General features: G+C 62.7%; 48 protein-coding genes and 1 tRNA gene (2 of these 49 running past the window's edge). 26 read left to right on the plus strand and 23 right to left on the minus strand.

Going from position 1 to position 57,671, the window contains the following annotated elements:
• From nuoH to G4D79_RS21545, 14 genes are all read left to right on the plus strand, one after another.
• Positions 1-242 carry the 3' end of an NADH-quinone oxidoreductase subunit NuoH gene (gene nuoH, locus G4D79_RS21480; RefSeq protein WP_214514355.1) on the plus strand. Its footprint begins 1,099 nt before the window's first position, so the window shows 242 of its 1,341 coding nt (coding positions 1,100-1,341); the start codon falls outside the window, past its left edge; it ends in the stop codon at positions 240-242.
• Positions 235-792, plus strand: coding sequence for an NADH-quinone oxidoreductase subunit NuoI (nuoI, locus tag G4D79_RS21485; protein WP_003942192.1), 558 nt, complete (start codon positions 235-237; stop codon positions 790-792). The genes nuoH and nuoI overlap by 8 nt, the downstream gene beginning before the upstream one ends.
• Positions 789-1,586, plus strand: a complete 798-nt coding sequence (locus G4D79_RS21490) for an NADH-quinone oxidoreductase subunit J (RefSeq protein ID WP_214514356.1) — start codon at positions 789-791, stop codon at positions 1,584-1,586. Before nuoI ends, G4D79_RS21490 begins: the two co-directional genes overlap by 4 nt.
• Entirely contained in the window at positions 1,583-1,882 is a 300-nt protein-coding gene (nuoK, locus tag G4D79_RS21495) for an NADH-quinone oxidoreductase subunit NuoK (protein WP_003942238.1), read from the plus strand. The genes G4D79_RS21490 and nuoK overlap by 4 nt, the downstream gene beginning before the upstream one ends.
• 1 nt (position 1,883) lies before the next feature.
• Entirely contained in the window at positions 1,884-3,776 is a 1,893-nt protein-coding gene (gene nuoL / locus G4D79_RS21500; RefSeq protein WP_214514357.1) for an NADH-quinone oxidoreductase subunit L, read from the plus strand.
• A complete protein-coding gene (locus tag G4D79_RS21505; protein WP_125050972.1) occupies positions 3,770-5,374 on the plus strand; it encodes an NADH-quinone oxidoreductase subunit M in 1,605 nt (534 codons plus the stop codon). The genes nuoL and G4D79_RS21505 overlap by 7 nt, the downstream gene beginning before the upstream one ends.
• A complete protein-coding gene (gene nuoN / locus G4D79_RS21510) occupies positions 5,371-6,966 on the plus strand; it encodes an NADH-quinone oxidoreductase subunit NuoN (RefSeq protein WP_214514358.1) in 1,596 nt (531 codons plus the stop codon). The genes G4D79_RS21505 and nuoN overlap by 4 nt, the downstream gene beginning before the upstream one ends.
• A gap of 4 nt (positions 6,967-6,970) precedes the next feature.
• Positions 6,971-7,654 (plus strand): lysoplasmalogenase, encoded by a 684-nt coding sequence (locus tag G4D79_RS21515; protein WP_047271434.1) that lies wholly within the window; start codon positions 6,971-6,973, stop codon positions 7,652-7,654.
• A gap of 30 nt (positions 7,655-7,684) precedes the next feature.
• Positions 7,685-8,269 carry an RNA polymerase sigma factor gene (locus G4D79_RS21520; RefSeq protein WP_073512254.1) on the plus strand — a complete coding sequence of 195 codons (585 nt, stop codon included), beginning with the start codon at positions 7,685-7,687 and terminating at the stop codon, positions 8,267-8,269.
• Complete coding sequence (locus G4D79_RS21525; protein WP_214514359.1) at positions 8,266-8,982, plus strand: hypothetical protein; 717 nt, start codon at positions 8,266-8,268, stop codon at positions 8,980-8,982. Before G4D79_RS21520 ends, G4D79_RS21525 begins: the two co-directional genes overlap by 4 nt.
• A gap of 20 nt (positions 8,983-9,002) precedes the next feature.
• Positions 9,003-9,629: a trans-aconitate 2-methyltransferase gene (locus tag G4D79_RS21530; RefSeq protein WP_007735133.1), complete on the plus strand. Its 627-nt coding sequence runs from the start codon at positions 9,003-9,005 to the stop codon at positions 9,627-9,629.
• 104 nt (positions 9,630-9,733) lie between these two features.
• Positions 9,734-9,804: transfer RNA gene (locus G4D79_RS21535), tRNA-Cys, on the plus strand.
• A 120-nt stretch (positions 9,805-9,924) separates the two neighbouring features.
• Positions 9,925-10,716 carry an ABC transporter ATP-binding protein gene (locus G4D79_RS21540; protein WP_019748159.1) on the plus strand — a complete coding sequence of 264 codons (792 nt, stop codon included), beginning with the start codon at positions 9,925-9,927 and terminating at the stop codon, positions 10,714-10,716.
• On the plus strand, positions 10,713-12,338 hold the full coding sequence (locus tag G4D79_RS21545) for an ABC transporter permease (protein ID WP_214514360.1): 1,626 nt from the start codon (positions 10,713-10,715) through the stop codon (positions 12,336-12,338). The genes G4D79_RS21540 and G4D79_RS21545 overlap by 4 nt, the downstream gene beginning before the upstream one ends.
• An 87-nt stretch (positions 12,339-12,425) precedes the next feature.
• On the opposite strand, the gene G4D79_RS21550 is transcribed toward G4D79_RS21545, so the two are convergent.
• Positions 12,426-12,836 carry a hypothetical protein gene (locus tag G4D79_RS21550; protein ID WP_064112776.1) on the minus strand — a complete coding sequence of 137 codons (411 nt, stop codon included), beginning with the start codon at positions 12,834-12,836 and terminating at the stop codon, positions 12,426-12,428.
• 521 nt (positions 12,837-13,357) lie between these two features.
• Between G4D79_RS21550 and G4D79_RS21555 the strand changes: the two genes are divergently transcribed.
• Positions 13,358-14,806 carry an MFS transporter gene (locus G4D79_RS21555; RefSeq protein WP_214514361.1) on the plus strand — a complete coding sequence of 483 codons (1,449 nt, stop codon included), beginning with the start codon at positions 13,358-13,360 and terminating at the stop codon, positions 14,804-14,806.
• Here the strand turns inward: G4D79_RS21555 and G4D79_RS21560 are convergent.
• The 4 genes from G4D79_RS21560 to G4D79_RS21575 are packed head-to-tail and all read right to left on the minus strand — an operon-like array spanning position 14,755 to position 30,410.
• Entirely contained in the window at positions 14,755-15,600 is an 846-nt protein-coding gene (locus G4D79_RS21560) for a siderophore-interacting protein (RefSeq protein ID WP_030535573.1), read from the minus strand. The genes G4D79_RS21555 and G4D79_RS21560 overlap by 52 nt on opposite strands.
• Complete coding sequence (gene entS / locus G4D79_RS21565; protein WP_050655776.1) at positions 15,597-16,898, minus strand: enterobactin transporter EntS; 1,302 nt, start codon at positions 16,896-16,898, stop codon at positions 15,597-15,599. Before entS ends, G4D79_RS21560 begins: the two co-directional genes overlap by 4 nt.
• Positions 16,895-17,908, minus strand: a complete 1,014-nt coding sequence (locus G4D79_RS21570) for a Fe2+-enterobactin ABC transporter substrate-binding protein (protein ID WP_003942170.1) — start codon at positions 17,906-17,908, stop codon at positions 16,895-16,897. The genes entS and G4D79_RS21570 overlap by 4 nt, the downstream gene beginning before the upstream one ends.
• A 40-nt stretch (positions 17,909-17,948) precedes the next feature.
• On the minus strand, positions 17,949-30,410 hold the full coding sequence (locus G4D79_RS21575) for a non-ribosomal peptide synthetase (protein ID WP_308252601.1): 12,462 nt from the start codon (positions 30,408-30,410) through the stop codon (positions 17,949-17,951).
• A gap of 163 nt (positions 30,411-30,573) precedes the next feature.
• Here G4D79_RS21575 and G4D79_RS21580 point away from each other — a divergent pair, with 163 nt between their 5' ends.
• On the plus strand, positions 30,574-31,185 hold the full coding sequence (locus G4D79_RS21580; protein ID WP_214514363.1) for a DUF6642 family protein: 612 nt from the start codon (positions 30,574-30,576) through the stop codon (positions 31,183-31,185).
• Between the two features lie 220 nt (positions 31,186-31,405).
• On the opposite strand, the gene G4D79_RS21585 is transcribed toward G4D79_RS21580, so the two are convergent.
• The 5 genes from G4D79_RS21585 to G4D79_RS21605 are packed head-to-tail and all read right to left on the minus strand — an operon-like array spanning position 31,406 to position 35,314.
• The gene (locus G4D79_RS21585) at positions 31,406-31,858 is read right to left on the minus strand and encodes a flavodoxin family protein (RefSeq protein ID WP_065455657.1); all 453 of its coding nucleotides are present in this window, start codon (positions 31,856-31,858) and stop codon (positions 31,406-31,408) included.
• A 47-nt stretch (positions 31,859-31,905) separates the two neighbouring features.
• Complete coding sequence (locus tag G4D79_RS21590; protein WP_003942132.1) at positions 31,906-32,553, minus strand: isochorismatase family protein; 648 nt, start codon at positions 32,551-32,553, stop codon at positions 31,906-31,908.
• A gap of 36 nt (positions 32,554-32,589) precedes the next feature.
• Entirely contained in the window at positions 32,590-34,254 is a 1,665-nt protein-coding gene (locus G4D79_RS21595; RefSeq protein WP_214514364.1) for a (2,3-dihydroxybenzoyl)adenylate synthase, read from the minus strand.
• Between the two features lie 41 nt (positions 34,255-34,295).
• Positions 34,296-35,096: a 2,3-dihydro-2,3-dihydroxybenzoate dehydrogenase gene (locus G4D79_RS21600; protein ID WP_007735119.1), complete on the minus strand. Its 801-nt coding sequence runs from the start codon at positions 35,094-35,096 to the stop codon at positions 34,296-34,298.
• A complete protein-coding gene (locus tag G4D79_RS21605) occupies positions 35,084-35,314 on the minus strand; it encodes a phosphopantetheine-binding protein (RefSeq protein ID WP_003942230.1) in 231 nt (76 codons plus the stop codon). Before G4D79_RS21605 ends, G4D79_RS21600 begins: the two co-directional genes overlap by 13 nt.
• A 199-nt stretch (positions 35,315-35,513) precedes the next feature.
• Here G4D79_RS21605 and G4D79_RS21610 point away from each other — a divergent pair, with 199 nt between their 5' ends.
• The gene (locus G4D79_RS21610) at positions 35,514-36,671 is read left to right on the plus strand and encodes an isochorismate synthase MenF (protein WP_020969440.1); all 1,158 of its coding nucleotides are present in this window, start codon (positions 35,514-35,516) and stop codon (positions 36,669-36,671) included.
• A 7-nt stretch (positions 36,672-36,678) separates the two neighbouring features.
• Here the strand turns inward: G4D79_RS21610 and G4D79_RS21615 are convergent, their stop codons facing one another.
• On the minus strand, positions 36,679-37,077 hold the full coding sequence (locus G4D79_RS21615; RefSeq protein ID WP_020969439.1) for a DUF1801 domain-containing protein: 399 nt from the start codon (positions 37,075-37,077) through the stop codon (positions 36,679-36,681).
• 200 nt (positions 37,078-37,277) lie between these two features.
• On the opposite strand from G4D79_RS21615, the gene G4D79_RS21620 reads away from it, so the two are divergent.
• Both G4D79_RS21620 and G4D79_RS21625 read left to right on the plus strand, forming a co-directional pair.
• Positions 37,278-38,225: a hypothetical protein gene (locus tag G4D79_RS21620; RefSeq protein ID WP_214514365.1), complete on the plus strand. Its 948-nt coding sequence runs from the start codon at positions 37,278-37,280 to the stop codon at positions 38,223-38,225.
• A 48-nt stretch (positions 38,226-38,273) separates the two neighbouring features.
• Positions 38,274-38,930: a DUF3105 domain-containing protein gene (locus tag G4D79_RS21625; protein WP_003942235.1), complete on the plus strand. Its 657-nt coding sequence runs from the start codon at positions 38,274-38,276 to the stop codon at positions 38,928-38,930.
• 34 nt (positions 38,931-38,964) lie between these two features.
• Here the strand turns inward: G4D79_RS21625 and G4D79_RS21630 are convergent, their stop codons facing one another.
• Positions 38,965-39,429 (minus strand): hypothetical protein, encoded by a 465-nt coding sequence (locus tag G4D79_RS21630; protein WP_003942246.1) that lies wholly within the window; start codon positions 39,427-39,429, stop codon positions 38,965-38,967.
• The gene (gene dapB / locus G4D79_RS21635) at positions 39,426-40,181 is read right to left on the minus strand and encodes a 4-hydroxy-tetrahydrodipicolinate reductase (protein WP_007735114.1); all 756 of its coding nucleotides are present in this window, start codon (positions 40,179-40,181) and stop codon (positions 39,426-39,428) included. Before dapB ends, G4D79_RS21630 begins: the two co-directional genes overlap by 4 nt.
• A 111-nt stretch (positions 40,182-40,292) precedes the next feature.
• Between dapB and G4D79_RS21640 the strand changes: the two genes are divergently transcribed.
• Both G4D79_RS21640 and G4D79_RS21645 read left to right on the plus strand, forming a co-directional pair.
• Positions 40,293-42,332: an ATP-binding cassette domain-containing protein gene (locus tag G4D79_RS21640; RefSeq protein WP_214514366.1), complete on the plus strand. Its 2,040-nt coding sequence runs from the start codon at positions 40,293-40,295 to the stop codon at positions 42,330-42,332.
• A complete protein-coding gene (locus tag G4D79_RS21645) occupies positions 42,329-43,063 on the plus strand; it encodes an energy-coupling factor transporter transmembrane protein EcfT (protein WP_214514367.1) in 735 nt (244 codons plus the stop codon). Before G4D79_RS21640 ends, G4D79_RS21645 begins: the two co-directional genes overlap by 4 nt.
• Here the strand turns inward: G4D79_RS21645 and G4D79_RS21650 are convergent.
• On the minus strand, positions 43,029-43,685 hold the full coding sequence (locus G4D79_RS21650; RefSeq protein WP_007735111.1) for a TetR/AcrR family transcriptional regulator: 657 nt from the start codon (positions 43,683-43,685) through the stop codon (positions 43,029-43,031). The two genes, G4D79_RS21645 and G4D79_RS21650, sit on opposite strands and share 35 nt — an antisense overlap.
• A gap of 225 nt (positions 43,686-43,910) precedes the next feature.
• On the opposite strand from G4D79_RS21650, the gene G4D79_RS21655 reads away from it, so the two are divergent.
• Both G4D79_RS21655 and G4D79_RS21660 read left to right on the plus strand, forming a co-directional pair.
• Positions 43,911-44,858 carry a metal-dependent hydrolase gene (locus G4D79_RS21655; RefSeq protein ID WP_054188550.1) on the plus strand — a complete coding sequence of 316 codons (948 nt, stop codon included), beginning with the start codon at positions 43,911-43,913 and terminating at the stop codon, positions 44,856-44,858.
• A complete protein-coding gene (locus tag G4D79_RS21660; protein WP_054188551.1) occupies positions 44,858-46,018 on the plus strand; it encodes a hypothetical protein in 1,161 nt (386 codons plus the stop codon). The genes G4D79_RS21655 and G4D79_RS21660 overlap by 1 nt, the downstream gene beginning before the upstream one ends.
• Positions 46,019-46,062: 44 nt before the next feature.
• Here the strand turns inward: G4D79_RS21660 and G4D79_RS21665 are convergent, their stop codons facing one another.
• A complete protein-coding gene (locus G4D79_RS21665; RefSeq protein WP_050655770.1) occupies positions 46,063-47,112 on the minus strand; it encodes a biotin/lipoate A/B protein ligase family protein in 1,050 nt (349 codons plus the stop codon).
• Positions 47,113-47,388: 276 nt separating this feature from the next.
• Between G4D79_RS21665 and G4D79_RS21670 the strand changes: the two genes are divergently transcribed.
• A complete protein-coding gene (locus tag G4D79_RS21670) occupies positions 47,389-47,544 on the plus strand; it encodes a hypothetical protein (RefSeq protein ID WP_003942131.1) in 156 nt (51 codons plus the stop codon).
• Positions 47,545-47,563: 19 nt separating this feature from the next.
• Here the strand turns inward: G4D79_RS21670 and G4D79_RS21675 are convergent, their stop codons facing one another.
• From G4D79_RS21675 to G4D79_RS21685, 3 genes are all read right to left on the minus strand, one after another.
• Positions 47,564-48,379 carry a MerR family transcriptional regulator gene (locus G4D79_RS21675; protein ID WP_308252602.1) on the minus strand — a complete coding sequence of 272 codons (816 nt, stop codon included), beginning with the start codon at positions 48,377-48,379 and terminating at the stop codon, positions 47,564-47,566.
• A 52-nt stretch (positions 48,380-48,431) separates the two neighbouring features.
• On the minus strand, positions 48,432-48,938 hold the full coding sequence (locus G4D79_RS21680; RefSeq protein ID WP_039973461.1) for a glyoxalase/bleomycin resistance/dioxygenase family protein: 507 nt from the start codon (positions 48,936-48,938) through the stop codon (positions 48,432-48,434).
• A 71-nt stretch (positions 48,939-49,009) separates the two neighbouring features.
• The gene (locus G4D79_RS21685; RefSeq protein WP_054188552.1) at positions 49,010-50,191 is read right to left on the minus strand and encodes a GDSL-type esterase/lipase family protein; all 1,182 of its coding nucleotides are present in this window, start codon (positions 50,189-50,191) and stop codon (positions 49,010-49,012) included.
• Between the two features lie 108 nt (positions 50,192-50,299).
• Between G4D79_RS21685 and G4D79_RS21690 the strand changes: the two genes are divergently transcribed.
• On the plus strand, positions 50,300-50,875 hold the full coding sequence (locus G4D79_RS21690; protein WP_030535586.1) for a TetR/AcrR family transcriptional regulator: 576 nt from the start codon (positions 50,300-50,302) through the stop codon (positions 50,873-50,875).
• 174 nt (positions 50,876-51,049) lie between these two features.
• On the opposite strand, the gene G4D79_RS21695 is transcribed toward G4D79_RS21690, so the two are convergent.
• On the minus strand, positions 51,050-51,964 hold the full coding sequence (locus G4D79_RS21695; RefSeq protein ID WP_007735104.1) for a tyrosine-protein phosphatase: 915 nt from the start codon (positions 51,962-51,964) through the stop codon (positions 51,050-51,052).
• 220 nt (positions 51,965-52,184) lie between these two features.
• Positions 52,185-53,105 carry an alpha/beta hydrolase gene (locus tag G4D79_RS21700; RefSeq protein ID WP_214514369.1) on the minus strand — a complete coding sequence of 307 codons (921 nt, stop codon included), beginning with the start codon at positions 53,103-53,105 and terminating at the stop codon, positions 52,185-52,187.
• A gap of 176 nt (positions 53,106-53,281) precedes the next feature.
• Between G4D79_RS21700 and G4D79_RS21705 the strand changes: the two genes are divergently transcribed.
• Positions 53,282-54,745, plus strand: coding sequence for a glycoside hydrolase family 5 protein (locus G4D79_RS21705; protein ID WP_054188556.1), 1,464 nt, complete (start codon positions 53,282-53,284; stop codon positions 54,743-54,745).
• A gap of 51 nt (positions 54,746-54,796) precedes the next feature.
• On the opposite strand, the gene G4D79_RS21710 is transcribed toward G4D79_RS21705, so the two are convergent.
• The 3 genes from G4D79_RS21710 to G4D79_RS21720 all read right to left on the minus strand — a co-directional run.
• Complete coding sequence (locus tag G4D79_RS21710) at positions 54,797-55,459, minus strand: GAP family protein (protein ID WP_007735094.1); 663 nt, start codon at positions 55,457-55,459, stop codon at positions 54,797-54,799.
• A 313-nt stretch (positions 55,460-55,772) separates the two neighbouring features.
• Positions 55,773-57,200: a hypothetical protein gene (locus tag G4D79_RS21715; protein ID WP_054827139.1), complete on the minus strand. Its 1,428-nt coding sequence runs from the start codon at positions 57,198-57,200 to the stop codon at positions 55,773-55,775.
• A gap of 103 nt (positions 57,201-57,303) precedes the next feature.
• Positions 57,304-57,671, minus strand: the 3' portion of a protein-coding gene (locus G4D79_RS21720; protein WP_214514370.1) for an alpha/beta-hydrolase family protein. It continues 1,297 nt past the right edge of the window; the window shows 368 of its 1,665 coding nt (coding positions 1,298-1,665); the start codon falls outside the window, past its right edge; its stop codon occupies positions 57,304-57,306.

Below are 57,671 nucleotides of genomic sequence, written 5' to 3' on the forward strand. Positions count from 1 at the left end.
GCGTCGCACTGGTTCTCGGAGCTGCGCTCCTGATCGTGTTGGCCGGGACTTACCGCAGCCGACGCCGAACCGCCGCGTCGGTGCCCGATTCGGGGACCCGGTCTTTCGATGCGATGTCGGGCGGCTTCCCGGTTCCACCCCTACCTGGTCAAACGCTGCCGACCCGAAAACTACCGGGTCAGAACGTGCCACCGCCGCGGCGGACAGATGTTTCCGACACATCGGAGGACTCCCATGCCTGATTTCCTCGGACCTATCGCGGGTTTCGGAGTGACGCTCTCGACAATGTTCAAGAAACCCGAGACCGAGTTCTATCCGGAGGAGAAGCGGCCCACCGCGCCCGGATACCACGGTCGCCATCAACTCAACCGGTATGCGGACGGACTCGAGAAGTGCATCGGTTGCGAACTGTGCGCCTGGGCCTGCCCCGCCGACGCGATCTATGTCGAGGGTGCTGACAACACCGAAGAAGAACGGTTCTCCCCCGGCGAGCGTTACGGGCGGGTGTACCAGATCAACTACCTGCGGTGCATCGGCTGTGGCCTCTGCGTCGAGGCTTGCCCCACTCGGGCTCTCACCATGACCAACGAGTACGAGATGACCGACGACAACCGAGCCGGATTGATCTACGAGAAGGACCGCCTTCTCGCGCCCCTGAAACCCGACATGGCAGCGCCACCACACGCGCTGCGTCCCGGCACAACTCAGGACGACTACTACCGCGGCGACATCACAGCAGCTCCCGAACAGGCAGTACCCGAGCAAGAGCCGAACCCGGAGACCGAGAAATGATCGCGGCGGTCACGACCACGATCCTGGCGGAGGGAACGATGACATCGACCTCCACCGGCGAGGCGGTGCAGTTCTGGATCCTCGGAACCCTTGCGGTGATCAGCGCTTTGGGTGTGGTCGCCGCCCCCAAGGCCGTCTACTCTGCGCTCTTCCTTGCAATGACGATGATCATCCTGGCCGTCTTCTACATCGTGCAGGGCGCACTGTTCCTCGGTGTCGTCCAGATCGTCGTCTATACCGGCGCAGTGATGATGTTGTTCCTGTTCGTCCTGATGCTGGTCGGCGTGGATTCTTCGGACTCCTTGGTCGAAACGCTACGGGGACAACGCGTCAGCGCGATCGTGATCGGTGTCGGATTCGGACTGCTCCTCATCGGCGGACTCGGAAATGCGTCGATCTCGGGCTTCACCGGATTCACCGGACTCGACCAGGGCAACATCGACGCTCTCGCCGATCTCATCTTCATCCGCTACGTCTGGGCCTTCGAACTGACCGGCGCACTGCTGATCACGGCGACACTTGGCGCAATGATGCTCGCGCATCGGGAGAAGATCGGAGCCACACTCAGCCAACGCGAACTCTCGCAGCAACGATTCGCGTACCTGGGCAGCGATGAGAGTAATCCCGACAAGGGCTCGGCCACTCCCCTCCCCAGTCCCGGCGTGTACGCACGTCACAACGCAGTGGACATGCCGGCACTGTTGCCCGACGGAACGTTCTCGACGCTCTCCGTCAGCAGCGCACTCACTCCGCGTTCCCCGGATCCGAGTACCGGTGAGGAGGCTGCGCGATGAATCCCGAGAATTACCTGTATCTGTCGGTCCTGTTGTTCACCATCGGGGCTGCGGGAGTCCTCCTGCGACGCAACGCCATCGTGGTGTTCATGTGTATCGAATTGATGCTTAACGCCGCGAACCTGGCATTCGTGACCTTCGCGCGCATGCACGGCAATCTGGACGGCCAGATCTTCGCCTTCTTCACGATGGTGGTAGCTGCGGCCGAAGTAGTCGTCGGCTTGGCAATCATCATGATCATCTTCCGATCTCGGCGTTCTGTATCCGTCGACGACGCAGACCTGCTGAAGTACTGACATGTCAGGAGGAATCACGTCCGCCATCTGGTTGCTCCCCGCCCTGCCCCTGTGCGGCGCCGCTGTCCTGTTGCTGGCGGGTCGTCGCACGAACACGTGGGGCCACCTGTTCGCCTGCGTCATGGCACTCGCGTCGTTTGTCGTCGCAGTGGTGTCTTTCATCGCCATGCTCGGCCGCGACACCGCCGACCGCACCGTCACCGAGCACCTGTTCAGTTGGGTCCCGGTCGACAGTCTTCAGGTCGAGTTCGGACTGCAGCTTGATCAACTGTCGATGTGTTTCGTCCTGCTCATCACCGGTGTAGGTTCGCTGATCCACATCTACTCGGTCGGCTACATGGCGCACGACCCCGAGCGTCGGAAGTTCTTCGCCTACCTCAATCTCTTCCTCGCTGCGATGCTGCTCCTCGTGCTCGCCGACAACTTCCTCGGGCTCTACGTCGGCTGGGAAGGCGTCGGTTTGGCGTCGTACCTCCTGATCGGCTTCTGGCAGCACAAGCCGTCGGCGGCGACCGCTGCCAAGAAGGCTTTTGTCGTCAATCGGGTGGGCGACATCGGATTGATGATCGCGATGATGTTGATGTTCACCACGTTCGGCTCGCTCTCGTTCAGCAGCGTCTTCGCCGACGCGTCTGGTGCAAGCGAAGGTGTCCTGACGGCGATCGGCCTGATGCTCCTCCTCGCTGCATGCGCGAAGTCCGCGCAGGTGCCACTGCAGTCGTGGCTCGGCGACGCGATGGAGGGCCCCACCCCCGTCTCGGCGCTGATTCACGCGGCCACGATGGTCACGGCCGGCGTCTACCTGATCGTGCGCTCCAATCCGATCTTCGATCTCGCACCCGACGCTCAACTCGTGGTTGTCATCGTCGGTGCCGTGACGCTGCTGTTCGGTGCGATCATCGGCTGCGCGAAGGACGACATCAAGAAAGCGCTCGCCGCATCGACCATGAGTCAGATCGGATACATGGTCCTGGCGGCGGGCCTCGGACCAGCTGGATACGCCTTCGCAATCCTTCATCTGATCACCCACGGATTCTTCAAGGCAGGCCTGTTCCTCGGCGCGGGTTCGGTGATGCACGCGATGAACGACGAAACCGACATGCGGCGCTACGGCGGGCTCCGAGCGTTCATGCCACTGACTTTTGTCACGTTCGGGCTCGGATACCTTGCCATCATCGGTGTTCCGCCGTTTGCCGGGTTCTTCTCCAAGGACAAGATCATCGAGGTTGCGATCGGCGAGGGTGGCGTCAAGGGTGTTGTGCTGGGCATCGTCACCCTGTTGGGTGCGGCCCTCACTGCCTTCTACATGAGCCGCGTGATGCTGATGACCTTCTTCGGGAAGGCCCGCTGGGAGAACCAGAAACCTCACGAATCTCCGGCGGTGATGACGTCTCCGATGATCATCCTGGCGGTGGGGTCCGTCGGCGCCGGGATGCTCCTGACCATCGGGTCCAGCTTGCAGAACTGGCTCGAACCGGTTGTCGGCTCACATCACGTCGAACCGCCGATACCCGCATGGTCGATCACCGCGCTGGCGCTGCTCGCGGTCGCCGCCGGCGTCGCGATTGCGTATCGCGAGTACGCCACCCGGGAGATTCCACTTGTGGCACCTACTCCGGTTTCACCGTTGACCGTTGCGGCTCGCCGCGATCTGTACGGTGACGCCTTCAACGAGACGGTGTTCATGAAGCCCGGACAACAACTCACCAAGTCGTTGGAAGTGTTCGACACCAAGGGAATAGGCGGCGTCGTGGGCAGCTTTGCGGTGGTCGTCACCGGGCTGTCCGCGCTCACGCGGAAGCTACAGACCGGGTTTGTTCGCTCGTACGCGCTGGTGATGTTTGTCGGAGCAACACTCGTGGTCGCGACAATGATGGCGGTGACACTGTGGTGATCGAAGCGGCGGTGAGCGACTCTGTGACCAATACCGGCTTCCCCGCGCTGACGGTGCTCTGGTTGCTTCCGCTCATCGGAGCGGGTGTAGTCCTCGCTCTGCCGGCACGGTCGTACCAATTTGCGAAGTATCTCGCATTGGCTGTGTCCGTGGCAGTCCTGGTGGTCGCCGCCGTTCTCGGAGTTGCGTTCGACCGCGGCGGCGAACAATTTCAATTTGTCGAAAGCCACAGCTGGATACCGGCTTTCGGCACCAGCTACACACTCGGACTCGACGGGATCGCACTCGTTCTGGTTCTTCTCACCGCAGTGCTGGTGCCATTACTACTGATCGCGGGCTGGAACGACGTCCCGGCAGACCCGGCATCACCCAAGAGAATGCCGCACACCTATTTCGCGCTGATCCTTGTTATCGAGTCCATGGTGATGATTTCGTTCAGCGCCTTGGACATTCTCTTGTTCTACATTTTCTTCGAGGCAATGCTGATACCGATGTATTTCCTCATCGGCGGGTTCGGCGGAGTGGGCAGATCTCGCGCAGCCGTGAAGTTTCTGCTCTACAACCTCCTCGGCGGCCTGGTCATGCTCGCTGCAGTCATCGGCCTGTATGTGGTCACCACGCGCGACGAGAGTCCCTTCGCCAGCGGCACTTTCGACTTCCGGGCGATCGCCTCAGCGGCAAACAGCGGTGAACTCGGTGTTGGACCCGGGGTGCTCAACGCCTTGTTCCTCGGATTCATGTTCGCGTTCGCGGTGAAAGCACCGCTCTGGCCGCTGCACAGTTGGTTGCCGGACTCCGCGGTGGAATCGACTCCGTCGACAGCAGTGTTGATGATGGCGGTCGTGGACAAGGTGGGCACGTTCGCGATGATTCGCTACTGCCTGCAACTGTTCCCGGAGTCGTCGTCGACCTTTGCACCGTGGATCATCACGCTCGCCGTTATCGGGATCGTCTACGGCGCAATACTGGCGATCGCGCAAACAGACGTCATGAGACTGATCGCCTACACGTCGATTTCGCACTTCGGCTTCATCATTCTCGGAATCTTCGCGATGACCAGCCAGAGCCAGGCGGGTTCCGCGCTGTACATGGTCAATCACGGAGTCTCCACTGCGGCTCTGTTCTTGATTGCGGGATTCCTCGTCTCGCAGCGAGGTACTCGATCGATCGCGGCGTACGGCGGCGTCCAGAAAGTTGCACCCGTACTTGCCGGCACATTCCTCGTTGCGGGGTTGGCAACGCTGTCGCTGCCGGGTCTCGCGCCGTTCGTCAGTGAGTTCCTGGTGCTGATCGGGACGTACTCGCGATACCACGTGGCCGCTATCGCGGCGACTGCCGCGCTTGTCCTGTCCGCGATCTACATACTCTGGCTCTACCAGCGCATGATGGGCGGACCTGTGAAGGAAGAGCAGGGAACGATCCGCGACCTCGCTCGACGCGAACTCGTGGTGGTCGCCCCTCTGATCGCACTCCTGTTGCTTCTCGGCATCTACCCCAAGCCTGCCTTGGACGTCATCACTCCTGCAGTGAGCCATACGGTCGTCGACGAGGCTCCGACCCCGCTCGTCGCCGACCACGAAGGAGGTGCCCACAAATGAGTTCCTTCAACGACGTGACCATCCTCGGCTCAGCCGGCACGGCGTCACCCAGTGTCGAATACAGCTTGCTCTCGCCAATGTTGATCGTGTTCGGTGTTGCGGTTGTGGGCGTACTCATCGAGGCATTTGCACCCCGGCGTTTTCGATACCCCGTGCAACTCGTCCTCGGTGTCGCAGGCTTGGCGGCCGCATTCGTGGCAGTGCTTCTGCTCGCCGGCACGCGGTCGACGGCGATGATGGGTTCTGTAGCGGTCGACGGTCCGACCCTTTTCCTGCAGGCCACGATCCTTCTCGTGTCGATCCCCGCAGTACTGCTGATCGCCGAGCGAGGCTCGGGCAACACCGCCGAGGTGATCGCGCAACACGACGCGCTCGGCGGTTTCACCCCTCAAGCGTCGAGCGTCCCCGGAAGTGTTGCGGAACAAGAAGCGGTCAAGGTCGGTATCGCCCAGACCGAGGTCTTTCCGCTCACCCTCTTCGCTGTCGGCGGCATGCTCCTCTTTCCCGCGTCCAACGATCTGCTGACGATGTTCGTTGCGCTCGAAGTGTTCTCACTGCCTCTGTATCTCCTGTGTGGTCTGGCACGCCGACGTCGCATGCTCTCCCAGGAAGCTGCGCTCAAGTACTTTCTGCTCGGGGCATTTTCGTCGGCGTTCTTCGTTTTCGGAATCGCATTGCTGTACGGCTATGCCGGGACGGTCACGCTCTCCGGTATCGCCGACGCAGCACGCAGCGGGTCGGGTACCGATGCCTTCCTGTGGCTCGGGACAGCACTCGTGGCCGTGGGATTACTGTTCAAAGTCGGTGCCGTGCCGTTCCATTCGTGGATTCCCGATGTCTATCAAGGGGCGCCGACGCCGATCACCAGTTTCATGGCTACTGCGACCAAGATCGCCGCATTCGGTGCCATCCTTCGTGTCTTCTATGTGGCTCTGCCCAACGAGTACGTGAACTGGCGTCCACTGATGTGGGCGGTCGCGATTCTCACGATGGTTGTCGGATCGATCGTCGCTGTGACGCAAACCGATATGAAGCGGATGCTCGCGTATTCGGCCATCGCGCACACCGGATTCATTCTGACCGCTGTGGTTGCGGATTCGGACGCCGGCCTGGCCTCGGCGATGTTCTACCTTCTGGCCTACGGATTCAGCACCGTGGGCGCGTTCGCCGTCGTGAGTCTGGTTCGGGACGCAGACGGTGAGGTCGCGACGCTCTCGCGCTGGGCCGGATTGGGCCGGCACTCACCGCTGGTCGGAGTTGTGTTTGCACTGTTCCTGTTGGCTTTCGCCGGGATCCCGTTGACCAGTGGGTTCATCGGAAAGTTCGCGGTGTTCAGCGCGGCAGCCGAGGGCGGGGCCGCACCTCTCGTGATCGTCGGCGTCCTGTGCAGCGCGATCGCCGCATACTTCTACGTGCGAGTGATCGTGTTGATGTTCTTCACCGAATCGGCCGCAGACGCTCCGACTGTCGTGGTGCCGAGTGCACTGACCAGCAGTGTGATCGGCCTCGGCGCCGGTGTCACGCTCATCCTCGGCATACTCCCCCAGCCGGCGCTCGACCTAGCCGAGCGTGCAGCGGACTTCCTACACTGAGCCGATGGGTGAATCTGATTGCGACGCCGGACTGCCGAGCACCATCCGGTCGCCATGGTTTGTCGGGTTTTCAGCGGTAGCGATTGTCCATCTGATCCTCAATGCCGCTGATGCTGCGCCCTGGGACGGGATCACCAAGGTCATGCTCGCGCCGATTCTGGCTGCCTGGGTTGTCGCCCGACGCGGACCTCGAGTTGTGGCTGCGGCACTGATTGCCTGTGCTTTCGGAGACCTGTTCCTGATCTGGGACTCCACGTTTGTCATCGGCATGGCAGCTTTCGCGATCGGTCACCTCTGCTTCATCCGATTCTTTCTCTCACACGGCGCTCTTCGGGAGATACGAAGGCGGCCATGGTTTCTGTGCGCTTACACCATCGCTGGAATCGCTCTTGTGTCGTACACCTGGCCCGGTCTCGAACCTGAACTTCGAATTGCCGTCCCCGTGTACGCCGCAATCCTGGTGGGAACTGCATCAACCGCACTGGCGTACAACACGATCACCGGTATCGGCGGCGCTCTCTTCCTCGTCTCCGACGCCTTGATCCTGCTCGGTCAGGCGAACAAGTGGCAGCCCGCCGCTGCGGGCATCTGGATCATGACGCTGTACATCCTCGCTCTGTTGCTTCTGACAGTGGGAGTTCTCGGCCGGAGTAACACGCCAAACCGTCCATTAGCTCAGAGGCTGTAAGGATCAGCAGCCAGCCGGACATCTCTTCATATGACCCCGAAATCCGAGGAACAGCCGCCGCCGAGCGGCGAAGAGCGGTTCACCGCCCTGTGGGACGCCTACGCCGGTCGGGTGTTCGCGTATACCTGTCGCCACGTTGATCATCACAGCGCGCAGGAGGTTGTCTCCGAGACGTTCCTCGTTGCCTGGCGACGCTTGGACGAAGTGCCCGAGCATGCACTGCCGTGGCTGTTGGTGGTGGCTCGAAACACCGTGAACAACAACCGTCGCAGCGTTCGGCGCCTTGACGCGCTCACCGAGAAGATGGGACGCATCGAGCAGATTGCGGCATCGACGCCGGGCGCCGACGTCACTGTCACCGAACGCACGGAACTGCTCGAAGCACTGACAACACTCACCGTCACCGAACGTGAAGCCCTGCTCCTGACTGCCTGGGACGGGTTGACCGCCACCGAAGCCGCGCGGGTCGCTGGGTGTTCGGTTCCGGCCATGCATGTTCGTCTCTTTCGCGCTCGGCGTCGATTGCGCGCCGGGTTGACTTCAGAATCCGTCACCGTAATCCCGATGAACACCGCCCGACCTTGCGCTGCCGCCGAACACGGGAGTACCCCATGACCAAAGATCTGCTGACCACGCTCGAGAAGCTGCGGCCGAGCGATACAGTTTCCGCCGAACTCTGGCCCGAGAACGTCCAAGATGCCGCACGCACCCGAATCATGGCTACCGAAAACAACATTGGGGCAACCAAAGCTCCACGCCGTCGCGTCGGTGCCATCGTTCTCGTCGCGGCGATCTGCGCAGCAGTGGTGGTGGGCTGCGCCGCTGCCACGGGGATGATGCCGAAAGCGTTCACCGACATGTACTCGGGTTGGCAGACGATGCCGGGAACCAACGGCGGAATAGATCCGTCCACCGCCGAGCGGGTCGGGTCCATTCCCGGACCTGACGGAACCTTGTTCAGCGTCTTTGTCGCCCACGGCGCCAATGGCTGGAGGTGCGTCGCCCCGGTTTTCGAGGCGTCAGCCGACATCGACAAGGTTGGTCCGTCGAAATTCATCGGCCTCGGACACGGCTGCAGATCAATTGACTTGTACGGCGCGGATTCATTCGGGGGCGGCGCCGGGTACGAGGCCGGTCCGCACGAGGCGACCTACGACGCAGGGGCGGGAGGTGCTGTCCGAGCCGAACTTCACACCGCAGACGGCCATATCTATCCGACAATTCTTGCCGAAGACCGCTTCTACGGATGGTTTCCCCTGTCGCTCACGTCCCCTCGTCCAACCCTCGTCGGATATGCCGCAGACGGGACGGTCGTCGGCACCCGGTGAGCTGTCGGTACCCTCGAAAGATGACTGCACACGCCCCGAACGAGCGCATCCCCAGCCAGTGGGAAGAGATCACTGCAGCCGACTCGACGCATTCCACACGATATGTCGAGCGTTTCCGTTCCATGAGAGCGGACGGCAAGGACATTGTCGGGGAAGCACGTTTGATCGACGCGATGCTCGGACGCGGTGGCCGGGTTCTCGATGCAGGGTGCGGGCCTGGCCGACTCGGCGGTTATCTGCACGACGTCGGGCATGTGGTTGTCGGAGTCGATGTCGACCCGGTTCTCATCGCTGCCGCAGAAGAAGACCACCCCGGACCGGCGTGGCTTGTCGGCGATCTCGCCGAACTCGATCTGCCGGCCCGCGGTGTCGAGGCAGATTTCGACGTCATCGTGTCGGCAGGCAACGTGGTGGCGTTTCTCGCGCCGTCCACCAGGCAAGCAGTATTGTCAGGATTTGCTCGTCATCTCGCTCCGAGCGGCCGAGTGGTCATCGGATTCGGTGCCGGCCGTGGCTACGAGTTCCCCGAGTTTCTCGCCGACGCGACCGCGAGTGGCCTCGAGGCTGATCTGCTGCTCTCCACGTGGGATCTTCGCCCGTTCAAGGAGGATTCCGAATTCCTGGTCGCGGTGTTCTCCCGCGCCTGACCCGGCACTTCCCCCGCACCCCCTGCGATCCGTCACACGGCGATCAACTCACCCTGATCACAATGGTGGCGACTGTTGTTCACTACGAACATAATTGGATCAATGCGGGTGTGGCCGAGCGGCAAGGCAGCGGTCTGCAAAACCGTCCACGCAGGTTCGACTCCTGCCATCCGCTCCCCTTGCGAACCAGCGACTCATGTCGCAACCCTCACCTAGGAATGACATTCGGTGCACGCAGCCTGCATCGCTCCGCTCCGTCTCCACGCACATGGCTCCGGACAGTTACCCTCGATCGATGCACCCTCTCCCCGAGACAGGACAGCTACCTCCCGGACCGATGGCTTTGCAAGTGGAACACCTCTGCATGGCGTTCGGCGCGAAAGTTGCTGTGAACGACCTTTCCCTTGCGGTGCCCTCAGGTTCGTTGTTCGGTCTGGTTGGGCCGAATGGTGCGGGAAAAACGACCACACTGTCGATGGCTGTCGGATTGCTTCGCCCGCACTACGGTCGCAGCCTGGTGTACGGCTACGACGTGTGGAACGACCCTGTCGCAGCGAAGAGTCTGCTCGGCGTCCTACCCGACGGTCTGGCGCTACCCGCCCAGTTCACCGGCCATGAACTACTCACCTATTTCGGACGCCTGCGCGGTATGCCAGAGGACGTCATCGCGTCACGACGCGACGAACTGTTGGCCGCGCTCGATCTCGCCGATGCAGGTGGAACGGTCATCGCCGATTATTCAGCGGGCATGACGAAGAAAATCGGGTTGGCCTCGGCCTTGTTGCACGGCCCTCGCTTACTGGTACTGGATGAGCCGTTCGAAGCTGTCGACCCCATTTCTTCGGCCGGAATTCGGAGCATTCTGCTCTCGTTCGTCCACTCAGGTGGCTCGGTCATTCTTTCCAGTCACGTGATGGCCCTTGTCGAACAACTGTGTACTCACATCGGAGTCATCGCAGACGGTCGCGTCGTGGCTTCAGGAACGGTCGACGAGGTGCGCGCAGGCAACACTCTCGACGAGGCATTCGTTCGCCTGGTCGGTAGCCGCAGTCCCAATCCCGACGGACTGTCATGGATGCGCGCATGACCACCACCAGCTTTTCACCGACACGCTGGAACCCGTCGGTCTCTGTGTGGCGCACTGTTCTCCGCATGCGCATGACCCTCTACAAACGTCAGTTCACCGGTGGAAGAGCTGTAATCAAGGTCATTGCAGCGTTGTTCGGGGTTCTGGGGGCAGCGCTACTGTGCCTACGAGCTTCGGGAAAGAACGGTGTTTCTCCCGATCTCGTCAGCGGCACAACCAGTCTCGCACTTTCGGCTATCGCCGTGATGTGGATCTTGATGCCGATCATGTCTGGTCTGTCAGATGACAATCTTCACCCCAGACATTTCCAACTACTCCCCCTGGAACCCGTCCGACTCGCCAGAGCACTGTTCTCGACGTCGCTGGTCGGTATGACCGTGCCGATTACCGCGTTGGCTGCAGCAGCGATTCCAATTTATGCCGCTACACACCACCCTGCCGCACTGCCATTGGCCATTATCGCTTGGCCCGCAACGGTCCTGCTCATTGTCGGCACCTCACGGGTCGCGATGCTGGCGATGTCGCAGCTCCTGCGGAGTCGTCGCAGCCGCGAACTGGGACTGTTGGCATTCGGCACGTTCTTCGGCGGACTGTATCTGCTGCAATTTCCGCTGCAGAGTCGCCTCGGCACGGTCGTGGACGGCGACGTCACGTGGCCGCTCACGATCGCGCATTCGATCCCGTTCGCGTGGGGAATCACCAGTGTCGACGCAGCAGCAGGAGGCGCCTGGCTCCTCGCCGCCGGAGCAGTCCTCGCCCTGGTGCTGGTCGATCTCGCACTGCTGTGGTCATGGCAACGCCTGGTCGTTCGCTACTTCAACGGGAAGGTCGCAGAATCAGCGGGCGCCACTTCCGTGCAATTGAAGAACCAGGGCCGCGACATTCGAACCGGTTGGCGCGCATCCCGACTGGGCACCGTCATCTCTCGCGAGCTTTCGCTCTGGCACGGAGACATGCGCCGACGAACACAACTGCTCTCCGTTGCCATCATGACCTTGGTCTCCGGCTTCGGACCGCTGATCTCGTCATCGATCCCCTTCTCCGCCGCATGGGGTGCCTGGTTCCTGATCTACCTGGCAATGGCAGCCGGATCGAATCTGTACGGATTCGACGGCGCATCGATCTGGCATCTGGTGATGATCCCCGAAGCCGCTGCCGCTGACGTCCGGGGCCGACAAATCGCGTGGGCAATCGTGATGACACCCTTCGTGGTCGTCGCAACAGCTGCTGTACGGATCTTCGGGGACCTCGGGACCGACCGACTGGCCGTGCCGCTCGCCGTCGGCATTTCGATGATGGGAGTCGGTGCAGGACTGGCAGTAGCGATATCCGCCAAAGCGCCCTACCCGGTTCCGGAGATGAAGAAGACGTTCTCCTTCAACACCCGCGGGTCCTTCAACGGCTCGTCCTTCGGACTGATCATCCTCGCCATCGTCATCTTCGCCGCGACAACGGCGCCCGGCGTTCTACTCGGGGCGCTGCTACCGAACCCGGTGAACTATTTCGCCATCCCTGTCGCTGTTGCGATTGGTGCACTTGGTGCTTGGATCGGGGGCCGCGTCGCGATCACCCGTATGCAACGCGAGCCGGATCGGATTCTGTTCGCGGTTACCACCGCATGATCGTTGCCCAGATAGTCCGAGAATTTCTGGGCGTCAGCGCAGTAGCCGCAACTTGCACCAAAAAACTCAGTCTGGGCAATCGGATTATCAGGGATCCAGGTAGCGCAGCTCAACGGGTTCGGTCCTCGCATATCGCCGCCGGGCTTTCGTGACATAGCTTCCGCTCGAGCCGAACCATTGCCCTGGAAACATCGCACCACCAAGATGTTTGGCATGCCCCCGGAGCACCACGGTTCCGTACGTGTCGCCGAACGTCCCGGCCGATGCGGGAACTGCGCGCACCCCGCCCCTTCGCTGGAGCGTGGGTGGATCGAGCGCTGCCTCAGGTTCGCACCGCAGCCCGCTCGGTGTGCAGAAATCCTGGTGATGGACCACTACACCGGAGCGATGGAATTCTGCCGGTGCCGACATCCGTTCCACGGGCCCTGATCGCGCCGGATCCTCGAGATCCGCTGTCGAGCCGAGTCCCTCGGCGCCCCGGCTCGACAGCGAAATCACACCTGAATCAGCTCAGCGAGCTCAGCAGCGGCTCGAGAAGCTTGTAGAGCTCGAAGATTCCGATGATCGTTGAAATAGAACCCATGATGATCCTCCGTGATTCGTGAACTTTCCGTGACGTCGCGTCACAGGCAGAAAGCTAACAAACCCGGCATTCAAACGGGGACCTTGAATGTGTCCGGCAGATGAACTCCCTGCTCGGAGAAGCATTTTGGTGACCAGCGTCATGCTCATCGAGAAATGAGCCCCATCGTCACATCACCTGACACCGACCGACGGTAGCAGCAAAAGTCTGCCCGTTGCGATCTGGCGATACATGGCACCATTTCCAACCCGTCCGACTCTTGCTTTGTGCGCTGAATCCGATTACATTTCTCCACAATAACGGTACGCGTAACGAAATAGCGGGACGGTCTACTTCACAGCCCGATTATCCAGTGCCACAACCCTTCCGGGATCTTGGAGGGGCGGCGTTTCGTCGCGTCCATAAGCTCCTCACTCCCCGATCGAAAGAGAGCACGATGACCACAGAGAGCGTCTCCGGCAATCAGCCGCGACCGGTAGCAACTATCGCAAGCCTGACCCTGCTGATCGCTGCCGTGGCCGCGCTCGAAAGCATCATCGTCCCCGCACTCCCCCTGATACAGAGAGACTTCGGAGTGACGGCCGACGTCGGAGCGCTCGCATCCGTCGCTCTGACGTTGAGCACTGTCCTCGTCACGCCGATGGCCGGGCGAATAGCCGACGTGTACGGCGCCCGCCCCACCTTGCTCGCGATCACGACAATCGTTGTCCTGGGCGGCAGCGTGTCCGCTCTCGCAACGATCTTCCCGCTGTTCGTCCTCGGCCAATTTCTCCAGGGATTCGGGCTCGGGTTGCTTCCCGTGAGCTTCGTGGTCCTACGACGCACTTTATCCTCGGACCGACTGAAGACGGCCACGGGTTTGCTCGGGGCTGTCGTAGTGGCCGGCGGCGCTCTGGGAGTCGTATTGTCCGGGCCCGTCGCGGAAAACGTCTCACGCACCGCGATGTATGCAGTTCCGACCGCGTTCGTTTTGCTCGGCGCAATTGCTTTTGCCGTGAGCACACCACGAGATCACATGTCGAACGTCGGCGGCCGACTCGATTGGCCGGGAGCGGGCGGATTGGCTCTTGGATTGTTGACGCTGACGGCGTGGCTGGCGAGCGCATCGAGCAACGGGTGGGGCGCACCGACGTCGATGCTGCTGCTTCTCGCTTCCGCTGCCGTGTTCGCGATCTGGGCCAGGTATCAGAGCCGGACAACCGAGCCGATGGTCGACCTGACGATGATGCGGCATCGTTCGATGTGGAGCGCCGTGGTCGTCGGCGTGGTTTTCGGGTTCACCTACGGCGCTGTTGTCTATCTACTTCCGCAACAACTCGCCGTGCCGGCAGAGAGCGGATTCGGCCGCGGTGCGACGACCAGCGCCATCGGCTTCCTGCTGTGCGTCGGCTACGGCGCAGCGGTCATCGCGTCGGTGATCTCCGGAAAGCTCGCACAACGGGTCGGCACGAAAGCCATTGCGGTAGCGGGAGTTGCCTTCCTCGGCCTGAGCGGCGCCGTCGGCGTCTTTGCAACAACGATGTGGCAGATCGTTGTGGTGCTGATCCTTGCGGGTACCGGCGTTGCCGCCGCGTCGACGGCAGTGTTCGTCATCTCCGCCGACAGCGCACCGGCAGACCGCGTAGGTGTCACGACGGCAATAGTCACGATCGCCAGATCGCTGGGTTCTGCTGTGGGAACCCAAATTGCCGCCGGGATCATCGCGAGCGCGACTTCATCCGGCGGCCTTCCCCAGCACTCGGCATTCGCCACGGCTTTCGGAGTGGCGGCAATCGTTGCGATTGTCGGACTCGTTGTCGCGGTGACGATGCCGAAACCGGCGTCAACCGATGTTCAGTGGTCGTCGTCGTCCTCGTCGAAGTCTGCGACTCCGCGCTTCCAGTAGCCCGTGATCAGGTAGTCGCCCGAACTCAGGCCGAGTTCGTCGCGCACGAATCTGCGAATCGGCTTGAGACTGGTGGCCTCACCGGAGATCCAGGCGTAGAGGCGCTCACCTTCGGGCACGGTGACCGTCCGTACTGCCTGCTCGAGCAGATCCGAGTGACCGGCTGGGACGTCACCGCGGTGCAGCCATCGCACCTCGACGCCTTCCGGAACAGTGAGTTCGATTTCCTGTGAAGGGTCGGTGATCTCGACGAACACCCACCCGGCGGCAGCAGCGGGCATCATCTCGAGCCAACGAGCAATGGCAGGAAGGGCGGTGATGTCACCGGCCAGCAGATAGCGGTCGTACGTCCACGGAACCACGACGCCACCGGGCGGACCTGCCACGTGCACCCGAGTGCCGACGGTCGCCGCCTGAGCCCAATCAGAGGCGTACCCACCTTCGTGGAGCGCGAAGTCGAGGTCCAGCTCCCCCGCCTCGGCGTCGTATCGACGGACGGTGTACTCACGCGAGATCGGCAATGGACGAGGCCACTTCAGGCTGAATCCGTCGCGTTCGGGTAGACGTAAAGTTCCGTCTGCATCCGGGTAGACCAGGCGAACATGCTCGTCGGGAGCGTGCGATTCGAAGCCCGCCAACTCCGGTCCACCCAAGGTCAGACGCAACAGTCCGGTCCCGACCATTTCGCTGCGAACAACTTCGAGTTCGCGAATGCCGATGGGGTACGGCACTTTTGCGCCGGTGGTTCCCGCCAGAACTTCGGCGATGGTCGCGAGGTGGTCTCCTCGGTTCATGAACTACCTTCCTTTTCCGGCGGAGCATTCCCCACCGGCACAGTGTTTTCGGAGAGATCGACTTCGTTGATCTCCGAAGTTACCCGGCGCACCGAACCCAATGCTGCCAGGAGCACCAGGCCCAGTGTCACACCGGCGAGCCCCAAGACCAGTAGCGCGGCGCCAGGCTCGAGCCACTGCCCGAGGAACCCGGCTGCCATCGAACCGATCGCCGTACCCGTGACGGCTTGCACCATCCACAGACTGGACACGCGTCCGCGCAATTCGTCCGGCGTGTTCTGTTGAAGGACTGCAAATCTCAGAATGTCGTTGAGTGCGCGGCCGAGGCCGAATCCGGCCAGGCCCAGGAACGCGACAATCGCTGCTCCCGACGCACCCAGTACCACCAGGCCGAGAGGCATCAGCGCAACAGAGATCAACATCGCGGCGCCGTTGCGGTGGACTCGTCCGGTCCAACCGCTGGTGAGGGAACCGACCACAGCGCCGACAGCGGGGGCGCCGTAGAGCAGACCGAGCATGGTGGGTCCGCCGCCGAGAACCTGGTCGACGAAGGCAGGCAGCAACACCATCGGCCCGCTGACGAACATGACCAACAGACCGCTGATCAGGATGCCGCGAATGACTGTGTGCGTGCCGGCGAATTTCACGCCGGTCACCAGCGCGCGCATCGGGCTTTCGTGATTCGTGCCCGGTGCCGGGGAAGGGCCGATGGCTTGGAACAACGTGACAGTTGCTGCGGTGGCCACCGCAGCAACAAAGTATGTCGCGGGAATGCCGCCGGAGGCGATGATCACGCCGGCGATTGCCGGCGAGATCATCGTCCCGATGTCGGTGGTCAGCGCTACCAAAGCGCCGGCCGCAGCCATCTTGTTGCGCGGCAACAACGTCGGCATCAAAGCCATCAAGGCCGAGCTGCTGACACCGCCGGCCAAGCCGTCGACAGCTGCCGCGACGTAGATGACCCACATCGACGGGTGTGGCAAGAGCGCGTTGCACCCGAGAATGACAAAGCCGAGACCCGCAGCACTGCGGGCCAACTGGATGGTGCGTCGCCGATCGTAACGGTCAGCGAGCACGCCGCCGAACAGGCTGCCGAAGAACATGGCGATGGCCATCGCCGTGGACACTCCGGCAACCTGCAAGGTCGAGCCGGTGAGCTGGTACGTCTGCGCGGGGACGGCTACGACGAGCAGTCCGATCCCGAGCAGCGAGATCAATCGCCCGGAAAAGGCGTACCTGAAGGGACGGCTGGTCCGCAAGGGTGAAACATCGATCACCAGCCCACCGAATCGAGTCATGCGAAGGTCTGGCCGATCAGGTCGAGGGTAGCCATTGCGCCGTCGTAGTCAGGACGGTAGCTGCTGGCGGGGAGCTCGAACGTCGTGCCTGCCTTGAAGGACGGCAACTGCGAGTAAAGCGGATCGGTGGCAAGTTCGGCCATCGGGCGACCGGACACCGGAATCACAAAGGCGACAGGAGCATCGGCGACCTGCGAGAGCAGTTCCGGGCTGACCTCGAACGAGTCACCCGAGCCGAAGAGCTGCGGGTTGCCGGCCTTGGCCATGACGTCGTCGGCCTTGAAACCGAGCTCGGCGAGCATCGCGGGCAGCGCGGCCGTCGGCGGAACGAGGTACGGCTTGTTGCTCGAGACCGAGAGGAAGTAGACGACGTTGCCCTCGGGAACCTTGATCTTGCCCTTGACCTCTTTGACCTTGTCCTCGTATGCGCTCATCAGTGCCGGAACCTGGTCGGAACGGCCCGCCGCGTCGGCGACGATTTCGAGCTGCTTGTCCCACGCGGCGACCGTCTTGGGGACCAAGACGGTGGGTGCGATAGCAGTGAGCTGATCGTAGAGTTCCTCGGACTGAACCGAGGTGATTCCCTGGCCACCGCCGATGATCAGGTCGGGCTCAGCCGCCGCGACGGCTTCGATGTTGAGCTGCTCGCCGGCCGGCAATTCCTTGGTGCCCTGCGCCTTTGCGGCGTCCGCCCAAGCCGGCGGGAATCCACCGTCGAGGTTCGTGACACCGAGGACGCGGGTATCGGTGGCAACCACCGGTGCGTCCAGGGCGTACAGGTATCCGGCGAGACCGCCGCTCAGAACCACGATGCGCTCCGCCGACGCGGGCACGGTGACCGAGCCCTTCTCGGTCTCGATCACGCGGGTCGTGGGCTCTGCAGCCTTGGTCGGTTCGTCGTTCGAATCGCTACTGCAACCGATCATCGCCACGAGTGCGACGATCAGCAACCCTGCGATGGCGACGAAACGTCGCCAACTCCGTATCGCGAGGGGCGGTGTGGACTTCATCATTGAGCTCCCATTGTGTTTCAACTGTGTGGTTTTCGAACTATGTAGCCGTGCGTTTCGACAAATAGCTGTCGAGCAGCGGGGCAATCGCCGCCCACCCGGCTGGGGTCACCAAACCGGCGTGGTCGTACGGCAGATGGTGTACTGCCATGTCCTGGTCCCCGCGGACTCCGCGCCAGCGATCAGCCAGCAGCTGTCCGGACGCCTCGGCGTCGGCGGTGATCAGAGTAACCGGTCCGTCGTAGGTTGTGTCGGTCGAGCTGGCCACGAGCAAACGAGTGGCATCAAAACCCGCCCGAACAGCGTCGACCAGTCCCGGTGCCTGAGTGAGGATCTCGGGTGGCAGGGCGGCGGCCAGATCTCGGTCGTCGGCATCGTCGCGACCGCGATCGTCACGATCTCCCAGTGGATGAGTATCGATCAGACCGGCGAACTCCACTGTCTCGCCGATATCGACCAGCTGAGCAGCCATCGCGGCAACGACGTTGCCACCGAACGAGTAGCCGAGCAGGTGGTACGGCCCGCTCGGTTGCACGCCGCGAATCGTGTCGACGTACATCGCTGCCAGTTGGTCCACGTTCGTCGGTTCGAGTGGCTCCCCGGCAACTGTGGGCAGTTGCAGGCCGAACAGTGGACGGTCGGCCTCGAGAACACCGGTCAAAGGCGCAAAGGGCCAAGCGAATCCACCGGCCGGATGCACGCAGAACAGTGGTTCTCCGCTGCCTTCGGCTCGCAGTGTCAGGAGGCGATCACGACTCAGATCGATTTCGGACGCCGACTCGTCAAGGTGTACTGCAAGTTCTGCAACTGTCGGACGGGCCATCAGCGTTCCCACACCGACGCTCACCGACAGGTCGTGCTCCATCTCCCCCACCAGTCGCATAGCTCGAAGCGAGTCGCCGCCGAGATCGAAGAAACTCTCTTCGGGATCGACTGCCTCGACGCCGAGTACCCGCGCAAAGACCTGGCACAGTTGCCTTTCCATCTCGGTTCGCGGTGCTCGGGCCGCTGCTCGGGCGGGGGGTGCCGGCAACGCACCGCGGTCCAGTTTTCCGTTGGGCGTCAACGGGATCGAATCCACGACGACGATGTCCGACGGAACCAGGTGTGCCGGTACGCTTTCCCGCAACGCAGCTCGCAGATCGACTGGATCAGCGCCGGGTTCTTCGATGACGTAGCCGACCAGTCGCGGCGGCGCACCGCCTTCGCTACGGACTGACGCTGCCGCTCTCAACACTCCCGGCAACGACGCCAGCGCGGATTCGACTTCACCCAATTCGATCCGAATGCCTCGGATCTTGACCTGATGGTCTGCGCGACCCAGATATTCGAGTTCGCCGTCGCGGCGACGCAGTACAACGTCACCCGTGCGGTACATGCGCTTGCCGACGGAGTAGGGATCAGCAACGAACACAGCGGAGGTCAACGCGGTCCGGTGAAGGTAACCCATCGCCGTTCCGTCTCCGGACATGTACAGCTCGCCCGCCGCTCCGATCGGTACCTCCCGCAGACCCGAATCGAGTACCCGCGCAGACGCGTTCAGAATCGGACGACCCAAGCAGGGTGTCTCGCTCCCCTGAACCGGGGATCCCATCGCGTTGATCGTGAACTCCGTCGGCCCGTAAAGGTCGTACCCGTCGACACCGTCCTGATCGCGCAATCGCGACCACAACTCGGCAGGTACAGCTTCTCCGCCGAGCATCACCAACACCGGCGTCCGCTCACCGTCGAGGAGACCGGCGGCCATCAGTTCCCTGGCATACGAGGGGGTTACATTCACGACGTCGATACCGACTTCGCGGTAATGCTTCACCAGAGACGCGGGGTCCAGTCGCGCCTGCTCGTCGATCACGTGAACTTCGTGCCCCGCGAGCAACCAGAACAGTTCCTCCCACGACATGTCGAACGAGAACGAGACTGTATGCGCGATGCGCAGACGTCGGCCACCCACACTGTTTTCGGTCGGAGTGAATATCTCGGCCTTGTGATTGTGATACATCGTCGTCAACCCGCGGTGACCCACCACGACGCCCTTGGGTTTTCCGGTACTGCCCGAGGTGTAGATGACGTAGGCAGGCTGGTCCGGTGAGGTCGGCCCGCAGACCGCAGCCTCGTCGACAACTGGTGCCGAAGACTGCCCGTCGAGTACCCCGGCCACGTCCGGGTCGTCGAGTACCAGACATGCCTGTCCATCGGGAACTACGAGGTCACGCGTCTGAGTCGTGGTGACTACCAGCGCCGCATCGCTGTCGAGGATGAGTTCGCGCAGGCGTGCCGGCGGGTGAGCCAGATCCAAGGGAAGGTAGGCCGCTCCGGTTCTCATGACGGCGAAGATTGCGACAACGTGATCGGCAGTACGCGGAAGTGCGAGCGCGACAACACGGGTCGGTCCGCCGCCTGGTACCGACTGCCCCAGCGCCGACGCGAGTATCCGTGCCAGTCTGTCCACCCGAGAGTTCATCTCGGCTGCGCTCAGTGTGACGTCTCCGAAGACCAGCGCCGTCTCGTCCGGAGTTGCCGCTGCCCTTTCGCGCAGTAGTGCGTCCACGCTACCGCCGGCCTGGTCCGGCCGTGGCATCACGACGTGCTCCGAAGCGAATTCCGCGGGGGTGCGCGAAAGCGGAACCGCCGTGTCCGCCACCGTGGCGGTATCGGAATTCGCCATCACTTCGAGAATCGTGATGGTGCGGGACAGGATGTCCTGAGCCACGTCGTGCGGAATCAGGTCAGGACGGTTTTCGAGTGTGAGCGCCATCGCCGCGTCCCCGACACCCGGATCCACGTCGAGCGTGAGCGCATAGTGCGTGCCGTCCACCGCATCGAACCCGACGATTCCACTGCGACCGAACGTGTCTCGACGTGCCTGTTCGTCGCGAGGGGTGTTGCGGAAAACGTAGAGCGTGTCGAAGAGCGTGGCGAACCCTGCACTTCGCTGCACGTCGCCGAGCCCGAGATGGTGATGCCCCAGCAGCGAACCTTGTTCACGGAACAGGCGTCCGAGCAACGCCGAGATCTCCTCGCCTGGCCGGACCCGGACACGCACGGGAATGGTGTTGAGCGCCAAGCCCACCATGCGGTCGGCGCCCTCGACCTCGGGTGAACGTCCCGAAACCGTCGATCCGAAGACCACGTCGTCACGCCCCGTCACGGCGCGCAATGCCAGGCCCCACGCCGCAGAGACGACGGTGGACAGCGTCACTCCGCTACGTCTGGCCAGCTCGCGTACGTGCTCGGTGATGCTCTGTTCGAGCTGAACCCGGGTGAACACCGGCAACGGAGCGCGCCCGCCTGATCCCGTACCACCCACGAGTGTGGGTTGCTCGAGATCCGCGAGGTAGTCCTTCCAGGACGAGATGGCGTCCGTGCGATCCGCTTCGGCGATCCATCGCAGGTGATCACGGAAGTCCGCAGGCTTGTCGAGCGCGCCGTCGAGTCCAACCGGGTCCGTGCCGTGTGTGCGAGCAAACTCGTAGAGCGCAAACAACTCCGCGTACATCAAGGTCTGCGACCAACCGTCGGTCAGCAGGTGGTGCTGAGTGAAGACGAGGTGCGCTCCCCCACCTGGCAACCAGACCAACACCATTCGAATGAGTGGCGGCGCACTCAAGTCGAACAGCCTGCCGAATTCGGCCTCGTCGACGGCGCGGACCTCGATATCCAAGTCCTCGGGTGCGACTGCGCTCAGATCGATTTCGCGGAAAGGCATTTCGGCTGCCCTGGGCACGAACTGCACCGGAGCGTCGAAACCGGCGTGTGTGAAGCCGGCCCGCAGGTTCGGATAGCGCCGCAAGAGCGCATCCCCCGCTGCTCGGAGTGAGCGAACGTCGACGGCGGCATCGGCGGAGAACTCGAATCGCGGCTGCATGTGATAGACATCCGTGCCGCCGGCGCCGTCGAGAACCGACTGGAAGTACATGCCTTCCTGCAAGGGACCGAGTGGCAGCACGTCCTGCCAGCCCGGGCTCAGCGACTCGAGCCGTGCCCGACGATCCGCATCGACGGCTACGAGTGGGCTCGGCACACGATCCGGCGCGGTGTCGGGCAATGCCTTCCGGTCCACCTTCCCGTTGAGGGTGAGTGGTAGTGCCTCGAGCACCGTGATGGTCTGCGGCACCATGTGTTCGGGTAGGAGCCGCGCAATCTCCTTGCGCACCAGTACCGAATCGAGCGTGGTTGCACCTTCGGGAACCACATATCCGTGCAGACTTCCGGTACCCGCCGCATCGACGCGAACGGTGGCTGCCGCGCGGAACACACCTGCCACCGATCCGAGCGCGCCTTCGACCTCGCCGAGCTCGATGCGGAAACCACGAACCTTCACCTGATCGTCAGCACGACGAAGGAAGTGCAAAACCCCTCGCCGGCGTCGGACCAGATCGCCGGTGCGGTAGAGGCGTGCCCCCGGCAGAGAAGGATCGGCGACGAACCGAGCGACGGTCAGATCGGGGCGGTTCAGGTATCCGCGGACCACCTGCGCACCGCCCAGATACAGCTCGCCCGCAACGCCTTCCGGAACCTCACGCAGGTCGTCGTCGAGGATTCGCACGTGCACATCGGTCCAGGGCTGACCGATCGTGACTCGGTCGCCGGTCGTGATGACCGAAGATGTCGCCCACACCGTGGCCTCGGTGGGTCCATAGACATTCCGGACCGAAGCAGCGTTGGCCACCAGATCGTCGGCCAGATCCTGCGGGAGGGCTTCCCCTCCCACCAGGGCTCGCACCATGGCGAGTCCGACTGCGTTCTCGTGTTCGGTGACCACTCGCCACAGCGCCGGCGTTGCCTGCATCACTGTCGCATCGCTTGCGATGATCAACGCCGACAACGCATCCGGGTCGCGAACCGTCCTGCGGTCTGCGATCACGACAGTCGCGCCCGCCGCGAGCGGGCACAGCAACTCGAGTGCCGCGATGTCGAACGACACCGTTGTAACCGCGACGATGCGATCGCCCGGCCTGATCCAGCAATCCTCGAGTACCGTGTCCGCGAAGGCTGCGAGGTTGCCCGTCGAGACCATCACGCCCTTGGGGCGACCCGTCGAACCGGAGGTGTGGATCATGTAGGCGAGGTGATCACCCGCCGCGGGCGGCGGAGGAAGCACGACACCCGAGTTGGTGAACTCACCGTCCACGAAGACACTCGTGGCGACCGTCAACGGAAGTTGCCCGGCGCTGTCGATACTGGTCAGGACACACACCGGAGCCGCGTCCTCGATCATGAACTCGAGCCGCTCAGTCGGGTAATGGACGTCGAGTGGCAGGTACGCAGCGCCGATGCGGAGTACCGCGAGCAGTCCGGCCACCAGATCCGCATTTCGATCCAGCGCGACGGCGACTACCTTCTCGGGTCCGGCGCCGACCGCGAGAAGTTCGCGGGCCAGCTCGTCGACGCGCGCCGACAGTTCCCCGTAGGTAATTCCGACCTCGCCGGAGATCACCGCGATGTCGTCGGGGTGGCGGCTGACGTGTCGAGCGAACAACTGCGAGATCCCCGACGGCGGCGTCGCGCGTCGGCCCGGGTCGCGATCCGGCTTGTTTTCCGCCAGCCGCAGATCCGCGACGACAGTGCTGATTTCGTGACCGAGGACCGCGATCACACCGTCGAGCAATGCGTCCGCAGTCGCGGCGTCGAACAGCCCGGCATCAACCGTCAATCGAAGTTCTGTTGCGGTTCGGACGAATTCGAGGTCGACGTTCTTTCCGGGCGAGTGACCGACACGGGCAGCGAACAGGCTGCTCGTCGGACGCACGAGTAGATCGGCGATTCGGTCGAGGCTGACATCGGAATGCGCAAGTGCCTCGGAGACAGCGTTTTCGACTCGCCGAACGACATCGGCAATTCTCGGCCGACCGGACAGGTCGACCCGAATCAGGGTGTCAGTCCCTTCCGAGACCAGTCCGACCGCAAGGTCCCGACCACCGCCGAAGCTGTTCAGCGTCGCCGCCACGGCGGCCAACAGCACCGCGTCGAATCCTGGTTCGTCACCGAACCGGGCATCGCGTAGCTGACGGAGGTAGGTGTGCGGGCGGTACTCTTCGCCGCGCGGGCGGTCATACGGAAGGTCCGTTTCGAGGGGCAGGTCCGCGAGCGTGCGAACCCAGTAACGCTCGTGATCAGGATTTCCCGCCACCGCCGGGGCGCGGAACGTCGCCACGGTCACGACGGGTCGATCGACGCCAACGACCGAATCCGGCGAGAACTTCGTCCGATCGACGCGTGCGGCCATGGCAAGACCGAGGGGGGTCGGGGTGTCGAAGACATCCGAGACGACGACGCGAATTCCCAGCTTGCGCAGGCTTCCCACCAACCGCATCGCAGTGAGCGAGTGACCGCCGAGAGTGAAGAAATTGGCACCCGGATCGACGTCGGGAATCTCCAACACCGTTTCGACACAGGCGCACACTGCATCAACGACCGCGGGATCGACATCGATCGCAGGATCGGACGCGGCCACCTTTTTCGTGACAGCGACATTTTTCGCGGCAGACACCGCATCGGCAACGGACGCTGCCTGTCGGACTACCGTGAGCACCGCGGATGCGGGAGCTGTCGGCTCGGTCAGCAACCCACGCAGGATCTCCGCGAGCCGTGTGACCATTCGCTCCGCCGTGGCGTCGGAGACAACTGCCGGATCGTGGTACAGAACCAGATCCAGACCGGTGCTCGGCGGCGCCATCAACGTCATCGGGTAGTGCGTGACTCCGCGGTTGGTGAATCCCTCGACCCGCAGGGTGTGCGATGCAGGCTGTCCTGCACCGGAGTTCGGGAAGTTCTCGAATACCAGGAGCGTGTCGAACAGTTGCCCGATTCCGGCGATGCGTTCGATCTCGGCCAAACTGGTGTGTTCGACGTCCACGATGTCGAATTGGGCGTTCTGCAGACCGACGAACTGATCGAGCAAAGGCCGGTGCGCGACGATGTCGAGGCGGGCCGGAATCGTGTTGCTGAACAACCCGACCATTCCCTCCACCCCCGAGAGTTCGGCAGGTCGGCCGGACACCGTGGCCCCGAACACGACGTCCCACTGTCCTGTCGCTTCGGCGAGCGCTGCTGCCCACGCACCCTGAACCAGGGTGTTGACCGTCAGCGCTCGCGCACGGCCGAGTTCGATCAGCGCTTCGGCGTCCGATGTCGCGAGAGGAACCTCGAGCGCGACGGGCACACTTCGCGGCGCTCCGGCGTCGGCAACGAGAGTCGGCGCGGTGAGCCCACGCAAACGCTCGCTCCACGCTGCGCGGGCAGAGTCCTGATCACGGCCGGCGATCCATGCCAAGTAGTCGCGATACGGCGTCGGCGCAGGGAGGCGGCTGTCGCCGTCGTGGTAGACGTTCATCAGCTCGCGCAGGACGATCGGAGTCGACCAACCGTCGGTGAGCAGGTGGTGCGCGTTGAGGACCAAACGGTGCACCCCGCCGGGCAGCCGAACCAGTAGTGCACGCAGCAGAGGCGGTGTACTGACGTCGAAGACATGCTTGGCGGCCTCGTCCTCGAGCTGATCTGCAGAGCGGAATGCAGTGTCAGCTGGAACGGAGATCAGGTCGACCGAACGCCACTCGACTTTTGCGCCGCGCGGAATGATCTGAACGGGCCGTGCGAACTGCTCGTAGTGGAACGCGGCGCGTAGGTTCGGGTGCCTGTCGATCACGGTCTCGAACGCGTCGGCCAACTTCGCCTCGTCCAGTGGCCCGGAGAGGTCGAAGCGTGCAGTGAGCGTGTAGACGTCTGCGGCTCCGTCACGGACCGCATGGAACAGGAGACCTTCTTGTAGCGGCGAGAGCGGAAGGACGTCGGCAAGCGGTCCGTGGACGGCTTCGAGTTCGTTGATCCCTGCCTGATCGACCACCGCGCCCTGGCCGAAGATCGTCGCCGAGCAATCGGAAGGCGTCAAACCACCCTCGAAGAGCGCGGCATGCGCGGTCAGGGCAGCGAGCGCACGTTCCCAATGCTCTTGCAGCTCGACGATCGTCGCGCCGTCGAGCACTGAACCCGCCGCAGTCCATTCGACCGCCAGCGTCGTCGAGTCGTCCTCTCGGACAAATGCGTTGAGCGCCAGCACTTCCGACATAACCTTCGTCGCCGGCTCGATGACCGCGAATGGATCCTGCTCCGGCAATCGCCATCCGGTTCCGGGCAAGGACGGGAAGCGGCCCAGATAGTTGAGCAGCAGTTCGGGTGTAGCGCACGCGGAAAGGTCAGGTGCGGTGTCGGGATCCAGATGCCGCAGAACTCCATAGCCGACTCCGCCTCCGGGTACGGCGCGTTTTGCCTCCTTCACCGCACGAAGGAGATGCCCCGCAGCTGCTCCGCCGCTCAGTGCGTCGGCAAGATCGTCTGCGGTGAGCAGTGCATCGGTGGGAACCCGGACGGGGAACTCACTGGTGAACCACCCGATGGTTCCGGCGAAGTCGGTGTCGCTGGTGAGCGCGTCGCGGCCATGACCTTCGACGGTAACTGTCTGCGCGGGCAGACCAGTCAGGCCGCGACTGTGCTGCCATGAGCGCAAGGCAAGCATCAATCCCGCGAGAAGCACTTCGTCGGCCTTGGCTCGATACGCCGCCGGAAGCGTGGTCAACAGCGCCTCGGTGACGGCCGGGGGCGCAATGGTTGTCGTGCGAGAGGCGGTTGCGGTCACGTCGATCTTCGGGTCGAGACGACGACTGCCGATCGGCTCGTCGTCCGCCTGTACCGACGCGGACTTCCAGTACTCGAGCTCTGACGCCCTGCTGCCAGAGGCCCCGAATTCCGCGAGCAACCCTGCGTATCGACGCCACGAACTTCCGCCTGCAGCCAACCGGGCCGACCTACGCTCGCGCGCTGCATCGGTAGCTTCGTGGAGGTCTGGAAGCAGAATTCGCCAGGACACACCGTCGACGATCAAATGGTGAGCCACGACGATCAATTGGTCGGGTCGACCGGCCTCGGTATTGACCAGTACGACTCGCAGGAGTTCACCGGCGCGTGGGTCGAGACTCGCCGCCGACGCCTCCGCGAGCTCTCTGATCCGGGACGGCTCGGAGGTGTCGGACACCTCGCGAACGAGTCCCTCGCTGCGCACTGCACCGGCGTCCCGGACGATCAATTCGGCAGTGCCGCTGTCGTTGTCACGGCGCAGGAGCAGGCGTAGAGCGTCATGGTGATCGAGGATCGTCTGCACGCCGGACTGCAGGTCACCCAGTGAAAGGCTGTCGTCGATGCGCACTGCGGTCCATTGCGCGTAGCCCGCGATTGCCTCGTCTGTCGGATTCTTGTCGATCAGTGCTCGAACGATCGGCGGGGCGATCACGGTGCCGGTCGCCACGTCCGCAACCGAGGCTACGGCGTCGGCGTCATCGGCAATCTCACGCGCCGCAGCGGCGATGGTTCCCAGATCTCGCTGTGCCAGTAGTTCTTTGGGAGCAACGATCAGACCACGCACCCGCAGTCGACTGCTGACACTGATTGCCGTGATGCTGTCACCACCGAGGCCGAAGAAATCCTCGTCCACGCCGACGCGTTCGCGGCCGAGCACCTCGGCCACCACGTCACAGAGGATTTCCTCGTGTGGTGTGGATGCAGCGCGACCTTCCGATTCGGCAGCCGGGGCAGGTAGTGCCGCACGATCGAGCTTTCCGTTCACCGTGACGGGCAGTTCGTCCAGAACGACGATTGCGGCGGGAACGAGATGATCCGGTACGCGACCGGCGAGGTCACGGCGCAATTCTTCCTGCGGCGGAAGCGTCGCGCCGGCGGCGGCTACAACGTAGCCGACGAGGCTGGGCCGTCCCCCATCCGTACGGATCAGCGCGGCAGCGGCGCCGATTCCGGGTACCGATCCGAGAACAGCCTCGACCTCGCTCAACTCGACTCGATGTCCGCGAATCTTCACCTGCTTGTCGCTGCGACCGATGAAGTCGTAGCCCCGCCCCGGCACCCACCGCGCCACGTCCCCGGCGCGGTACATCAGATCTCCCGGAGCCCCGAAAGGATCTGCGACAAAACGCTCGGAGGTCGCGCCGGCGCGGCCGAGGTAGCCCCTGGCCATTTGCGGTCCCGCCAGGTAGAGCTCACCTCGTTCACCGTCGGCGACCGGCTCGAGCGCGCTGTCGAGCAGGTACGCACGGGTACCCGCGAGGGGGTACCCGATACGCGGTCCGGCACCTTCGACCGTGGTCGCGATCGCGTCGACCGTCGTTTCGGTGGGGCCGTACAGGTTTCGAGCCGGAACACCGGATTCGATGATCGCGTCCCACAGTGCGGGCGGTGCCGCCTCGCCACCCACGACGAGGAGCTGCAACCGATGCGTACGCAGCAACCCGTTGTCCACCATCGCTGCCGCCATCGACGGCGTCGTGTCGACCACGTCGACGCAATCTCGCTCGAACGCCGCGACCAGAGCAACCGCGTCCTTCTGCAGTTCCTCGTCGTATACGTGCACACGATGACCACACAGCAGCCACAACAGTTGATCGAGAGACGCATCGAAGGCGAACGACGCTGTGTGCGCGGTGTGCAGTTGGCGGTTCCCGACGCGCTCGGCGGTGTCCCGGTAGATGGTGGCGCGATGGTGGTGAAGCAGGTGCGCCAATCCACCGCCTCTGACCAGCACACCCTTGGGCTTGCCTGTCGATCCCGAGGTGTAGATGACATACGCCAGGTGATCACCATGCCGTGCTGTCGCCAGTTCACCGAGTTCGAGTGGAAGCTCGGAATTAGCACGGAGTTCTTCGCGGACTGCGTCGGAATCGATGACGAGGGGGTCGGGCCGAAAACCTCCGACGAGTTGCTCGGCCAGAGTGGAAGTGGTGATCACGACCTTCGGCTGCGCGTCGTCGATCAGATCTCGCAACCGCTCGGCCGGGTGCTGCGGATCCAGGGCCACGTACGCTGCGCCCGCGTTCAATGTCGCGAGCAGAGCCACCACTATCTCGGAAGTACGCGGAAGCGCAAGTCCGACAATGTCGTCCGGGCCGACATCGCGGGCCCGAAGCAACCGGGCGAGCTTGTGGACGCGGCCACCGAGTTCTGCGCCTGTCAAACGTTCGTCACCGCACACGAGGACTGTGTCATCCGCGTGCTCGACAACGATGCGGTCGAACACGTCGGGAACGAGTTCGACCGAGCCGGGCAGCGGTGCAGTTTCGCGGCCGGCGAGAATCCGCGCGGCTTCGGCCGCAGGCATCATCTCCACCTGACCGACGGCAGGATCTCCCTCCCCGACCATCGCGTTGACGATGCTGACGAAACCGGCGAGGCGACGCTGAACCGATTCCCGAGTATTGGTACGCGCGTCCACTTCGAATCCGAGTAGAACTTCGCCGTCCGCAATGGGCGTCACCGTCAAACCCAGGTCCTCCGGCGGTCCCCCGGCGACGTTTCGCAGTACACCCACAGCGCCGGCGAAATCGAGGGCGAAGTCGAAAGCCTTGAGATTGATTCCGATCCCGTGAAGCAGTGCGCCGGTTCCGGCGACGCCCAGGTCCCGAGCAAGATTCTCACCGCGGTAGCGCTGGTGTGCGCGCAGGCTTTTCATCGTGGCGGCCACCTGCTTGCTCAGGTCACCGAGTCGATCGTGGCTGCGAATCGTCAACCGGAGAGGCAGAACGTTGACTGCCATGGCCGGCGTCTTGAGTGCCGTGCGGCCTACGCGCGCCATGAGTGGCATCGCGATGACAACATCCGTCTCGCCGAGCAGTCGGTGGAGAAACGCGCCGTAGCAGGCGATCAGTGCCTCGGCCCACGTTGTTCCCGTCGCGTCTGCCACCTCTTTGAGGCAGCTGAGGGCGTCGGCGGTAATGACCTCGCGAACCTGGATCGTTCGTTCCGCCGGACCGGTGACCTGCTGGCCGCGTCCGTCCAACGCGGGCAACGGCGTCAGGACATCACGCCAGTAGTCACGATCTTCCGCGAACTGCTCGCCAGCCCGGTACGCCTCGTCCTCGCTGACCAGATCTGTCATAGAACCGAATCGCGTTGGCGCGACCTCGGTTCCCTTCTTCGCGGCCGTGTAGTGCGCGGCGACTCGGCGCGAAATCATTGCTGCGCTGTATCCGTCGACGATCAGGTGGTGATAGAGCTGAATGCACCAGATCTCGCGATCGGAGAGCCTGATCAGCGAGTAGGTGTACAGCGGACGCTCCACCATCAGGCGGCAGTACTCGGACGCCCGGCTGCGCTCGGCGTCGACCAGTGCGTGCGCCACGGCTACGGGATCGCGCTCGTCACGGACGTCGGTGATCGGGATGATGCCAACCGGCTCGTCGGAGATGTACTGACGCGGGCCGTCCGCCGTCTCGATCATCCGCAGCCGCATGGTTTCGGCTTCACCGATCGTCGCCGTGATGGCGGCTGTCAGCAGGTCGGTGTCGATCGGTTCGTCGCCCGAGATTTCGAGCACCTCACCGACGAGGTAGCTCCGAGATTCGGGATCAAGCCTCTGTGCGTTCCAAATCCCGAGTTGAGCTCCTGTGAGAGCAAACGTAGCTTCGCTCGCCGCTCCGGAGTTCGAACCTGGAAGAACGCTCACACTGATCCCCTCGTCTGTGGACACACGTCACCCAAGGGTGACCTAACGTCGTTTTGGGTAGCCTAAACTAAATGTCTACGAATCGGGGAATCCGCCTCGCCAGCGCCTCCCACCGATGACACAACTGATGTAACGCAGTCACATTTCAACGGATAACTACGCCATGACTACAAAAAGACCACCGGGAGTGTTTTGCTTGGAAGGCGAATGGGAGGAAAGCATCGAAAGCAGACTGAGCATTGAGCCTGCATTACGTCTGCTCGAGGCTCGCGACGATATTCGGCTGGTTCACCGTGACATTGCTACTCTCGCAGAACTCGAGTACTACTTGGATCGGTGGCTCAACACGCGACTCCGCGGATATGACTTCGGATACTTGGGATTTCATGGGAGTGCCGAGCGTCTCGATGTCGGTCACGAACAAATGTCACTCGACGACCTCGCAGAATTGATCGACGGGCGATGTCAGGGCAAAGTCGTCTACTTCGGTTCGTGCAGCGTGCTCTCAGCGCCAGACGAGGTCTTGACGAGCTTCTGTCGCAGAACGGGTGCTCGCGCGGTTGCCGGATACACGAAGAATGTCGATTGGATCGAAACTGCCGCATTTGAACTACTGCTGGTGACTAAGCTCGTCTATTCGACAAACATGAAGCCGGCTTACACCTCGCTCTGCAAGACGTATCCCGACATGACACGCCGACTTGGCTTCCGCATGGCCCACTCGGCATGGGCGTCCGATCGCAATATCGCCGTTCAGGCGTCTCACTCAACGTGACTTACCCCGCCGCGAACCGCGACTACGCACCTCGACCTGCCTGGGCGCTACAACAGATCCGAATCGCTTTACGCTACAGCAGCATTTCCCTTGGGTCTCTGGATCGGTGAGCGAGCTTCGGCAGCCTGAGAAAACAGCGTTGCCGTCGCCTGCGGCCGCTTCTGTTCGACTCGTGTCTACGTCGCACTCCCTCGAAGTCGGGTCGGCACCAGTGAATGAGCTAGTCCATCAAGGTCGCGGCGACGGTTCCGCCCAGTTCATAACAACCAGCGCGGACAGATTTGTCCACGCTCACAGTCACTTCGAGCGGATCCGCCACCGCGACCAATCCGAGCCCGGTGGCGAGTTTGCGCACCGAGGACACTGCACCGGCAGTGTCGTTGTTGCCGTGAACCCACAGGCCGTACGGTCGATCCGAAACCGCACCGAGGCATTGGTAGTACGTGGTGTCGAAGAAGTATTTCAGCGCGCCCGACATGTAACCGAAATTGGCGGTGGTTCCGAAAAGATAGCCGTCAGCAGCGAGGACGTCGGGCACCGTCGCCGCCAACGCCGGCATCACCTTCACCTCGACGCCCTCGATCTCGGGATCGCGAGCCCCGGCCAGGACTGCATCCAACAATTCGTGGGTTGTCGGCGAGGGCGAGTGGTGAACCACCAACAGAGTCTTCACACATCTGACAATACGGCGACGGGTGGCGCACCCGTCGCCGTTCACGCCTACGCCGAAACGGTTTCCGCGCTCATCGCCTTGACCAGGTCGTCGGTTCGGGTGACCGAGGCGCAGCGCCCGGCCGCGTACTCGAGCGCACCGACATGCTCGTCCAGGGAGAAGTCGGCTACCGCGTCGCCCACGAAGAAGATCTGCACGTCTTGCATGAACCCGTCCAAAGCGGTAGTCAGGCAACCGATGTGGGCATAGATTCCGGTGATGATCAGCTGGTCACGCCCACTCTCGCGCAGCCGCTCACGCAGATCCGTCTTGATGAAGGCGCTGTAGCGCCATTTTGTGAGCATCACGTCGTCCGAATGCGGAGCCAACTCGGCGATCACGTCGGTGTGAGCGGGATCTGCCTTCAGACCCGGTCCCCAGAAATCCGACAGCAACGCACGCTCCTCGGGATCCTGATCACCGGGTTGCGCGGTGTAGACGATCGGGATTCCGGCAGCTCGCGCCGACGAACGAAGCCGGTCGATGTTCGGAACCACGGTTTGGAGCGGGTCGACGCTTCGGTCGTACGCGTTCACGAAATATTCCTGCATGTCGTGCAGAAGCAACACCGCTCGGGAAGGATCGAGAGTCCAGTCGACCCGATTTTGCGGAAACTCGGTGGGCATCTCGTATCGCACTGCTGTGGGTAGCGCCATGATGAATCTCCTCGAAAATGTGGGGGTGGGAACCGATCAACTCGACAGAGTCTGTGCGGCAATCGATTCGCTGAGAACACGGCGCAAGGCCGCCTTGCTGGTCTTTCCGACGCCGGTGACGGGGAACTCGGTCACGAACTCCACTCGATCCGGAACCTTGTACGCCGCAACGCCTCGGCCTCGTATGTATCGCTTGATCTCGCCGACGGTCGGGGCATCTCCGGAAATCACCAGAACAGCACAGGTTCGTTCGCCCAGGTACTCGTCGGGAACGGCGACGACGGCCGCATCGTGGACAGCCGGATGCGAGAGCAGGTGGTTCTCGATCTCCTCGGCCGCAACCTTCTCACCGCCGCGGTTGATCTGGTCTTTTGCGCGCCCCTCGACTATCAGATGTCCTGAATCGGTGACGCTGACCAGATCGCCGGTGCGATAGAAACCTTCGGCGTCGAAGACCTCGGCATTGTGCGCATCCGCCCGGTAATAGCCGCGGATCGTGTACGGACCCCGAGTCAGTAAGTGCCCCGTGGTTCCGGGCGCGACGAGCGCGCCTTCGTCGTCGACCACACGAACCTCGTCGTCGGGTGAAATGGGCCGGCCCTGAGTGCTGACGATCAATTCTTGCGTGTCGTCGAGGCGGGTGTAGTTGACCAGCCCCTCGGCCATCCCGAACACCTGCTGGAGGGTGCAGCCCAACTCCGTGGGTACGCGTGCAGCGGCTTCGGCGCTGAACTTCGCTCCGCCGACGCCGAGAACCCGCAAGCTCGACAGATCGTGATCTGCCTTACTGGGGGCGGCCATCCAGGCCAACGCGATCGGTGGAACCAAGGAAGCGTGCGTGACTCGCTCTGATTCGATCAGACCGAAAGCTGTGGAGGGCATGGTGTCCGGCGCCAGAACCACGGAGCCGCCCGCGTGGAGAACGCCCAGGATGCCCGGCGAACTCATCGGAAAATTATGCGCTGCAGGAAGAACCACCAACATGCGCGTCGAGTCGTCGACGCCACAGATCGGGTTGGACGCTCGCACCGAGTAGAGGTAGTCGGCGTGCGTTCGCGGAATCAGCTTCGGAACACCGGTCGTGCCACCGGAAAGCTGAAGAAAGGCGACCGACAACGGATCGACGTCGGCAAGAACGGGAACCTCGTATCCGCGCAGCGAATCGAAACCGACAAACTCTTCGGGGTCACCGGCCACGATCACAACAGGCGGAGTCTCGAGGCCTTCGTTCACCTCACGCGCCAGCGCGCGGTAGTCGAACCCGCCATGACGGTCGGCGACGATATAGGCAGCGACATCAGCGAACTGGCAGAAGTATCCGATTTCGGTTCGGCGATGCGCCGGCAACCCGAATACCGGCAGGGCGCCGAGCTTCAACACACCGAACAATGCTTCGACGTATTCCACGATGTTCGGCAGCTGCAGAAGCACCCGGTCACCGGCGCGAACACCCAAGCCGGACAGGCCTCCGGCCACGGCCGAGCTGCGACGATCGAGGTCGGAATACGTCAGCCGTGTCTGTGTGCCAAAGGCATCGCTGCCGACCACCGCTTCGTTGTCGGGATGCCGTGCGGCCGCGGCCGTGACGAATCCGGCCAGCGTCTCGTCAGTCCAATAGCCTCGTTCCCGATAATACGTCACCAAATCGGGTGGATACTGTGCGACGGGTGCCAAGGGCTCGCGAGCGATCCTCAAGGTCATGCAAGTGACTCCTGTTCGAAAGTACTGTCAGCAAATACGTCTCACGCTTTGAGCGTCGCTCCACCGTCGACGTACAGCGCCTGCATGGTGATGTGGGCCGCCCGGTCGGACAGCAGGAAGTGCACCGAGTCCGCGATATCGTCTGCGGTGGCCAGTTTTCCGAGCGGAATACCCAGGCGATAGCTCGCCAGATTGCCTTCGATGACCGCGTCGGCACCCGAATCGTCGGAAGGGTCCGACCACAGTGACCGCTGCATCGCTGTGTCGGTGGATCCCGGAGCGACCACGTTGACACGAATGCCGTCAGTAGCCAGCTCCAGTCCAGCGGTTCGAACCAACATGGTGGCAGCAGCTTTGGACGAACCGTAAGCACCCATCCCGATACGTGGGACACCGGCCGCGTTCGACGAGACGACCACCATCGCCCCGGCCCGACGGCGACGCATTTCCAGTCCCACGCTTTGCAGCACGTTCAGCAATCCGAAGACGTTGACGCCGAATATCTTCCGCCACTGGTCCGGATCGGAGTCCAGCACCGATCCGGTGTCGAGAATTCCGGCGACGTGCGCGAGCGCGTCGATCCGGCCGAACGTGTCCATCGTCGAGGCCACTGCAGCGTCGACTGCCTGCCGATCGGTCACGTCCACGACGTGACTCTCGATATCGGCGCCTTCGACGATTGTTTCTGCCAATTCCGCAGTTACCCGCTTCAATTCGACGTCGTCGCGATCGAGCAACGCCAGCGAATACCCGTCGCGCGCAAGCGTACGGGCCACTGCGGCGCCGATCCCCGCCGCAGCACCGGTGACCACGGCGATTCGGCGCTCGCTCACTGCGGGCACAGGACCTGAACCCAGGCATTGATCGTGGGCTCTTCTGCCAACTCCGCGAAGTCGGCATCCGCGCCCGCTCCCCGCCACCGTTCGACGAGCGTCATCAAGCGAACCGAGTCAAGGCCTTCGTCACCCAGGTCCGCGTCGTCGCCGAGTTGTTCTGCCCTCATCGACAGAACCTCGGCGACGTCGCGCACGATCTGGTCACGGTCCACGGTGTTGCTCATCGGTCTCCTCGAGTGGTGGTCGACGCGCTCAGATCGAGCCAACCCAACCTCGTGTCGACCCCGTCCGCACGCCTTGACTTTAGGCCAGCCTAACCATAACGGTACGGAAGTACACAACCCGGACGCTCGCAACACAAATTCACCCAAACTAAGGCTAGCCTCAACATAACAAGCAATCTGTCGAACTGGAAGGGTGTCCATGTCAGCACTCGCCGAAGTCTCCGAATTCCCGTTGCGCAACAACCGGACTGACGATGAAACGGACTCCGTTTTCCTGCTCTCACGTAGGCAAACGTCGATCCGCACTTCGGGAGTAGTCGAAGAATTCGACTCGGCCTTCGACGCTGCCGAAGCCCTCAAGACCGGGCGCATCGACTCGGTCGTCGGCGCCCTGCCGTTCTCCCCGGAGACGCCGTCCGCCCTCACCGCGCCACTGAGTTTCACACGAGTCCGCGGTGATCTATATCACTCGAACATCCCGTCATTACCCACTTCGCGGGTAGCCGGATTCGAACCCAGCCCGCAGATCCACACCGACAGGGTCCGCGGAGCCATCGAACGACTTCGAGCAGGCGAACTCGACAAAGTTGTCCTCGCACGCTCCCTGACCATCGAGGCCGAGTCCACGATCTTCCCCGCCGCTCTGGCCGAGAAACTGATTGCACTCGATCACGCGCACAACGGTTTCTGCGTCGACCTGTCCCCCGCCGGAGGAAAGTACCGCGGGCGTTCGCTGGTCGGTTCGACGCCCGAGGTTCTGATCGAAAGGCGAGGCGGCGTCGTCACCTGCCACCCGCTGGCGGGCTCGATTGCACGCCATCCGAATTCGGATCAGGACGAGGCGAATGCCGAGCAACTCCGCGCGTCGACCAAAGATCTGGCCGAACACGCGTTTGTCGTCGACTCCATCAGCGCGATACTCGGACCACTGTGCACGTCCTTCAATGCACCCAGCGCACCGGAAATCCTTCGGACACCGCAACTGTGGCATCTCGGGACCAAGATCGAAGGTGTCCTGATCGACCCGAGCCTGACCTCGCTCGAACTCGCAATGGCGCTGCATCCGACTCCCGCTGTCTGCGGCACACCGACGGTCGCCGCACGCGAGCACATCACCGCAACCGAAGCCGATCGTGGGTTCTATGCCGGTGCCGTGGGCTGGTGCGACCGGACTGGAGACGGCGAGTGGATGGTAGCTATTCGTTGCGCCGAGATCGCAGCAGACGGCCTCTCGGCGCGGGCCTACGCCGGCGGCGGCATCGTCGCTACTTCCGACCCGGAAATCGAATTGAGAGAGACCAGTACAAAATTCCGCACGCTACTCAGTGCGTTCGACCTCGCTGAACATCATCTCTGACAGGGCGTCACTTCTTCGAGGTGTTCAGGGCAATCGCGGCGTGAACGAGTGCCTTGAACGCCTTTTCGTCGACGGCTTGGCCCTCGTGGAAATCGATCGCCCGTCGCGTATTGCCCTCGAGGCTGGAGTTGAAGAGTCCTGAAGCGTCGTCGAGTGATGCGCCTTTGGCAAAGGTCACCTTCACTGCGCTCTTGTAAGTCTCACCGGTACAGATCATTCCGGCGTGGTACCACACGGGAACACCTCGCCACTTCCATTCCTCCACCACATCCGGATCCACTTCTTTGATCAGAGTTCGTATCCGGGCGAGCATCTCGCCCCGCCAGTCTCCGAGTTCCTCGATTCGCTGGTCGATCAACCGAGACGGGGAATCTGCGCCTTGCTTGTCGGACTCACTCTTCGCCATCGCTTCGTCACTTCCTGCTCGTCGCCGCCGATCTCCGGTGAGTCGAGTATCCCCTCCTGCACGCGGATTCACTCGGTGAATCACTGACGCATCACGACGTCTCGGCATAGGCGATTTCTTGCAGTTTCTGTCAAAGTGAGACGGACGTCCAGTATTCTCTGGGTACTAAGTCCCGATTCTTCGGCCTGGAGGACTGCATCGTGATCTGGAATCGACCGCTCACCCACTCAGTCGCTTGGGCTGCCGGATCGGTTGTTCTCGCCGCCGCGATTGTCGGCGTTCACACTGTTCCTGCGGCGGCGCAACAGGCCCGCGTCTTCGACGTACTGTGCACACCCACCGATGCAGGCCTTTCCGAGCTGTCCGGACTCGCCGTCACCGCGGCCGGGATGTACGCAATCGGCGACAGCGGCTCCGACGATCGGGTCGCCGAACTCGATTCGAACTGCCACGTGCAGCGCTGGATCAGCGTGGGCACCCCTCGTGTCGACGTCGAGGATCTGTCGTCGACTCCCGACGGCCACCTGTGGCTGGCAGACATCGGCGACAACAACGCGGTACGAACGTCGGTCGGGCTGATCGAACTCGATCCGGCTTCAGGTGCGGCGACCTCCTACCCCCTGGTCTATCCCGACGGCGCGCACGACGCCGAGACACTACTGATCCAGAGCGACGGGGTTCCCGTCATCGTCACCAAGGACTACCTGGGTGCAAGCGTGGTCTACACAACCGCTGAGCGACAGCAGGTTCAGGATCTGAGTACGGGCTCGCCGACCATGTTGGCCAAAGTAGGTCAGCTCAGATTTACTCCCACCCTCACACCCGGTGGGCCCGTCCCCCACGCCGGAACGATGGCTGTCACCGGCGGCGCCGTGAGCAAGGACGGCACGGTGGTAGCGCTCCGCACGTATACCGACGCTTACCTGTACGCAGCTCCCGACGGCGATATCGTGAAAGCGTTGAACACCAACCCGATTCGCGTCTCCCTTCCCGACGAGCCACAAGGTGAGGCGATCGCGTTCGACGCTGCCGGTGATCTGATCAGTGGCTCCGAGGCATACCGAGGGCCATTACCACCAATCCGAATTCTTCGCGGCGCCAGCGACATCGCACTGTCGGGCGGAGCGAGCGGCTCTCTCGGGTCGTAGTCGATTCGCGTCCCCGGGAAAGCGGACAGGCGCCGCTATCATGGCCGAGTGAACAAACAACTTCGAGCGACAGTGGTGGTCTCGGCAGTTCTCGCACTGGCTTCGTGTGCGAATTCCCTCGAAGGATCACCGCGCCCGGATGCGTTTGTTCCGAGCATCGACAACCCGGATCCGTCCGAAGCCATCGACGGAGTTGTCACGGTCGACTACCCAGCAGCCCAACACGTACGCCCGAACGAACGCGTGGCGTACACATATTCACCGCCCTTCGGCGGCCGTCATGACTCGGTCTGGGCAAACTGCACCGGAGTTGTTTATCCACAAGCGATTCGGACCGAGAATGCGGTCCATTCTCTCGAGCACGGGGCCGTGTGGATCACGTACAACCCCGACCTCGTCTCGAGCGAGGATCAGGCTCGCTTGGCACAGCGAGTCGAGGGCATGAGCTACACGTTGATGTCGCCGTATCCGACCCTGGATTCGCCGATCTCGCTGCAGTCGTGGGGCCGTCAGCTCAAGCTCGACAACGCCGCGGACGCGCGCATCGATCAGTTCGTCTCGGCTCTGCGCGTCAACCCGAACACGTATCCCGAAGTGGGCGCGACCTGTTCGGTGCCGGTGACGAGCTTCGACCCGAACAACCCGCCGCCATTCGACCCCACCACTCCGGATCCGTCATCTCCCACAACTGTTCCGGAACGGTAGCGTCTCAGCAGGCCCCGCTTCGCGGCGTAGACACCTACTTGCCTCGTGAACGGCGTTCCAGTTCGACTGCCCGTCGCATGGTTTCCCGAGCCCGGCTTCGGTCACCGGCATAGTCGTAGGCGCGAGCAAGTCGGAAGTTCTGCTTCCAGTTGTCCGGGTCTGCTTCCCAGTCGACCTTGATCTGGGCGAACAACTCGTCGGCAGCCGCTCGCTCGATCCGGCCCGAAGGCAATTTCGGAAGCGCAGACGCGTCGACAGCGAGGCCCTCGTCGTGAATCTGCTGCGCGAGGCGCTGGTGCGTGAAGCCGGCACGGAGCGTGGCGATGACGAGCCACAGCCCCAGGAACGGCAGGATCAGCACGCCGATCCCTAGACCGATCGCGGCGCCGCCACCGTCCTGGATGAGCTGGATTCCGCGCTGGCCGAGCAGCACGAAGTACACCGCGAGCGCGATGCAAATCGCGACGATCAGTGCGACGGTGCGGGTGGTCTTGTTCATAGATCGAGAAAGGAATCGATACCGACCGTCAGACCCGGACGCGAGCCGATCTGGCGGACACCGAGCAGAACGCCCGGCGCGAACGAATTCCGGTCGATCGAGTCGTGGCGAATGGTCAGCGTCTCGCCCTGAGTTCCGAGAATCACTTCCTGATGCGCAACCAGTCCGGCCATCCGCACGGAGTGAACCCGGACGCCGTCGACGTCGGCTCCACGCGCACCCTCGAGCTCGGTCGTGGTGGCGTCAGGGCTGCGTCCCACGCCTGCTTCCGCGCGAGCCTCGGCGATCATGGCGGCCGTTCGGTATGCGGTGCCCGAGGGAGCATCTGCCTTGTTGGGGTGGTGAAGTTCGATAACCTCGACGGAATCGAAGAAGCGCGCCGCGGCAGCCGAGAAGCGCATCAACAGCACAGCACCGATGGCGAAGTTCGGGGCGATCAGAACACCCGTTGCAGGCTGGGCGTCAAGCCAGGACTGCACAGTCGCAAGCCTGGACTCGTCGAAACCGGTGGTGCCGATCACTGCGTGAATTCCGTTGGCCACGAGAAATTCCAGATTTCCCATGACGACGTCGGGGTGCGTGAAATCGACCACTACCTGAGTGCGGGTGTCGACAAACGTCTCGATGCGATCACCGGTGTCGACCTGAGCGACGAGTTCCAGATCGGGAGCAGCTTCCACTGCCTCGCAGATCGCTCGACCGACCTTGCCCTTGGCTCCCAGAACCCCGACCCTGATGGGTGCTGCACTCACGTCTTCCACGCTCCGTCCGATGCATTGTTTGAGGTGAAGCCTACGCAATCACCCCGATGCGCTCACCATCAGTCGGGCGGGAGTTATGTCACCACTGGCACACTGGACGTAGTGAGCAACCGTCCGCAAGTCCGCGAAACCGGCAACCTTCGACCACTCGAGTTGGCAACGGGTGCCGTCATGGCCGGATTCACGGTCGCGTTGTCCGTGATTGCCACGGTCATCCCCATGGCCAGCGCCCTCAACCTCGTGGCCGCCGTTCCGATGGGAATTGTTGCCCAGCGCTTCCGAGTCCGCGCCGTGACGACGGCCGGTATCTCGGCCACGGCAGTCGCCTTTGTCGCGGCGGGTTCGGGATCTGCGGCGGCGGTCGCATTGAGCGCTCTCCTCGGCGGAATCATCGGTACGGTCAAGCGGCGCGGTCTCGGCTTCGTCTCCGCATTGCTGTCGTCATTGGTCATCGGGCCCGCGCTGGCGTTGTTCTCCATAGTCCTGTTGCTTGTTCTCGCTCCGCTGCGCACCTTGTTGTTGACCTCGCTCGAGAACACCGCGTTGGGCGTGGCCGAGATCTTGAAGCGTGCCCCCACACTGGTCGGCGCAGCCGAATGGATCGAGAACAGCATCGGCTCGATCATCGACTACTGGTGGTTGTGGATCGGCGTGTCCATCATCTCCGGAATCGTCCTCAGTACCGTCGTCTCCTATTTCGTCCTCGGCGCCGTCCTCGACCGATTGGCTGCACTCCCTTCGGCCGACCCGCTCCAGACAGCACCCGACGACCGTCCGATCGATCCGCTGCCGGTCACTTTCGATCACGTGGGCTTCACCTATCCGGGTGCAACGACACCGGCCCTCGTCGACGTCAACTTCACCGTGCGACGAGGAGAGTTCGTCACCGTCGTCGGCCACAACGGCTCGGGCAAGTCCACACTCACCCGGTTGCTCGCCGGTCGCGCGCCGACTGTCGGGACGCTGACGAGACCCGGGTCCGCCGGTCTCGGCCGACACGGCGGAACCGCCGTCGTCCTCCAACGACCCGAAAGCCAGATCCTCGGAACCCGCGTCGCGGACGACGTCGTCTGGGGGCTCCCCCCCGAGTCGCATCCCGACGTCGATGCACTGCTGGCCGAGGTGGGACTCGCGGGCATGGGTATGCGTGAGACCTCCGGGCTGTCCGGTGGCGAGATGCAACGTCTGGCTGTTGCAGCCGCGCTGGCGCGGCGCCCCGCTCTGCTGATCGCGGACGAAGCCACCGCGATGGTCGATCAGGCCGGCCGGGAGGAATTGGTCTCGCTCCTTGCCGAACTTCCGCGACGCCACCCGATGGCCGTGGTACTGGTCACCCATCACCACGCCGACACCCGCAACGCAGATCGGGTGATTCAACTACAACGCGGACGGCAGATCGATCACCAACCCGGTTGGATGACGTCGACGTTCGGGGGTCCTCCGTCTGCGCCGTGGCCGGTCAGCACTCGAGCTGTCCTCCAACTCACCGATGTCACCCACACGTACAACGACCGGACTCCGTGGTCGCGGCGCGCCTTGTCGGACGTCAATCTCACAATCGGCGACGGCGACGGGCTGCTGGTTCTGGGCGGCAACGGTTCCGGTAAATCGACTCTGGCCTGGATCATGGCGGGCTTGATCGCACCGAGCAAGGGAACCGCAGTCTTCGACGGCAAACCCGTCTCACGCCAACTCGGCACCGTCGGTCTCACGTTCCAGCATTCGCGACTGCAGCTGCAACGCCGAACCGTCGCCGAAGACATCGAGGCCGCCGGAGGTCCGGAGATCGGATCGGTGCAAGTCTCGTGGGCGCTCGACGCCGTCGGACTCGACCGTCACACCGCCGGCCGCAGCATCGACGAGTTGAGCGGCGGACAGATGCGACGCGTCGTCCTGGCCGGTCTCCTCGTGCGCCAACCGCGGGTACTCATCCTCGACGAACCGCTGGCCGGTCTCGATCCACCCGGTCGACACGAAATCCTGAACGTACTCAGGTGGATTCGTCGGGACGGAACCGCAGTAGTCGTCATCTCCCACGATGTCGACGGCATGGACGCCGTGTGCAGCAGAACAATTCGACTGTCGGAGGGTCGCATCCTCGACCCTGCCGCCAGCAGCGCCTTGGAAGGATCGACGACGTGACAACACTTCTGCGCGAAGTCCCGACTTCATCGCCGATCCACCGATTGTGGGCCGGAACGAAGATCGTTGCCGTCGTTCTCGTCAGCATCGTGGTCGTGACCGCTCCGTCCTGGCCGGCGATCGGCGTCGTACTCGGATTGTTGTTGCTGACCGCGGTGATCGGACGCATCCCCCCGACTGCAGTTCCGCGACCTCCGTGGTGGTTGTGGGCGCTGATCCTGCTCGGCGCGTTGATCAATCTTCCGATCGGCCTCGACGCAGTGTTCATCTACCTGCAAGCTGTGACGTTCGGTCTTGTATTGCTCTGCGTCTCACTGATGTTGGCATGGACCACGTCGATGAGCGATGTGGCGCCGGCACTGGCAACGCTCGGTAGACCGCTGCGATTCCTCAAGATCCCGGTCGACGAGTGGGCGATCGCGACGGCCCTCTGCATTCGTTCACTTCCGCTCTTGATCGACGAGATGCTCACCCTGGTGGCGGCGCGACGACTACGCCCGAAAGCTGTGGTCAACAGCGCTGTCGACAATTCGATAGTCGATCTGATCACCACGACCATGTCGGTGGCAATTCGGCGCTCTGCCGAGATGGGTGAAGCGATCTCCGCTCGCGGGGGCACCGGTTTGATCGCGGCGTACCCCAAGCGCCCTCAGCTCGCCGACCTGTTCGCGCTGATCGTCGTCATCGCCGCGTGCGTCAGCGCGGTTGTTTTGACTCTGGTTCTGCGCTGATCGGATCACCGCTGACAGAATTTCCCTGGGCGATGATCGCAGAACCCATCCAGCGCCGTAGGTATCGCCGCAGTTCCTCGTCGCTCCGCTTCGGGTCGCCGGGCGCGAGGAAAAACGACTGCATCGTCCGCAGGACGTATTCGACCAGTTCCTGAAGTGATGCGTCGTCGTATCCGAAACGCACCCAGTCCACGTCGAAGCGGGTGATCATCGCCATTCCGAAGGCCTGCGCCTCCTGAGAGGTCAGACCCTCGGGATGAAGACTCGAATTCGTGCTGGTGAGCAGAATGCCGAGATGCGGCGTTCGGTGGACCTGGGTCAGGGTGTAGACGACACCCTCGGTCATCGCCTCGACGGGATCTTCGATGCCGCTCACGTGTGTGGTGAGCCGATCGAGGTAGCCGTCGACCGACGCGATTGCAGCTGCCCGCATCAGAGCGTCGGCGCTGGGGAAGTATCGATACACGGTCTGCCGGATCACGCCCAGTGACTCGGCGACGTCGCCGATGCTGATTTCCGAACTCGTCCGTCCGATCAACTCGACCGCGGCCTCGACAATGCGACGAGACGCATCTTCGTCACTGTCCGGTGGATTGCCGCCCCACCCACGCCTTCGTGCCACTGCCCACTTCCTCGCTCGAACGAGGCTCGAACCATGTCTTTGCGCTCGAAGTCCAAGAGCCACAGGCTAACACAGGCAGGTTTTGCATCTGCGCCCCTCGAATTCACTCCCCTCGCCGAAAGTGAACATACAACTGCACACCAATATGTATGATTACCGCCACACGTGGCTTCGAGTGCCAGAGCGGCCACCTGACCAGCCCCTCCGAAAGACGAGGTTCGACAAGTGACCAACCTTCAACCCCGAAAAATGGACTTCGGATTCGAGGATCAGGACGTTCCCTTCCTGTGGAACCCGGAGAATCCGGCCTGGTCGAGCATGTCCAACGCGGTCTCGTTCCTGGCCATCGGTTTCGAGAAGATGATCGTGAAGATGATCATGCAGACCAAGTCGCGGATCAGCGATCCTGAGGTGGCCGAGGAAGCCGTGGCGTTCATGCGTCAGGAAGGCCATCACTCGACCGCGCACCGCCAGCATGTGAAGGCTCTGATCAGGCGCTACCCCGGACTGCAGAACACGCTCGACGCTGTGATCGGTGAATTCGATCTACTGACCGAGGCGACCTCGCTGAACTACCGGCTTGCATACACCGCAGATCTGGAGGCGACCTTCACACCGGTGTTCAAACTGATGCTCGACAACGAGGCGACCTTGTTCCGTCCGGGAGACGACCGCGTCGCGTCGCTGTTCATCTGGCACTTCGTCGAGGAGGTCGAGCATCGCAGCTCGGCACTGATCATCTTCAATTCCGTTGTCGGAAGCGAGCTTTACCGGATGCGAATGGCGCCGTCGATCTTCGCACACGTCATGAAGGTGATTCGTATCGCCTGCGCAGGCTTCAACCAGCACGTTCCGCTCTCCGAGCGGCAAGTCGACTCACTGTCGATGTTCGCCACCCACCGCACCAAGCAGAAGATTCTGACGTCGTTCGCTCCGTATCTGACCAAGGGCACGATGCCTCGCGCCTTCGATCACCTTCGACTCGGAGAACAACTCGTCGCACTCGGCGGTGTCTTCCGCAGCCAGATGCCCAATCACAACCCGGACCACGAGAAACTCCCCGCACTCGCCGACCAGTGGTTCAAGCGTTACGACGACGGCTACGACTGCACACGCTGGTACACCGCCGAATCTCAGGCACAAGCCGAGTCGATCACGTCAGGGGCCAACTGATGGCAGAACACTGCTCCCCCACGTTCTCCCAGCTCGCAACAGAACTCGGTTTCTCCTGTCAGGAAGCAGGTGGACTCGTCGAGTTCCGTAACCCGGCGGCGCTGGAGAACTGGACCCTGCCCGTCCTCGAATGGACCATCATCGTCGGCTCGGTGCTCGCACTGGTCCTGGCGATCGTGCGGTTGCGCCGCAACGGCGACCCCACCAATCTGGTTCTCTGGTTCGGCGCCACCGCCTACCTGTTCATCATCGAGCCGCCGCTGTACTTCCCGGCGGCGTTCGGCATCGAAGAACAAGTGGACACGATGTTCGCGCACAACGTGTTCACCGTCGACTTCATGTGGGGTCGACTGCCGCTGTACATCGTTGCCATCTATCCACTGATGGCGACGTTGGCCTTCGAAATAGTCAGAATGCTCGGCGTTTTCCGCAAATACGGTCCACTACTGGGCGCTGTCTGCGTCGGCTTCGTCCACCATGCGTTCTACGAAATCTTCGACCACCTGGGGCCCCAGTTGCGGTGGTGGGAGTGGTCGACGTCGAACCCGATCAACCAACCCATGTTCGACGCGGTTCCACTTCCCAGCGTGGTCGTCTTCGCCGCGCTGTGGCCGATGTCGTTGGCATTCTGCGTCCAGTACTTCGTCGGACGGCACGTCGATGCCGGCAAGCACTTCTCCGGACTTCAATTGGTATGGCGCACCATCGTGATCGGCCTGCTGGCCTCGCTGGGTACGTTCATTCTCCCGCTCCCGGCGACGGTCTTCGGTATGGGAAGCGACACTGTCCGCGGGTTCCTCTACGCCGCTGAACTTGCAGTCCTCACAGTGGTCGCGATCGTGGTTCTCGTCCGCCAATGGACGCACCTGCGCTCGGCAGAATCGAACACTCCTGAACACACCAACAGGTTCGTGCAGATCTACAGCGTGGTGTACCTGGTTGTCATGGCCGTCCTGTGGGCGAGTGCGCTTCCCGACTTCTTCGACGCGGTCGACGGTTCCACCAGCGCTGGAGATCCCATCGGGAACCTCTGGTACACAGTGGCGTGCTTCGTCATCGCAATCCTGTGCGTGAGCGCAACTTTCACCATTCCGAAGCGGAACTCCGGGACGGCCGACGCCGAGCTCCTCGGGGCAAACTCAGCGACTCCGGCTACCTAGGCGACCGGGACGAGACCGCTCGGGTCTCGTCCCGGTTTCTCGGTTCACGGGACGCGGTGAGTCCACTCTTCGGTTCTGAACTTCGTGTCCACCAGCTTGCGCGCCTGCTCCAACTCCGGGTCCGTGTAATCGCTGTCGTGGGTGTCGTATTGACCTCGGAAGTGCTGCGCAAACGACTCCAGGATTGCTGCACGCGTCATTCCGGTCTGCGAACGCAGCGGATCGACGCGCTTGGCCGCACTCTTGGTTCCCTTGTCCGACATCTTCTCTCGTCCGATTCGCAACACCTGCGTCATCTTCTCAGCGTCGATGTCGTAGGCCATGGTCACGTGATGGAGCACAGTGCCGGACGCGAATCGCTTCTGAGCGGCGCCGGCGATCTTGCCCTTGTCCGAGGCGATGTCGTTGAGCGGCACATACCGAGCGTTGATACCGACCTCGGCAAGCGCTCCCATGACCCACTGATCGAGAAACGCGTAGGACTGCTCGAAACTCAAACCCTCGACCAATGACGCCGGTACTGCCAACGAGTACGTGATGCAGTTGCCCGGTTCCATGAACATCGCGCCGCCACCGGAGATTCGGCGCACCACCCCGATGCCGTACCGCGCAGCCGCCTCGGAGTCGACCTCGTTACGCACGGACTGGAACGATCCGATCACGACCAAGGGCGAGTCCCAGTCCCAGAAACGCAATGTCGGCGGACGCTCACCCGATGCGACCTCACGCGCGATGACCTCGTCCAGCGCGACGTGCATCGCGGGATCGAGAACCACCGGCGGGATGAGGTCGAAGGTGTGATCCGCCCAGCTCGTGGCGTGGCCGAGTGCGCGCCGGATCGCGATGCCGACCGACTGCGGCGTGAAGCCGATCATCGAGACGGACTCGTCGAGCGCAGTGGAGATGGCATGCGCCAACTGTTCTGCATCCGAGTCGGCGGGCATTCCGCGCAACGCCGCGTTGATGTCGTCGAGCGCGCTGTCGGGCTCGAGGAAGAAGTCCCCCGAGACTGCGACTTCGGACAGCCGACCGTCCGCCACCTCGACGTCGACCGCGACCAGTTTTCCACCAGGAACCTTGTACTCTCCACGCATCCGTCCAGCCTATCCCTGCGGGATTCTCTGCGGTGAGCGCCGTCGAAGATCACACCGCGCGCGCAGTGCGCATCCGTTCGGAAGGCAGGGCGACCAAGTAACCACACCTGTAAGTCGCTGCGGGGCTGCATAATCGCGCGGACGGGACCGCACGTGTCGACCCCTGGCAATTTGGCCGAGCAACGGCCCTGCTTCTGCCGACAGGCGAGATGATCTCTGTGGTGGGAGGATTGCCGCAACGAGCCAACTCCCTGGCGAGCCACAACGGAGGTAGACATGAAGGTCCCGGCGTTCCACTCGACGGTTCCTTCGGATCTCGACGTCTATCACGACAACGAAAGCTGCATTTTGGCCGCGCGCATCGCAGTGTCCCATCGTGCGCCCGGAGTCGACGGCCGACCGTGGTGCACTGCGTGTGCGTCTTTGGACTGACGAGCGACCACCAGTTCACTCACACCCACGTCGCCGATTCGGGGACAACCCCGTTGGCCCGAGCATTCGCATCGATGACAGCGCGGAGCCACACTGTCAGACCGGTCTCGACCTGCTCGTAGAACGCGGTGAATCTCGGATCGGCCACGTACATCCGTCCCAGACACACCTGCATCGAATGTGTGCAGTCGAAGTAAACCCCGATCGACGCTCGGTGCCGTTCTGCCAGCGAATTCGCCTCGGCGCTTCCCGGTTCGACTCCGGACCGGCACGCCAGCGCCAGGTCTTCGTTGAGCATCTCGACGCAGTCGGCAATCTTCTGCCAATCCTCAGCGGTCCTACCCGCCGACCGTTCCGCGTGCTGCGCCCACTGCGCACTGTCACCCCAACGCTCGTGCGCCTCAGGTCCCCATGACGGCTGCCAGTGTCGGCCGAAGATCGAGACCTGCTCGTGTGCCGGCAACAGCACACCCGACTTCCTGGCATCGATGATGCGATCCAAGGACTCGCCCAGTTCCTCCAAGTCGGCTATCCGTTGCCGCAACTCGGCGCGCTGCCCACGCAGCGTCTCGTCCACGTGGGCTGCGGGCGCATCGAGCAATATCCCGATCTCGTCGAGCGACAAACCCACGTCACGGTAGACAAGCACCCGGCCGATGCGGCCGAGGTCCGCGTCGGTGTACAGCCGGTAGCCCCCGTCACTGCGCCCGGACGGGCGCACCAAACCGATTGCGTCCCAATGATGAAGGGTACGTACGGTTATGCCTAGTCGTGATGCGGCAGCACCGACAGTGAGAGCACTGTCTGCCTCGTCTCCGAAGAGTTGGTCCGTCACGTGATCCAGTCTGACAGACGCGGTTCGGGAGGCCACAGCGTCAGACCTCGGTTCAGTCGTCGGGTCCGTCAATTCCCATCCCTCGCAGATGCTCGGCCTCGGCACTGTTCGGGTCGTACGGACGAGCGGCCGTCATGATCACGCGCGCGTTCTCCGGTGTCACAATCTCCAACTCCAGTGAATTCCACGGCTTCAGATGTGGACCGCTGGTGCATCCGGGCCGCAATTCCTCACACGCCTGTGCTATCTGGTCCATCTGACTCAGCACACACGCAAAGCTCACACTGACGGACGGTGGTGAATCTGCACATTCGCCGGGCACGAGCAGAACGTCTTGAAATGCCCAGCGTCGCAGGTGCGTCAGTCGATCCGGTACCGAAAAGAGGTCGAAGAAACCGAGCCCACGGATCCAGAAGTCGGCCGATTCGGCCAGATCCGATGTCGGAACCGACACGAACATGGGCATTCCGTAGAGACCTCGGAACTGTTCCGGAGGCACGGCGTCTATAGCGGGGACAGGGACGGGGCTGATGTCGAATGCTGGGTAAGTATCGGTCATGAAGTCATCGTGAGCCCTCACGCTACGTCAGGGTCAAATCGTGTGAAATCCGATCGAACCAGATTGCGCGATCACACCGAGCGTGCGAATGCGCCGTCGTCTGCGAATACCCGTTGGGCAAAGCGTTCGCCGATGAGACGGTGCGTCGCAGCGTCCGGATGGAGCTGATCGGGAAGCGGCAACTCTTCGTTCTCGGCCGCACCATAGAGATCGCACCCGTCGACGTAATGCAGATTGGGATCATCCGCCGATCGCTGGGTTACGATGCGCGCCAACTCTTCCCGAATAGAGCGCAGCGTCAGCTTTCCGGCTGCGCGCTCGGCGGGATCGCCGGTAGCAACGAATCGCATTTCGCCTCTGGCAAGCGCGTCGAAATCGAATGCACCAGGTCCAGGCGTGTCTTCGTGAATCGGGCAATAGACAGGCGAGACGACCAGCAGTGGAGCCACTGGATGGCCGTCGCGGACCGTGTCGAGGAAGCCGTGCATTGCCGACGTGAAGGCCCGCAGGCGCATCACGTCGGAGTTGACCAGATTGATGCCCATCTTGATGCTGATGAGGTCGGCAGGAGTGTCTCGCATAGCGCGGGCGACGTACTGGTCCAGCAGAGCGCTGCCGCTGAACCCGAGGTTGATCAGATCCACGCCGCCGAGGGAGGCTGCGAGAGCAGGCCAAGTGCGGGAGGGACTTTCAGCGCCGGAGCCTTGACTGATCGAGCTTCCGTGATGGAGCCACACATCACGCTTCGTGCCGACTGCGAGTTCGAGCGGGGCGTCGGTTCGCAATGCGACAAGTTCGGTGGTTTCGTTGTGCGGCAACCAGATCTCGACGGTCTTGGATCGCGCGGGCAAGTCCGCGAAGCGGATGGTGCTGACGGGTCCGGATTGTCTCTGAGCGGTACCGGTCGCCATGTCGATCGTCACCGTGTTGCCACCCTCAGCGATTGCGTGCCCGGTTGGTTCGCCGTCGACGATCAGATCGTACACCCCTTGCGGCCTCGGCGGAGCACCGATGTAGATCATTTTCGTGGGCAGAGTGTCGAGTTCGATGGCCGTAGCGCTGGTTCGGAACACCAGCCGCACTCCGGACGGTTGTGATTGCGCCGTTGCCATCTGCCCGTCAGCGAATTGCGTGCGAGCTCTGGCAGGCAGACGGTGTGTCAGCACACCGCGTTCGGTCCGCTCGAGCTCGAGGGCTCCGCGCACGATGTCCTCGGAAATTGCGGTAGTAATCCAGCTGCTCTGGCTGTTCATCTCATTCACCTGTAGATAAGTTGCGAAGGTTTTAACTACAGCACACAGTAATTTGCCTATACTATTTAGGCAAGCGGTTTCACTTCTCGACGAACAGGACCAACGGACATGCCTCGCGCAGGACTGACACCCGAACGCCTCGCCGTGGCGGGCGCCGAATTGGCCGACGAGGTGGGCTTCGAGCAGGTGACCGTATCGGCGGTCGCCAGAGCGTTCGACGTCAAGGTCGCAAGCCTGTACTCGCACGTGAAAAGTTCGAACGACCTCAAAACCAGAATCGCGCTGCTTGCCTTGGAAGAGATGGCCGACCAGGCTGCCGACGCCGTGGCCGGTCGGTCCGGCCGCGACGCCTTGACCGCCTTCGCGAACGTGTACCGCAACTACGCGAGGTCACACCCTGGTCGGTACGCCGCGTCACAGATGCGCCTCACCCCGGAGGCCGCGGCCGCGAGCGCGGGTTTCAGACACTCGCAGATGATGCGATCGATTCTGCGCGGGTACAACCTCACCGATCTCGATCAGACCCACGCAGTTCGGTTGCTCGGCAGCGTTTTTCATGGGTACGCCAGCCTCGAGCTGGGTGGATCGTTCAGCCACAGTGCACCGGACAGCGCCGAAAGCTGGGCAAGAATCCTCGAGGCTCTCGATTCGATGCTGACCAATTGGCCAGCGTCGAGTCCATGACCAGGCGTGATTCTTGCGCGCCAAGTTCTTGCGCCACTTGGTGATCGCACACGGCCAAGAAACCTCGGGCCCACCCCAGGAGCGGCGCCACACAATCGCGCGCTCCCGCAACCACAGGTCGCACTGGGACAGAAGAAGGTCCGAGTAGGCAAGAAGCCGGGCGTGGAGCTCCGCTTAGAGGAGAAGCTTGGCGCGCAGAGAGTCGACAGTGCCCTGGTCGACGCCGAGGCCCTCCCGTACGTAAGTATCCATACCGCCGTAGAGCCGGTCCACCTGTGCATACGCCGCATCGAGCCACGACAGGTCCACCGCGTCGTCCCGGCCCAGGTACGTGTTCGACGCCATGAAATCGGCACTGATGAACTCACGCGGGACACCCAGAATGGTCAGCAGGATCGCGGTACCCCAACCGGTGCGGTCCTTCCCTGCACTGCAGTGGTAGACGGTTGCGCCGTCGGAGTTGTTCGCGATCGCAGTCAGCAGGTCACGGAAGGCGACATCGGAACCACGGTAGTTGACCATGAACGGGTAGCCGATGCTCTGGCCGATGTTCGAGGTTCCCTTGACTGCGCCGTCGATCAACGCGCGACCGAGGGTCAGGGGAACGAACTCGTGGAACGCGATGCCGTGTTCGATACTGACGACGTCGGCGACCTGGTAGGTGACCCCGGCGGGGATCCGATCGGGATCCTCCGCACGTTCGGAGGCGTTGCGCAGGTCGACGTCGAGGGTCAGGTTCGCGGCGGTGAGTTTTGCCAGATCAGTCTCATTGAGCGAGCTGAGCTTGTTGGAACGGAACACCAGGCCTGTCCGGACGGTCCTGCCGTCGGTAGTCCGATACCCGCCGATATCGCGGAAGTTCCGCGCCTCGTCGAGCCTGATCTCGGCCGCGGACGGCGGTGGGATCTCCGGCAGCGGCGGTTGCTCCCCGGACGATCCGAACTGACTCGAACCCAATTGCAGGTCGCCGCTCGAAGCGGAGGCGAGTGTGGGGCCTGTCAGGGCCGCACCCATGGCGACCAGCGCAGCGAGGGCGATTCCGAAAGGGCGCGCCCCTCGGCGGCGCGTGTAGACAGTTGTCACCTTCATCCTCTCATTCGCTGTGCGGGATACCCCGCGCCCCGCAAACTCCCGTGCGAGATTACAAGGGTGGCACGCTCCTCGTCCCGACTTTGCTCCAGAAACCGGACATGTGTTCAGGTGCCCGGCCAGCCGCCATCCTGCAGGAAGAAACTCTTGCCCGTCACTGCGTCGCCATCGACCACGCCGGGCCCGATCGAACGACAGACCGCGGCCGCGCCCGTGCTTGTCACTCCGACTCGCCGTCGAGACATTGCCCGAGCCAGGCACCCATATCCGACGCAGCGCGGCGGGCAACAGGCGTTGGATGGTTTGTAAATCCATGCGGGACATCAGGATAGAGACGCAAGTCGACGTCGTTTCCGGCCGCCGACAGTCGCGCCACCATGGCAAGGTTCTCTGCCAGGACCACGTCTTCTGATCCAACGACAACGAGGGTCGGCGGCAGGCCGCTGAGGTCGCCGAATGTCGGAGAAATATCCGGGAGAGTGCGATCATCGACATGGCCGACGTAGGCTTCGATGAAGTATTTGTCGCTGATGGTGCGGCCCGCGGGAGTCTGGGCACTGACGTCGTACGTGCCCGCTTCCAGCACCGCACCCGAAAATGCCTTGGCCAGACCTCGATCACGAAGGCGCAGCAACGTCGTCGTCACCAAGGTTGCTCCCGCCGACATGCCACCGATGGCGAGCCTGGTCGTCCCGAACCGTTCGGCAGCGACATCAAGCAGCCACAAGGCGACTGCCTCACAATCGTCCGGCGCTGCCGGCCAAGGGAATTCCGGTGCAAGCCGGTAATCGACGGTAACCACTACCACCCCGACCTCGTCGGCAAGTCTCATGCTTCGGGCGTCAGCGCTGGCCGCTGAACTCATGTAGAAACCCCCACCCGGAAGATACAGATAGACCCCGTTGACATCGCCGTCTTTCGGAGTGACTACGCGCACCGAAACGGATCGGCCCTCGATGTCGAGTGCGTGTTCAACAGCCCGGCTCGCCGTGGGATCAACCACCCTGGATGCTCGCACCACAAGCAGTTCCTGCAGGGAACTCGGACCGACACCGGCAGGCCGCGACGCATAGAACGCTCGCGTACTCGCCAAATCGTCACGAGGCATTTGTTCGATCAGATCAGTCAATGCAAGCTTCACCAGGGCTCCCTCGGGTCGAGACTTGTCGACAATGATGACACCTCCAGCAGGAGCACGTGTCCGACGTGTTCTCGGCAACGCGGGGCCGTGACAGGTATGAGCAAACCGCGCCGGAAAGAGGTCTTCTCACGCTAGCCTCGACTCGGAATTGGACGTTTGTCTAGAAAGGTCGATGGATGCGTGCGCTGTTGCTTGCCACCCTCGCAATCCTGGTCCTCCAGATTGCAACTCCGGCGGCGAACGCTGCACCACCGGATCCGGGCTGGACTCTCCCCCAACTGACCGTCGCAGATCGAACGATCAAGGACGTCGACGGACGAACGGTGTTGCTCCGCGGCGTGAACGCCAACGGTCTCAATGACTACGCAACCAACGGCACCGGTCTACCCACCGTTACGCCGCTGGGAAGAACGGACTTCGCGCAGATGGCAGCGCTGGGCTTCAACGTCGTCCGGCTCAACGTCGCGTGGTCCCTCCTGGAACCGACCCGCGGTGCATTCGACACTGCGTACGTCGACCGCATCCGAGTAGCGGTCCAGGATGCAAAAGACCACGGCATCTACACCGTTCTCGACATGCATCAGGATGCATGGGGCCCGTACGTCGGCACCCCGAGCGACCAGTCGTGCCCGTCTTTCATGGAGCCGGGAGTCGGCTGGGACGGCGCACCCGAGTGGGCAACCCTGACCGGCGGATGGACAACCTGCAACATCGGTGGACTCAGGGAAGCCGCACCCGCGATCGCCCATGCCTTCCAGGCGTTCTACGACGACGAGCAAGGAATCCAGAGTCGCCTCGTCGCGACGTGGGCGCGGTTGGCTGCCGAGTTCAAAGACGAACCAGCTGTAGCCGGATACGACCTGTTGAACGAACCGAACCCCGGCCTGCGCGATCCATTCACGGCAGCTGATCAGATCGGGCAGTTCTACAAGCGGGCCACCGACGCCATCAGACAGGCCGAAGCAGGAGGATTTCCACACCTCGTGTTCTTCGAGCCCAGCGCGATCTGGTCGGCTTTCGGCCTCGACGCGCTGCCTCCACGCCATTACCTGACCGATCCCCTGGTGGTCTTCTCGCCCCATCTCTACAGCGAATCGATAACGGTCAGTAGCGAATTTCCCGGAATCGAAGACGGATTCAAGATCGCCGACCTCGCTGCCGCCTGGTACGACGCACCGTTGTGGACAGGTGAATGGGGTTGGTTCGGCGACGCCGACGAGCAGAGAGCAGACGTCGACCGCTTCGTCGATGCCACCGACAAGTACCGGATGGGCGGCGCGTGGTGGTCGTGGACACAAGCGTGCGGTGACCCCCACCCGGTTCGCGACGGCAATACCCACCAGCCACAGGGAAATCTGAATCGCATCGACTGCCCGTCCGGTGAATCACTCGGGCTCGTAGAGGGATTCGCCGCGCCACTCTCGCGAGCGTATCCGCGGGCAGCGCCCGGCACGCTGACGGAGGTATCGCGTGACGGGTTTGACGGGAGCGGCACCGGACGGGTCGAGGCCTGGTACCCCGGCACCGACCGGCCACAGCTCGAGACCACGAATCTCTCCGACGTCCGACTGTCCCCGATCGAGGGCGGATGGCAACTGATCGGCCACGCCGACGGCGACTACGCGGTCAAGCGCGCCTGATCGAACGATCATCCGGGAATCGCGCCTTCACACCACGCGAAAGAGCGGGTATCAGAAGATTCCGCCAATTCCCTTGCCGATCAGAACAACTCCGACGACCAAGATCAACACACTCATCACCGTGGTGTTGTTGTCCTGGAGCCAGACTTTGAGATTGGCCAACGGCTTTCGCAGGCGATCAGCAGCCACCACGTATCCGATGACCGGGATCGCGACAGTTGAACTGGCGATGACCGTGAAGACGAGAATCGAGGTGATCGCTCCGCTGGTCGCCAACGACGCCGAGCCGATCGACACTCCGGCCGCGATGCACATGAGCAGGTTCTTCGGGTTGATCGCGGCGAGCGCGAATCCAAGGCCCAATCCCTTGACCGCGGTCATCTCGTCGACGGCTTGCATCCACTTCGGTGTTTCGTGCTCGCCGCTGCGCCCCCGCCACTGCTTGACCCCGACGGCCAACAGGAGGACACCGAGAGCTAGTTTGATCCACGAAACCGTGGCGGACGGTCCGTCGTCTGACGTGCTGACGGCACTGGACAAGATGACGAAAAAAACTGTAGCGATGAAGATTCCGAGTAACCAGCCCACCGCGAACCCGGCGCTGGTGCTACCCGCTCGCTTGGAGAGCAACATCAAGATGGTGGCGATGACGGCCACCGGCGACACGGCGACACCGACGGCCAACGGGAGAAGTTCTCCGACAACGGAACCCATGTCAAAACTCATTTCTGATTGCGGCAAGCAGGATAGGCGGTAGGCGAGAAAAGCCGCCCCTGTCCGCCACGACGGACAACAGAGCACAGCCGATACCGCTGCGCGACAATGCTGACACTGCGAGCGCCTGCGTAGTTGATGCCTCATTCGAAAGGGATGAGTGCCTGAACCGCAGGCCCCGATTCCCCACCGAAGATCGCGAAAAGACTTGGTCAACGGTGTGTCGGCTGCGCTCGCAGCAGAGCGCAGCCGACATCATCGAGGAGGATCACCAGACACAATCTCGAGTAGTGACCTCACGCGTAAAGACGGGTTACTTCGCGCAGCCACTGCCCTCGAACGCGAGCTTGGACGTATATTGCCCGTCCGGCAGATACTCTCCCATCACTGCCTTCTCGTCACCGGGCGTCTTGGTGTCGTGTGCAGCGTGGCTGAAGTCCTTGGCCGGCAGCATGTTCCGCATGATCAAGAGGGAATCGTCGGGGTGCCCTGCGCCGTCACCGGCCGGCGAGAGCGAAAGCCATGACACCCCACATTCCTTCGTAGCGTTTGCGGGTCGGTCTTCAGGGAGCGACGCGACAATCGTGTAGCGACCATCCGCATCAGTGGCCATCTGCTCGTCGAACAGACACGTCGCTACCTTCGTCGTTGCCAGCGATTCATTGCTGCACATCGACCAGAACCGCATGTCGACTGCGCTGTCGAGATTCTTTGCGCCGCCTGTCGTCTTCGGAGTCCTCGGCAACTCTCCCCGAAGTACTAGAACTTCGCCGAACCCACGGTTGACTTCAGCGGTGACGTAGCTGTTGTCGATGTTGGAGTACTGCCCGCCCACCCGCTGGGGTGTGCCATCGCATTTGCCGAGATAGGTACAGCCGAGCGTGAACTCGGCGCTGTAGTACGCCCGCCAGACTGGTGTCTGCTCGGAAGGGAATGTCGCAGGCTTGCCCGGTTGGTCACGCAATGCCTTGTACGTGTCCAGCGGCAGCGAAGCCGGCTTCAAGATTCCGTTGTCCGCACCGACCGCTGAACACAGATCCTGCCCGCGCAACACCTGACCACCGGAAAGGTGCAGCTCTGGCTCCGGCAGTCCAACGCCGCCGGTGAGATCACGCCCGTTGTCCGGCAGGTAGATGCGATAAAGCAGGCTTATCCGGTCCTGACCTGGCACACCGGCATACAAGGTGTTGGGTTTCGGCTCAGCAGGCGAGGCCTCGTTGAGGACGGAAGCCGTGTACGACCTGGCACTTTCGTTCGATCGATCGGCACCGGGAAGATAGGTGTTGCGCGAACCTGCGTCGGGAGCTGTCGAAATGTCATTGAGGACGGCGGTCGGCATCGCGGTTGCTGCGTTGTACGAGTTCAACGACTGATAGCGCGCATGCGCATACTGCCCTCTGATAACCAACTCGGCGTTCTCGGGGATTGTGAACTGCGCAGCCCAGTAAATCGCCGCAGTGTCAGGAAAGGCGTAGTTGAGCTGTGGGTCCGCGCGCTCGGGATTGATCGGCACGGACCAGAAGCAGGTCGACACCGGATGCTCGACGTCCGGTCCGCCGGATCCGAAATCGACAGAACCAGATTCGGATCCGCTAGCCGAACCGGTTCCTGATCCGGATCCGCTCGACGAGCCGAAATCGACAGATCCGACCGCCGGCGCGGCAACCGCGGACCCAGCCCCGGCAAATACAGTGATCGCACTCAGCGCCACCGCAGCTACGAGTGTTCTTGATGAATGCATCGCGCTCCTTGTTAGATAGCTGACAAACAGTGATAGAACGATCTAGAGCGAGTACTCCCGGTCCAACGACGAGAGACCGTCACGAGGTCCGCACTCCGCACTACTACTTGGTGGGTTGAAAGTCGTTTGTCAGAGCGCCGCGAATCGCGTCGGTGTCCGACTGAGACCAGTTGTCGGGGTGCAGGATCCGCGCCCACATGTCCGCCGCCTCGGCACCGTAGTTGTGCCCGTGACCTGGCGGAACGTCCGCCGAGAAGACCATGTCGAGTGTCACCTGCCAGAATGTCACGAACGGTATCCACGTCATTCCCGGATCGACATCACGGCCGAGAGGCTCGGCAAGCCAGTCCGGCTTGTTCAGAAGCAGGTCGAAAGACCACCAGACAATTGGGTCGCTGGCGTGCTGCCAGTACACGACGCGTGAGTCGTTCCACGGCGCATCCAGTTCGAGATCCCCCGGATAGGCAGCGA

Source organism: Rhodococcus sp. WY5, assembly GCF_018588185.1.
Taxonomy (GTDB): domain Bacteria; phylum Actinomycetota; class Actinomycetes; order Mycobacteriales; family Mycobacteriaceae; genus Rhodococcus_F; species Rhodococcus_F qingshengii.

Bases quoted from the DNA above. Each gene is read 5' to 3' on its own strand.
- nuoI (WP_003942192.1), top strand. From the start codon at position 235: ATGCCTGATTTCCTCGGACCTATCGCGGGTTTCGGAGTGACGCTCTCG.
- G4D79_RS21490 (WP_214514356.1), top strand. From the start codon at position 789: ATGATCGCGGCGGTCACGACCACGATCCTGGCGGAGGGAACGATGACA.
- nuoK (WP_003942238.1), top strand. From the start codon at position 1,583: ATGAATCCCGAGAATTACCTGTATCTGTCGGTCCTGTTGTTCACCATC.
- nuoL (WP_214514357.1), top strand. From the start codon at position 1,884: ATGTCAGGAGGAATCACGTCCGCCATCTGGTTGCTCCCCGCCCTGCCC.
- nuoN (WP_214514358.1), top strand. From the start codon at position 5,371: ATGAGTTCCTTCAACGACGTGACCATCCTCGGCTCAGCCGGCACGGCG.
- G4D79_RS21515 (WP_047271434.1), top strand. From the start codon at position 6,971: ATGGGTGAATCTGATTGCGACGCCGGACTGCCGAGCACCATCCGGTCG.
- G4D79_RS21520 (WP_073512254.1), top strand. From the start codon at position 7,685: ATGACCCCGAAATCCGAGGAACAGCCGCCGCCGAGCGGCGAAGAGCGG.
- G4D79_RS21525 (WP_214514359.1), top strand. From the start codon at position 8,266: ATGACCAAAGATCTGCTGACCACGCTCGAGAAGCTGCGGCCGAGCGAT.
- G4D79_RS21530 (WP_007735133.1), top strand. From the start codon at position 9,003: ATGACTGCACACGCCCCGAACGAGCGCATCCCCAGCCAGTGGGAAGAG.
- G4D79_RS21540 (WP_019748159.1), top strand. From the start codon at position 9,925: ATGCACCCTCTCCCCGAGACAGGACAGCTACCTCCCGGACCGATGGCT.
- G4D79_RS21545 (WP_214514360.1), top strand. From the start codon at position 10,713: ATGACCACCACCAGCTTTTCACCGACACGCTGGAACCCGTCGGTCTCT.
- G4D79_RS21555 (WP_214514361.1), top strand. From the start codon at position 13,358: ATGACCACAGAGAGCGTCTCCGGCAATCAGCCGCGACCGGTAGCAACT.
- G4D79_RS21560 (WP_030535573.1), bottom strand. From the start codon at position 15,600: ATGAACCGAGGAGACCACCTCGCGACCATCGCCGAAGTTCTGGCGGGA.
- entS (WP_050655776.1), bottom strand. From the start codon at position 16,898: ATGACTCGATTCGGTGGGCTGGTGATCGATGTTTCACCCTTGCGGACC.
- G4D79_RS21570 (WP_003942170.1), bottom strand. From the start codon at position 17,908: ATGAAGTCCACACCGCCCCTCGCGATACGGAGTTGGCGACGTTTCGTC.
- G4D79_RS21580 (WP_214514363.1), top strand. From the start codon at position 30,574: ATGACTACAAAAAGACCACCGGGAGTGTTTTGCTTGGAAGGCGAATGG.
- G4D79_RS21590 (WP_003942132.1), bottom strand. From the start codon at position 32,553: ATGGCGCTACCCACAGCAGTGCGATACGAGATGCCCACCGAGTTTCCG.
- G4D79_RS21595 (WP_214514364.1), bottom strand. From the start codon at position 34,254: ATGACCTTGAGGATCGCTCGCGAGCCCTTGGCACCCGTCGCACAGTAT.
- G4D79_RS21605 (WP_003942230.1), bottom strand. From the start codon at position 35,314: ATGAGCAACACCGTGGACCGTGACCAGATCGTGCGCGACGTCGCCGAG.
- G4D79_RS21610 (WP_020969440.1), top strand. From the start codon at position 35,514: ATGTCAGCACTCGCCGAAGTCTCCGAATTCCCGTTGCGCAACAACCGG.
- G4D79_RS21615 (WP_020969439.1), bottom strand. From the start codon at position 37,077: ATGGCGAAGAGTGAGTCCGACAAGCAAGGCGCAGATTCCCCGTCTCGG.
- G4D79_RS21630 (WP_003942246.1), bottom strand. From the start codon at position 39,429: ATGAACAAGACCACCCGCACCGTCGCACTGATCGTCGCGATTTGCATC.
- G4D79_RS21660 (WP_054188551.1), top strand. From the start codon at position 44,858: ATGGCAGAACACTGCTCCCCCACGTTCTCCCAGCTCGCAACAGAACTC.
- G4D79_RS21665 (WP_050655770.1), bottom strand. From the start codon at position 47,112: ATGCGTGGAGAGTACAAGGTTCCTGGTGGAAAACTGGTCGCGGTCGAC.
- G4D79_RS21670 (WP_003942131.1), top strand. From the start codon at position 47,389: ATGAAGGTCCCGGCGTTCCACTCGACGGTTCCTTCGGATCTCGACGTC.
- G4D79_RS21680 (WP_039973461.1), bottom strand. From the start codon at position 48,938: ATGACCGATACTTACCCAGCATTCGACATCAGCCCCGTCCCTGTCCCC.
- G4D79_RS21685 (WP_054188552.1), bottom strand. From the start codon at position 50,191: ATGAACAGCCAGAGCAGCTGGATTACTACCGCAATTTCCGAGGACATC.
- G4D79_RS21690 (WP_030535586.1), top strand. From the start codon at position 50,300: ATGCCTCGCGCAGGACTGACACCCGAACGCCTCGCCGTGGCGGGCGCC.
- G4D79_RS21695 (WP_007735104.1), bottom strand. From the start codon at position 51,964: ATGAAGGTGACAACTGTCTACACGCGCCGCCGAGGGGCGCGCCCTTTC.
- G4D79_RS21705 (WP_054188556.1), top strand. From the start codon at position 53,282: ATGCGTGCGCTGTTGCTTGCCACCCTCGCAATCCTGGTCCTCCAGATT.
- G4D79_RS21710 (WP_007735094.1), bottom strand. From the start codon at position 55,459: ATGGGTTCCGTTGTCGGAGAACTTCTCCCGTTGGCCGTCGGTGTCGCC.
- G4D79_RS21715 (WP_054827139.1), bottom strand. From the start codon at position 57,200: ATGCATTCATCAAGAACACTCGTAGCTGCGGTGGCGCTGAGTGCGATC.